This is a genomic window from Enterobacter oligotrophicus, assembly GCF_009176645.1.
Lineage (GTDB): Bacteria > Pseudomonadota > Gammaproteobacteria > Enterobacterales > Enterobacteriaceae > Enterobacter > Enterobacter oligotrophicus.
The window spans coordinates 1,828,323-1,884,340 of the sequence record NZ_AP019007.1; the positions used below are offsets into that span (position 1 = coordinate 1,828,323).

The 56,018-nt window shown below is 54.4% G+C and carries 59 protein-coding genes and 1 other RNA gene (1 of these 60 only partly in view); 34 read left to right on the forward strand and 26 right to left on the reverse strand.

All coding sequences use genetic code 11. From position 1 onward, the window contains the following. From EoCCA6_RS08740 to EoCCA6_RS08790, 11 genes are all read left to right on the forward strand, one after another. Positions 1-252: the 3' portion of an MFS transporter gene (locus tag EoCCA6_RS08740; RefSeq protein ID WP_152082348.1), read on the forward strand. 1,047 nt of this gene lie to the left of the window's left edge; the window shows 252 of its 1,299 coding nt (coding positions 1,048-1,299); the start codon falls outside the window, past its left edge; the stop codon is at positions 250-252. A gap of 196 nt (positions 253-448) precedes the next feature. Continuing rightward, positions 449-1,225, forward strand: a complete 777-nt coding sequence (exuR, locus tag EoCCA6_RS08745) for a transcriptional regulator ExuR (protein WP_152082349.1) — start codon at positions 449-451, stop codon at positions 1,223-1,225. A gap of 344 nt (positions 1,226-1,569) precedes the next feature. Then, positions 1,570-2,232, forward strand: a complete 663-nt coding sequence (gene yqjA / locus EoCCA6_RS08750; protein ID WP_152082350.1) for a DedA family general envelope maintenance protein YqjA — start codon at positions 1,570-1,572, stop codon at positions 2,230-2,232. 2 nt (positions 2,233-2,234) lie between these two features. Then, positions 2,235-2,618, forward strand: a complete 384-nt coding sequence (mzrA, locus tag EoCCA6_RS08755) for an EnvZ/OmpR regulon moderator MzrA (RefSeq protein ID WP_152082351.1) — start codon at positions 2,235-2,237, stop codon at positions 2,616-2,618. A gap of 142 nt (positions 2,619-2,760) precedes the next feature. Next, positions 2,761-3,129: a DUF1090 domain-containing protein gene (locus tag EoCCA6_RS08760; RefSeq protein WP_152082352.1), complete on the forward strand. Its 369-nt coding sequence runs from the start codon at positions 2,761-2,763 to the stop codon at positions 3,127-3,129. Positions 3,130-3,158: 29 nt separating this feature from the next. Beyond that, complete coding sequence (locus EoCCA6_RS08765; protein ID WP_008503141.1) at positions 3,159-3,464, forward strand: ElaB/YgaM/YqjD family protein; 306 nt, start codon at positions 3,159-3,161, stop codon at positions 3,462-3,464. A 2-nt stretch (positions 3,465-3,466) separates the two neighbouring features. After that, complete coding sequence (locus EoCCA6_RS08770) at positions 3,467-3,865, forward strand: phage holin family protein (RefSeq protein WP_152082353.1); 399 nt, start codon at positions 3,467-3,469, stop codon at positions 3,863-3,865. Continuing rightward, entirely contained in the window at positions 3,862-4,158 is a 297-nt protein-coding gene (locus EoCCA6_RS08775) for a YqjK-like family protein (RefSeq protein ID WP_152082354.1), read from the forward strand. Before EoCCA6_RS08770 ends, EoCCA6_RS08775 begins: the two co-directional genes overlap by 4 nt. Before the next feature lie 279 nt (positions 4,159-4,437). Next, positions 4,438-4,830 (forward strand): DoxX family protein, encoded by a 393-nt coding sequence (locus EoCCA6_RS08780; RefSeq protein WP_152082355.1) that lies wholly within the window; start codon positions 4,438-4,440, stop codon positions 4,828-4,830. Between the two features lie 73 nt (positions 4,831-4,903). After that, positions 4,904-5,890 carry a glutathione S-transferase family protein gene (locus EoCCA6_RS08785; protein ID WP_152082356.1) on the forward strand — a complete coding sequence of 329 codons (987 nt, stop codon included), beginning with the start codon at positions 4,904-4,906 and terminating at the stop codon, positions 5,888-5,890. A gap of 106 nt (positions 5,891-5,996) precedes the next feature. After that, positions 5,997-6,362, forward strand: a complete 366-nt coding sequence (locus EoCCA6_RS08790; protein WP_152082357.1) for a DUF805 domain-containing protein — start codon at positions 5,997-5,999, stop codon at positions 6,360-6,362. 39 nt (positions 6,363-6,401) lie between these two features. Here the strand turns inward: EoCCA6_RS08790 and yhaJ are convergent, their stop codons facing one another. Next, on the reverse strand, positions 6,402-7,304 hold the full coding sequence (gene yhaJ, locus EoCCA6_RS08795; RefSeq protein WP_152082358.1) for a DNA-binding transcriptional regulator YhaJ: 903 nt from the start codon (positions 7,302-7,304) through the stop codon (positions 6,402-6,404). A gap of 104 nt (positions 7,305-7,408) precedes the next feature. Between yhaJ and EoCCA6_RS08800 the strand changes: the two genes are divergently transcribed. After that, a complete protein-coding gene (locus tag EoCCA6_RS08800) occupies positions 7,409-8,110 on the forward strand; it encodes a pirin family protein (RefSeq protein WP_152082359.1) in 702 nt (233 codons plus the stop codon). Positions 8,111-8,160: 50 nt separating this feature from the next. On the opposite strand, the gene EoCCA6_RS08805 is transcribed toward EoCCA6_RS08800, so the two are convergent. The 12 genes from EoCCA6_RS08805 to EoCCA6_RS08860 all read right to left on the reverse strand — a co-directional run bounded on the left by EoCCA6_RS08805 (position 8,161) and on the right by EoCCA6_RS08860 (position 23,335). Continuing rightward, positions 8,161-9,465, reverse strand: a complete 1,305-nt coding sequence (locus EoCCA6_RS08805) for an L-cysteine desulfidase family protein (RefSeq protein WP_152082360.1) — start codon at positions 9,463-9,465, stop codon at positions 8,161-8,163. Positions 9,466-9,485: 20 nt separating this feature from the next. Beyond that, positions 9,486-10,817: an SLC5/6 family protein gene (locus tag EoCCA6_RS08810; protein ID WP_152082361.1), complete on the reverse strand. Its 1,332-nt coding sequence runs from the start codon at positions 10,815-10,817 to the stop codon at positions 9,486-9,488. Positions 10,818-11,094: 277 nt separating this feature from the next. Beyond that, positions 11,095-13,389, reverse strand: a complete 2,295-nt coding sequence (pflB, locus tag EoCCA6_RS08815; RefSeq protein WP_152082362.1) for a formate C-acetyltransferase — start codon at positions 13,387-13,389, stop codon at positions 11,095-11,097. A 15-nt stretch (positions 13,390-13,404) separates the two neighbouring features. Further along, positions 13,405-14,613, reverse strand: a complete 1,209-nt coding sequence (gene tdcD, locus EoCCA6_RS08820; RefSeq protein WP_152082363.1) for a propionate kinase — start codon at positions 14,611-14,613, stop codon at positions 13,405-13,407. 29 nt (positions 14,614-14,642) lie between these two features. Further along, on the reverse strand, positions 14,643-15,974 hold the full coding sequence (gene tdcC / locus EoCCA6_RS08825; RefSeq protein ID WP_152082364.1) for a threonine/serine transporter TdcC: 1,332 nt from the start codon (positions 15,972-15,974) through the stop codon (positions 14,643-14,645). Positions 15,975-15,985: 11 nt separating this feature from the next. Then, positions 15,986-16,975, reverse strand: coding sequence for a bifunctional threonine ammonia-lyase/L-serine ammonia-lyase TdcB (gene tdcB / locus EoCCA6_RS08830; protein ID WP_152082365.1), 990 nt, complete (start codon positions 16,973-16,975; stop codon positions 15,986-15,988). Between the two features lie 112 nt (positions 16,976-17,087). Next, complete coding sequence (tdcA, locus tag EoCCA6_RS08835) at positions 17,088-18,008, reverse strand: transcriptional regulator TdcA (RefSeq protein ID WP_152082366.1); 921 nt, start codon at positions 18,006-18,008, stop codon at positions 17,088-17,090. Positions 18,009-18,672: 664 nt separating this feature from the next. Beyond that, positions 18,673-19,049, reverse strand: an RNA gene (gene rnpB, locus EoCCA6_RS08840) — RNase P RNA component class A. A 32-nt stretch (positions 19,050-19,081) separates the two neighbouring features. Continuing rightward, complete coding sequence (gene garK, locus EoCCA6_RS08845; protein ID WP_152082367.1) at positions 19,082-20,227, reverse strand: glycerate 2-kinase; 1,146 nt, start codon at positions 20,225-20,227, stop codon at positions 19,082-19,084. Between the two features lie 76 nt (positions 20,228-20,303). Further along, a complete protein-coding gene (gene garR / locus EoCCA6_RS08850; RefSeq protein ID WP_152082368.1) occupies positions 20,304-21,194 on the reverse strand; it encodes a 2-hydroxy-3-oxopropionate reductase in 891 nt (296 codons plus the stop codon). 20 nt (positions 21,195-21,214) lie between these two features. Then, positions 21,215-21,985: a 2-dehydro-3-deoxyglucarate aldolase gene (garL, locus tag EoCCA6_RS08855; protein WP_152082369.1), complete on the reverse strand. Its 771-nt coding sequence runs from the start codon at positions 21,983-21,985 to the stop codon at positions 21,215-21,217. Between the two features lie 15 nt (positions 21,986-22,000). Next, a complete protein-coding gene (locus EoCCA6_RS08860; RefSeq protein WP_152082370.1) occupies positions 22,001-23,335 on the reverse strand; it encodes an MFS transporter in 1,335 nt (444 codons plus the stop codon). Positions 23,336-23,747: 412 nt separating this feature from the next. Here EoCCA6_RS08860 and garD point away from each other — a divergent pair, with 412 nt between their 5' ends. Further along, the gene (gene garD / locus EoCCA6_RS08865; RefSeq protein WP_152082371.1) at positions 23,748-25,319 is read left to right on the forward strand and encodes a galactarate dehydratase; all 1,572 of its coding nucleotides are present in this window, start codon (positions 23,748-23,750) and stop codon (positions 25,317-25,319) included. Between the two features lie 57 nt (positions 25,320-25,376). Here the strand turns inward: garD and EoCCA6_RS08870 are convergent, their stop codons facing one another. Continuing rightward, positions 25,377-26,180, reverse strand: a complete 804-nt coding sequence (locus tag EoCCA6_RS08870) for a DeoR family transcriptional regulator (RefSeq protein WP_152082372.1) — start codon at positions 26,178-26,180, stop codon at positions 25,377-25,379. Positions 26,181-26,419: 239 nt separating this feature from the next. Between EoCCA6_RS08870 and kbaZ the strand changes: the two genes are divergently transcribed. The 12 genes from kbaZ (at position 26,420) to EoCCA6_RS08930 (ending at position 36,603) form a co-directional block, all read left to right on the forward strand. After that, positions 26,420-27,727 carry a tagatose-bisphosphate aldolase subunit KbaZ gene (kbaZ, locus tag EoCCA6_RS08875; RefSeq protein ID WP_152082373.1) on the forward strand — a complete coding sequence of 436 codons (1,308 nt, stop codon included), beginning with the start codon at positions 26,420-26,422 and terminating at the stop codon, positions 27,725-27,727. A gap of 19 nt (positions 27,728-27,746) precedes the next feature. Continuing rightward, positions 27,747-28,220, forward strand: coding sequence for a PTS N-acetylgalactosamine transporter subunit IIB (gene agaV / locus EoCCA6_RS08880; RefSeq protein WP_152082374.1), 474 nt, complete (start codon positions 27,747-27,749; stop codon positions 28,218-28,220). A 10-nt stretch (positions 28,221-28,230) separates the two neighbouring features. Continuing rightward, on the forward strand, positions 28,231-29,010 hold the full coding sequence (gene agaW, locus EoCCA6_RS08885) for a PTS N-acetylgalactosamine transporter subunit IIC (protein ID WP_152082375.1): 780 nt from the start codon (positions 28,231-28,233) through the stop codon (positions 29,008-29,010). Then, the gene (gene agaE / locus EoCCA6_RS08890; protein ID WP_152082376.1) at positions 29,000-29,878 is read left to right on the forward strand and encodes a PTS N-acetylgalactosamine transporter subunit IID; all 879 of its coding nucleotides are present in this window, start codon (positions 29,000-29,002) and stop codon (positions 29,876-29,878) included. Before agaW ends, agaE begins: the two co-directional genes overlap by 11 nt. Positions 29,879-29,894: 16 nt before the next feature. Continuing rightward, positions 29,895-30,329, forward strand: a complete 435-nt coding sequence (agaF, locus tag EoCCA6_RS08895) for a PTS galactosamine/N-acetylgalactosamine transporter subunit IIA (RefSeq protein WP_152082377.1) — start codon at positions 29,895-29,897, stop codon at positions 30,327-30,329. Continuing rightward, on the forward strand, positions 30,326-31,459 hold the full coding sequence (gene nagA, locus EoCCA6_RS08900) for an N-acetylglucosamine-6-phosphate deacetylase (protein WP_152082378.1): 1,134 nt from the start codon (positions 30,326-30,328) through the stop codon (positions 31,457-31,459). Before agaF ends, nagA begins: the two co-directional genes overlap by 4 nt. Before the next feature lie 246 nt (positions 31,460-31,705). Continuing rightward, complete coding sequence (locus tag EoCCA6_RS08905) at positions 31,706-32,854, forward strand: SIS domain-containing protein (RefSeq protein WP_152082379.1); 1,149 nt, start codon at positions 31,706-31,708, stop codon at positions 32,852-32,854. Between the two features lie 12 nt (positions 32,855-32,866). Next, on the forward strand, positions 32,867-33,742 hold the full coding sequence (kbaY, locus tag EoCCA6_RS08910; RefSeq protein WP_152082380.1) for a tagatose-bisphosphate aldolase subunit KbaY: 876 nt from the start codon (positions 32,867-32,869) through the stop codon (positions 33,740-33,742). A gap of 37 nt (positions 33,743-33,779) precedes the next feature. Next, the gene (agaB, locus tag EoCCA6_RS08915; RefSeq protein ID WP_152082381.1) at positions 33,780-34,256 is read left to right on the forward strand and encodes a PTS galactosamine transporter subunit IIB; all 477 of its coding nucleotides are present in this window, start codon (positions 33,780-33,782) and stop codon (positions 34,254-34,256) included. Between the two features lie 51 nt (positions 34,257-34,307). After that, a complete protein-coding gene (gene agaC / locus EoCCA6_RS08920; protein ID WP_152082382.1) occupies positions 34,308-35,111 on the forward strand; it encodes a PTS galactosamine transporter subunit IIC in 804 nt (267 codons plus the stop codon). Then, positions 35,101-35,892 carry a PTS galactosamine transporter subunit IID gene (gene agaD / locus EoCCA6_RS08925; protein WP_152082383.1) on the forward strand — a complete coding sequence of 264 codons (792 nt, stop codon included), beginning with the start codon at positions 35,101-35,103 and terminating at the stop codon, positions 35,890-35,892. The genes agaC and agaD overlap by 11 nt, the downstream gene beginning before the upstream one ends. Before the next feature lie 6 nt (positions 35,893-35,898). Continuing rightward, a complete protein-coding gene (locus tag EoCCA6_RS08930; protein WP_152084425.1) occupies positions 35,899-36,603 on the forward strand; it encodes a galactosamine-6-phosphate isomerase in 705 nt (234 codons plus the stop codon). Between the two features lie 112 nt (positions 36,604-36,715). Here the strand turns inward: EoCCA6_RS08930 and rsmI are convergent, their stop codons facing one another. Continuing rightward, positions 36,716-37,579 carry a 16S rRNA (cytidine(1402)-2'-O)-methyltransferase gene (rsmI, locus tag EoCCA6_RS08935; RefSeq protein ID WP_152082384.1) on the reverse strand — a complete coding sequence of 288 codons (864 nt, stop codon included), beginning with the start codon at positions 37,577-37,579 and terminating at the stop codon, positions 36,716-36,718. A gap of 60 nt (positions 37,580-37,639) precedes the next feature. Between rsmI and EoCCA6_RS08940 the strand changes: the two genes are divergently transcribed. From EoCCA6_RS08940 to dolP, 4 genes are read left to right on the forward strand one after another with little or no spacing between them, the layout of a single operon-like run. Beyond that, positions 37,640-39,760 (forward strand): penicillin-binding protein activator, encoded by a 2,121-nt coding sequence (locus EoCCA6_RS08940; RefSeq protein WP_152082385.1) that lies wholly within the window; start codon positions 37,640-37,642, stop codon positions 39,758-39,760. Then, positions 39,718-40,113, forward strand: a complete 396-nt coding sequence (locus EoCCA6_RS08945) for a YraN family protein (protein ID WP_152082386.1) — start codon at positions 39,718-39,720, stop codon at positions 40,111-40,113. The genes EoCCA6_RS08940 and EoCCA6_RS08945 overlap by 43 nt, the downstream gene beginning before the upstream one ends. A gap of 21 nt (positions 40,114-40,134) precedes the next feature. Further along, positions 40,135-40,725, forward strand: coding sequence for a DnaA initiator-associating protein DiaA (diaA, locus tag EoCCA6_RS08950; protein ID WP_045331019.1), 591 nt, complete (start codon positions 40,135-40,137; stop codon positions 40,723-40,725). Positions 40,726-40,734: 9 nt separating this feature from the next. Further along, complete coding sequence (gene dolP / locus EoCCA6_RS08955; protein ID WP_152082387.1) at positions 40,735-41,310, forward strand: division/outer membrane stress-associated lipid-binding lipoprotein; 576 nt, start codon at positions 40,735-40,737, stop codon at positions 41,308-41,310. A 50-nt stretch (positions 41,311-41,360) separates the two neighbouring features. Here the strand turns inward: dolP and EoCCA6_RS08960 are convergent, their stop codons facing one another. Then, positions 41,361-42,398 (reverse strand): permease, encoded by a 1,038-nt coding sequence (locus EoCCA6_RS08960; RefSeq protein WP_152082388.1) that lies wholly within the window; start codon positions 42,396-42,398, stop codon positions 41,361-41,363. 40 nt (positions 42,399-42,438) lie between these two features. Further along, a complete protein-coding gene (locus EoCCA6_RS08965) occupies positions 42,439-43,083 on the reverse strand; it encodes an NAD(P)H-binding protein (RefSeq protein WP_152082389.1) in 645 nt (214 codons plus the stop codon). 127 nt (positions 43,084-43,210) lie between these two features. Between EoCCA6_RS08965 and EoCCA6_RS08970 the strand changes: the two genes are divergently transcribed. After that, positions 43,211-43,729, forward strand: a complete 519-nt coding sequence (locus tag EoCCA6_RS08970) for a type 1 glutamine amidotransferase domain-containing protein (protein WP_152082390.1) — start codon at positions 43,211-43,213, stop codon at positions 43,727-43,729. On the opposite strand, the gene EoCCA6_RS08975 is transcribed toward EoCCA6_RS08970, so the two are convergent. Then, positions 43,709-44,143, reverse strand: a complete 435-nt coding sequence (locus EoCCA6_RS08975) for a YhbP family protein (protein ID WP_152082391.1) — start codon at positions 44,141-44,143, stop codon at positions 43,709-43,711. The genes EoCCA6_RS08970 and EoCCA6_RS08975 overlap by 21 nt on opposite strands. A gap of 55 nt (positions 44,144-44,198) precedes the next feature. Between EoCCA6_RS08975 and EoCCA6_RS08980 the strand changes: the two genes are divergently transcribed. Continuing rightward, the gene (locus tag EoCCA6_RS08980; protein ID WP_152082392.1) at positions 44,199-44,486 is read left to right on the forward strand and encodes a GIY-YIG nuclease family protein; all 288 of its coding nucleotides are present in this window, start codon (positions 44,199-44,201) and stop codon (positions 44,484-44,486) included. Here EoCCA6_RS08980 and EoCCA6_RS08985 read toward each other — a convergent pair. Together EoCCA6_RS08985 and ubiT are read right to left on the reverse strand one after the other, a co-directional pair. Next, entirely contained in the window at positions 44,473-44,976 is a 504-nt protein-coding gene (locus EoCCA6_RS08985) for a GNAT family N-acetyltransferase (RefSeq protein WP_152082393.1), read from the reverse strand. The two genes, EoCCA6_RS08980 and EoCCA6_RS08985, sit on opposite strands and share 14 nt — an antisense overlap. Continuing rightward, a complete protein-coding gene (gene ubiT / locus EoCCA6_RS08990; protein ID WP_152082394.1) occupies positions 44,970-45,494 on the reverse strand; it encodes a ubiquinone anaerobic biosynthesis accessory factor UbiT in 525 nt (174 codons plus the stop codon). The genes EoCCA6_RS08985 and ubiT overlap by 7 nt, the downstream gene beginning before the upstream one ends. Positions 45,495-45,714: 220 nt before the next feature. Between ubiT and ubiU the strand changes: the two genes are divergently transcribed. From ubiU to EoCCA6_RS09005, 3 genes are all read left to right on the forward strand, one after another. Continuing rightward, the gene (gene ubiU, locus EoCCA6_RS08995; protein WP_152082395.1) at positions 45,715-46,710 is read left to right on the forward strand and encodes a ubiquinone anaerobic biosynthesis protein UbiU; all 996 of its coding nucleotides are present in this window, start codon (positions 45,715-45,717) and stop codon (positions 46,708-46,710) included. A 7-nt stretch (positions 46,711-46,717) separates the two neighbouring features. After that, positions 46,718-47,596 carry a U32 family peptidase gene (locus EoCCA6_RS09000; protein ID WP_152082396.1) on the forward strand — a complete coding sequence of 293 codons (879 nt, stop codon included), beginning with the start codon at positions 46,718-46,720 and terminating at the stop codon, positions 47,594-47,596. 79 nt (positions 47,597-47,675) lie between these two features. Next, a complete protein-coding gene (locus EoCCA6_RS09005; protein WP_152082397.1) occupies positions 47,676-48,683 on the forward strand; it encodes a luciferase-like monooxygenase in 1,008 nt (335 codons plus the stop codon). A gap of 88 nt (positions 48,684-48,771) precedes the next feature. Here EoCCA6_RS09005 and mtr read toward each other — a convergent pair whose 3' ends face one another. From mtr to rpsO, 6 genes are all read right to left on the reverse strand, one after another. After that, positions 48,772-50,016, reverse strand: coding sequence for a tryptophan permease (mtr, locus tag EoCCA6_RS09010; RefSeq protein WP_152082398.1), 1,245 nt, complete (start codon positions 50,014-50,016; stop codon positions 48,772-48,774). A 141-nt stretch (positions 50,017-50,157) separates the two neighbouring features. After that, positions 50,158-52,053, reverse strand: a complete 1,896-nt coding sequence (locus tag EoCCA6_RS09015; protein ID WP_152082399.1) for a DEAD/DEAH family ATP-dependent RNA helicase — start codon at positions 52,051-52,053, stop codon at positions 50,158-50,160. Further along, entirely contained in the window at positions 52,046-52,126 is an 81-nt protein-coding gene (gene yrbN / locus EoCCA6_RS09020; RefSeq protein ID WP_097397692.1) for a protein YrbN, read from the reverse strand. Before yrbN ends, EoCCA6_RS09015 begins: the two co-directional genes overlap by 8 nt. A 107-nt stretch (positions 52,127-52,233) precedes the next feature. Next, a complete protein-coding gene (gene nlpI, locus EoCCA6_RS09025) occupies positions 52,234-53,118 on the reverse strand; it encodes a lipoprotein NlpI (protein WP_152082400.1) in 885 nt (294 codons plus the stop codon). 110 nt (positions 53,119-53,228) lie between these two features. Further along, positions 53,229-55,367, reverse strand: a complete 2,139-nt coding sequence (pnp, locus tag EoCCA6_RS09030; protein ID WP_152082401.1) for a polyribonucleotide nucleotidyltransferase — start codon at positions 55,365-55,367, stop codon at positions 53,229-53,231. Between the two features lie 242 nt (positions 55,368-55,609). Further along, complete coding sequence (rpsO, locus tag EoCCA6_RS09035; RefSeq protein WP_003861789.1) at positions 55,610-55,879, reverse strand: 30S ribosomal protein S15; 270 nt, start codon at positions 55,877-55,879, stop codon at positions 55,610-55,612. Positions 55,880-56,018 lie beyond the last annotated feature (139 nt).

A 56,018-nucleotide genomic window follows, 5' to 3' on the forward strand; every position in this document is an offset into this window, starting at 1 on the left:
TCTTCTGACGTCTTCGGACGTAACGAAGTGGCAACCGCAAATGGTCTGACTGGTATGGCAGCCTGGACCGCGAGCACCCTGTTTGCGCTGGTCGTCGGTGCGCTGGCGGACACCATTGGCTTTAGCCCGCTGTTCGCGGTACTGGCCATCTTCGACCTGATGGGGGCGGTGGTGATCTGGACGGTGCTGAAGAGTAAATCGGCAGATGAACTGGCGAAAGAGTCCCTCGGCGGACCGGCAACGCAGAGTTAGCATCGCTGTGCCGGGTGGCGGCTTCGCCTGACCCGGCCTACAAAACCCAATAAAATCCAGGCCGGGTAAGCGTAGCGCCACCCGGCAAAATCTGCACAAAAGCCGCCGCCGGGCGGCTTTTTTCATGGCAAAATCTGGAGACTGGCGCACAAAAGTGGTATAACAAATAATCCGCCGTACCCTGCCTGGAGCGCATATGGAAATCACCGAATCACGTCGTTTATATCAACAACTTGCTGCCGAACTGAAAGATCGCATCGAGCAAGGGGTCTATCTTGTCGGTGACAAACTCCCCGCTGAACGCTTTATTGCTGATGAAAAGAGTGTAAGCCGCACCGTGGTGCGCGAAGCGATCATCATGCTGGAAGTGGAAGGCTATGTTGAGGTGCGTAAGGGTTCTGGTATACACGTGATATCCAGTCAGGCAAAACACTCCCCGGCACCGGATGAAAGCCTGGAGTTCGCCAGCTACGGTCCGTTTGAGCTGCTCCAGGCTCGTCAGTTGATCGAAAGCAACATTGCGGAGTTCGCGGCAACGCAGGTGACCAAACAGGACATCATGAAACTGATGGAGATCCAGGAGAAAGCGCGTAAGGAAAAATGTTTCCGCGATTCAGAGTGGGATCTGCAGTTTCACGTTCAGGTGGCTCTGGCAACCCAAAATACAGCACTGGCGGCAATTGTTGAAAAAATGTGGACTCAGCGCGTTCACAACCCGTACTGGAAGAAACTGCATGACCATATCGATTCACGCACCGTCGATAACTGGTGCGACGACCATGATCAGATCCTTAAGGCACTGATTCGTAAAGATCCGCATGCAGCAAAACTGGCGATGTGGCAGCACCTTGAGAACACCAAGCAGATGCTGTTTAACGAAACCAGTGACGACTTCGAATTCAATGCTGACCGTTATCTTTTTGCCGACAATCCTGTCGTTCATCTTGATACCGCGTCCAGTCTCGCAAAATAGCGTTCCTTTTCTCTGGCAGGCGCTTCGTTGCGCCTTCTGCCAGTAATGGGTAAGCAAAACATATATAGTGTCAGCCTTTGTAAATCCCCTCGCTCCCTTCCAGGGCTTACGCCAAAATCATCTCTCCCCTGCAAATTCTGTGACGCAGAACGTTGGGCTTTGTTACAATTGGATTCACTTCGCTATTTTGTAAGTTAGTGCTTGCTAACCAGCCAATTAACAGGGAACAGTGTTGGCCACATCTCAATGTGTCCGCGAGCGATCATAATGAAATCATAACAATGTCGCCGTGCTGTTTTTCCCGGATAACAGGCGTGACGTTAACCGATTTCCAGGAACACTGAATGGAACTTTTGACCCAACTACTGAATGCCTTATGGGCTCAGGACTTTGAAACGCTGGCCAACCCGTCCATGATTGGCATGCTCTATTTCGTCTTGTTTATGATCCTGTTTCTTGAGAATGGATTGCTTCCTGCCGCCTTTTTACCGGGCGACAGCCTGCTGGTGCTGGTCGGCGTTTTGTGTGCCAAAGGGGCGATGGCATTTCCGCAAACCATTTTGCTGTTAACCATTGCCGCCAGTCTCGGCTGCTGGGTGAGCTATATCCAGGGACGATGGCTTGGCAACACGCGGATTGTGCAAAACTGGCTTTCCCACCTGCCAGCGCATTATCACCAGCGCGCGCACCATCTTTTCCATAAGCACGGTTTGTCAGCGCTGCTGATTGGCCGCTTTATCGCTTTTGTGCGCACCCTGCTGCCGACCATCGCGGGCTTGTCCGGGCTGAGCAGCACACGCTTTCAGTTTTTCAACTGGATGAGCGGCCTGCTGTGGGTGCTGATCCTCACCACCCTGGGCTACGCGCTCGGCAAAACGCCTGTGTTTATGAAATATGAAGACCAGTTAATGTCCTGCCTGATGCTGCTGCCGGTCGTGCTGCTGGTGTTTGGCCTGATCGGTTCGCTGGTTGTGCTGTGGAAAAAGAAATACGGAGCCAGGGGCTAACGATGGCAATGACCCCGCTCTCTCTGCGCCGCTTCTCATACGCCATGATCGCGCTGATGATGTTCAGCGTCATGCTCCTGGCGTGGGCCGCGTTGCAGCGTCAGGAATCTACGCTGGCGATTCGTTCGGTGAACCAGGGTGCCAGTGTGCCGGACGGTTTTTCTGTCTGGCATCACCTGGATGCCAACGGAATTCGTTTCAAGAGCATAACTCCGCAGGATGATGTGCTACTGATTAAATTTGACTCCAGTGCACAAAGCGCAGCGGCAAAAGCCGTTCTCGACAGAACGCTGCCCCAGGGTTATATCATTGCTCAACAGGATGACGATAGCCACACGGCGTCCTGGTTATCACTGCTACGCGACACGTCGCATCGCTTCGGATAACTTCCAGGATTCCGAATCTTTTCACTTACTTTGGTGAATATCCCGTTTACTTACTATGCTTAAGTACGCGGAGCACCCCTCAATGTTCTCCGCATGTTTCTGGATAGCGGTGTACGCCGCAACACAATGGAAGGTTTCTATAATGAAATACCGCATCACTCTGGCTCTGGCCCTTTTTTCTTTAAGCACAGCTTCCTTCGCCAATTCTCTCTGTCAGGAGAAAGAACAGGAAATTCAACGCGAGATCAGTTTTGCCGAAAAGCACAACAATCAGAACCGGATCGACGGTCTGAAAAAAGCGTTGAGCGAAGTGAAAGCCAATTGCACGGACAGCAAGTTGCGTGCCGATCACCAGAAAAAAATCGCTGAACAAAAGGACGAGATAGCTGAGCGCCGTCAAGACCTGCAGGAAGCGAAAGAGAAAGGGGATGCGGATAAAATTGCCAAGCGCGAGAGAAAGCTGAAAGAAGCGCAGGACGACCTGAAAGCGCTGGAAGCTCGCGATTATTGAGTTAACGGAAATCTCAACAGGAGAGAATCATGTCAAAAGATACGACGTCTGAACATCTGCGCGCTGAACTGAAATCCCTGGCCGATACCCTGGAAGAGGTGCTGAACTCCTCTGCCGACAAGTCAAAAGAAGAAGTCAGCAAGCTGCGCAGTAAAGCGGAGCAGGCGCTGAAAGAGAGCCGCTACCGCCTGGGTGAAACCGGCGATGCGCTGGCGAAACAGACTCGCGAAGCGGCGGCGCGCGCTGACGAATATGTCCGTGATAACCCATGGACGGGCGTTGGTATCGGTGCCGCCGTAGGTGTGGTACTGGGTGTTCTGCTGACGCGTCGTTAATTATGGAAGATCCTCGTCACGCACAAGGGCCTGCTAAAAACGTCCTCGGCATCGGCCAGCGTATATTAACCACGCTGGTCGGGATTGCCGAAACGCGCGTCCGGCTGGCAGTGGTTGAACTGGAAGAGGAGAAAGCCAATCTCTTCCAGATGCTACTGATGCTTGGGCTTACCATGCTCTTCGCCGCATTTGGTCTGATGAGCCTGATGGTATTAATCATCTGGGCTATCGACCCGCAGTATCGGCTTAATGCGATGATTGCCACTACCGTTGTTCTGCTTGTTGCAGCATTGATTGGCGGTATCTGGACACTGCGTAAAGCGCGAAAATCCACCTTCCTGCGCCATACGCGCCAGGAGCTGGCTAACGACCGCGCTCTGCTGGAGGATGACAAGCCGTGAGCGACAAAGCCGAACGTCAGAAGCGAAAAGCGTACCTGCTAAGCCAGATCCAGCAGCAGCGGCTGGATCTTTCTGCCAGCCGTCGCGACTGGATCGAGGCGACGCATCGGTTCGATCGTGGCTGGAATACCTTCCTGAGCCTGCGTTCGTGGGCGCTGGTTGGCAGCAGCGTGATGGCAATCTGGACAGTCCGCCATCCTAATATGCTGATCCGCTGGGCTCGCCGTGGCTTTGGTGCCTGGAGCGCCTGGCGTCTGGTGAAAGCGACGTTGCGGCAGCAGCAGCTGAGGTAGCCTTCTCGCCGGGTGGCGGCTTCGAGGTAAAAGCAAAACGGTAACCCTGGTTACCGTTTTTTGTTTTTGCGCCCTCTCCCTGTGGAAGAGGGATGAGGTGAGGGCACCAGCCCGCACGCCCCTTGCTCAATATCTTTGAAAAAGATTGACAGTTTTCCTTGCTAACAATTGCCATCCGTCACGTTTACACTCCTCTCCATCGATAGCAAAGCCGCGGTATCTACCCGAATTTGCACATATTTAAAGTTCAGCCGCTGTTGTGGTTTCCTGGAGAGAGAAATGAAAAAATTAGAAGATGTTGGTGTACTGGTCGCGCGCATTCTGATGCCGATTCTGTTTATTACCGCAGGCTGGGGCAAAATCACCGGTTATGCGGGAACTCAGCAATATATGGAAGCGATGGGCGTACCGGGCTTCCTGCTGCCACTGACCATTCTGCTGGAGTTCGGCGGCGGCCTGGCGGTACTGTTCGGCTTCCTGACCCGCACCACAGCACTGTTTACCGCAGGCTTCACCCTGCTGACGGCGTTTATCTTCCACAGTAACTTTGCGGAAGATGTGAACTCCCTGATGTTCATGAAAAACCTGACCATCGCAGGCGGCTTCCTGCTGCTGGCTATCACCGGGCCAGGTGCCTACAGCATTGACCGCCTTCTGAATAAGAAGTGGTAAGCAGGCTATAATTAATGAACACAAAGCGAGGAGATCTCTCCTCGCTTTTGCTTATCTGACGGAGGAGAACAAAATGGGACAACTCGTAGATGGTGTCTGGCAGGATGTCTGGTATGACACCAAATCCACCGGCGGACGCTTCAAGCGCTCAGCGTCGGCCTTCCGTAACTGGCTGACCGCCGACGGTACGCCCGGCCCGAGTGGCGAAGGTGGCTTTGCGGCGGAGAAAGACCGTTATCACCTTTATGTTTCCCTCGCCTGTCCGTGGGCACACCGCACGCTGATTGTACGTAAACTTAAAGGACTGGAATCGTTCATTCCGGTCTCGGTGGTAAACCCGTTGATGCTGGAAAACGGCTGGACGTTTAACAGTGACTTCCCTGCTGCGACCGGCGATGACCTTTACCACCACGACTTCCTCTACCAGCTTTATCTGCGTGCCGATCCGCACTACACCGGACGCGTTACCGTACCCGTGCTGTGGGACAAGAAAAACCAGACCATCGTCAGTAATGAATCCGCCGAAATCATTCGCATGTTTAACACGGCGTTTGATGCCCACGGTGCCCGCGCCGGGGATTATTATCCGGTTGAATTGCGTGAGAAAATCGACGAGCTGAACAGCTGGATTTACGACAACGTAAACAACGGTGTCTACAAAGCCGGTTTTGCCACCAGCCAGGAAGCCTATGACGAAGCAGTCGGGAAAGTATTTGAATCCCTGGAGCGTCTGGAGCAGATCCTCGGTCAGCACCGCTATCTGACGGGCGACCGCCTGACCGAAGCTGACATCCGCCTGTGGACGACGCTGGTACGTTTTGATCCGGTCTATGTCACCCACTTTAAGTGCGATAAACATCGCATCAGCGACTACCTCAACCTGTATGGTTTTCTGCGTGACATCTACCAGATGCCGGGCATTGCTGAAACGGTCAATTTTGACCACATTCGCACCCACTATTTCCGCAGCCATAAAACCATCAACCCGACGGGCATTATCTCCATTGGCCCGTGGCAGGATCTGGATGAACCACACGGTCGCGACGTCCGTTTTGGATAAATATTAAGGGCATCAATAGATGCCCTTTTTTAATTCACAATCTCCATCTATCCTTACCTCGATCGCTTAAAAAACAAGTGATTGACTGATTAATGAGGCAAGGAAAATGGACTGGTATTTAAACGTACTGCGCAACTACATTGGATTTGGTGGCCGCGCCCGCCGCAAAGAGTACTGGATGTTCGCTCTGGTGAACTTCATTCTTCTCGTGGTGCTGGGCATCGTTGATAAAATTCTCGGCTGGCAGCAGGCCGGCGGGGAAGGCATTCTCACATCAATTTATGGCATATTTATTCTGCTGCCGTCCTGGGCAGTACAGTTCAGACGCCTGCACGACACCGATCGTTCAGCATGGTGGTTACTGTTGCTGTTGATTCCGGTGGTAGGTTGGATCGTGATTTTGATCTTCAACTGCCAGAATGGCACGCCGGGTGAAAACCGCTTCGGTCCAGACCCGAAAGCCAGCGCATAAAAAAAGCCCGGTGGCGCAAAGCGCTCCGGGCCTGCACATTTATTTATTGTGGTGGGCAAAGAGCTTTGGTATTTCGCGCAAACACCACGACTTGGCTTCCCCCATACTGTCGCGCCGCCACGCCATAATGATATCCACTTCACTGGTGTATTCCGGGCTGACAACGCGCAGCCGCCCTTCGGCAATGTCTTTTTCAACAAACGGATACGGCATCGTCGCCACGCCCAGACCGGCCAGCAACGCCTGACGTTTATCTTCAAGAGACGTGACGGTCAGACGCGGCTGTTTATCCAGCAACTGCACCGTTAACACCGGACGCTCGCGCGCGGTGTCGGCCACTGCCACGCCACGATACTTCACGCGCGTCACTTCTGAGAGCGGCTCTGGCTCCTGGTGGATCGGATGATCCGGGGCAGCCACGTAAACGTTCATCACGCTGTAGAGCTTGCGGGAGTTGATTTCAGATGAGGATCGGAAGTGCATGTCCGGGGCAATCACGATATCCGCCCTGCCCGTCTCCAGACGCTCCCACGCGCCTGCCAGCACCTCGGTAATGATCGACAACTGGGTGTTAGCTTTATCCGCCAGTCTGTCCACCAGCGGGAACAGCGCCTCGGTAGGTACCAGCGCTTCGGTAACCAGCGTCAGATGGGTTTCCCAGCCGCGCGCCAGTGCTTCGGCGTCTGTCGTCAGCTTATCCGCTGCTTCCAGCAGCACACGACCGCGCTCCAGCAGCATTCGGCCAACGTTAGTGAATTTTGTTCGATGACCGGAGCGGTCAAAGAGCACCACGTCCAGCTCCTCTTCCAGCTTCTGCATGGTGTAGCTCAGCGCAGACGGAACGCGCCCCAGTTCATCTGCCGCTGCGGCAAAGCTGCCGCGCCGGTCAATCGCGTCCATAACGCGCAGCGCCTCAAGCGTCAATGCTCTCTCTTTAGCCATCTCGTTCTCATTCAGGAAATTTGAACATACCGGGCAGAATATCTGGCTAACAATGCAGCGTCCATACCTTTACCATTGTTTTAGTGTAAAGAGAGGTCAAGTTTATGATTACGACAAGAACAGCTAAACAGTGCGGACAAGCCGATTTCGGTTGGCTGCAGGCCCGCTACACCTTTTCCTTTGGACACTACTTTGACCCGAAACTCCTCGGTTATGCTTCACTGCGTGTATTAAATCAGGAAGTGCTCGCCCCAGGCAGCGCCTTCCAGCCGCGTACATACCCGAAAGTCGATATCCTGAACCTGATCCTGGAAGGCGAGGCAGAATACCGCGATAGCGAGGGCAATCATGTCCAGGCAAAGGCTGGCGAAGCGTTGTTAATTTCCACGCAGCCCGGTATGAGCTACAGCGAGCATAACCTTAGCAAAGACAAAACGCTGACCCGCATGCAGCTATGGCTGGATGCCTGCCCGGAGCGGGAAAATCCGCTGCTGCAGAAACTGGATTTGAACGGTGAAAAACAACAGTTAATTGCTTCGCCGGACGGCAGCAACGGTAGCCTGCAACTGCGCCAGCAGGTATGGCTGCACCATATTGAGCTAAAAAAAGGCGAGCAGGCGAGCTTCCAGCTTCACGGGCCACGCGCCTATTTGCAGTCGATCCACGGCACGGTGCATGCAGTGACGCACACGGAAGAGAAAGAAGCGCTCACCTGCGGTGACGGGGCGTTTATTCGTGATGAAGCGAATATCACCCTGGTGGCGGATACACCGCTGCGCGCGCTGTTGATTGATTTGCCGGTGTAGCCCCCTCACCCTCGCCCCTCTCCCCTTTGGGGAGAGGGGCGAGGAACGACTCACGACACCTTATTTGCCATAATCTCAATAATCTGCCGGTCCGTTTCCTGCATCGAGCGGCACGCCAGTGCGCACAGGTTCGAAATAGATTGCTCCACATCGTGCGCAACAATCCCTTCGTTGCCCGTGACGGCGGAATCATCCAGCGCCATCATCACCGCTTTCCAGGCACTCCCGACGCTGGTCGAAACCTTCATTGCGCAGCTATTAGAAGCGCCGTCGCAGATCATCCCGCTGACATCACCGATCATGCTGCTGATAGCCATCGCGATCGTCTGGTAACTTCCGCCCATCAGCCACGCCATCCCTGCCGCGGCCCCCATTCCAGCAGTTGTCGCTGCACATAACGCCGACAAACGCGGAAGCTGGTGATGGATGTAGATCGCTGACAGATGCGAGAGCATCAGCGCCCGCGCCCGTTTTTCATCATCAGCCTGAATATGTTCGGCAACGACAACCACCGGCATAGTGGCGGTGATCCCCTGATTCCCGGAACCTGAGTTGCTCATCGCCGGAAGCGTCGCGCCGCCCATACGTGCGTCTGAAGCCGCGCTGGTGCGGATCACAATGTCGGAGCCGACATCCTGCGCCATCCATCCGCGCGAGCGCTGTTTATGCAGCGTCGCACCAATGTGCAGCCCCCACTTCCCGCTTAACCCTTCGCGGGAGAGCGCATCGTTGAGCCGCCCGGCATCCAGGATAAAGCGGATCGCCTCGAACGGCACCTGCTCCACAAACTCAAGGATCTGCGACAGCGTGGTGTTTGAGAGCACCGCCAGCGGATCGTCGGTGACCTGACGCTGTTGAGAGTCCAGCGTAAAGCGCGTTTCGCCCTGACAAACCACCTCCACGACGCGCGTATGCCCACCGGCAATGGTCACCATTGCCGAGGTGTCGCCAGCGTAAACACAGGCGCGCGAATAGAGGATTTCATCGCACGGTTCCTGCAACTTCACCTGCACTTTTCCGGCATTCAGCATCGCTTTTGCGCGGGCCAGCGCATCGGGTGTTGCGTCTTTTAACACCTCCAGCCCGGCGTGCGCATTACCGCCAATGGCCCCCAGTGCCGCCGCAATCGGTAGCCCGACCATTCCGGTGCCAGGCACTGTCACACCAAGACCGTTTTTCATCAGGTTCGGTGACACCCACGCCTCAATCTGCGTGACCTCACCGCTCAGTTGCTCAGCCGCAATCGCACACGCCAGCGCCAGTGAGACGGGTTCCGTACATCCCAGTGCAGGTTTAACTTCTTCCTGCACCGCGCGAATAAAATGGTTCCATAAAGGATTAGTTTGCTCAGACATCGTTACGACCTTATTTGCCCTCAGGAGAACGCGAGGAAAGGAGAAACACAAAGCAGCAGCCCGGTGATGACAATAATCACTAGCGACACGCCTTTATATTTGTGCAGCGCAGGGACTTTGTAGACCAGCCACGCCGGAATTAAGCAGCCGACCATGCCGAATATCGGGCTGCAAATAGAGGTAAAGCTCAGCACCGGTGCGTTTAAAACAATGGCGCTCCAGGCCAGCAGAATGGCGAAAAACATGATGCCGCGCTGCACCGTGTTTTCATTGATCTTCTCCGCTGGCATTTTGCGGCGCAGGATGTTCATCACAATGCCCTGAGTCGCCTCGCGGAAACCAAGATAGACGCCAAAGAACGCAGTCATAACCGCGAAAATATTGAGGATCACGCTGACGATTTTGACCCAGCCTGCGCCGTCGCCGCTGATAAACTGCGCCGCGATGGCCAGGGCAGAGATATTCTGCTCGTAGGCTTTAACCGCCTCATCGTGCCCCATCGCCAGGGTGAAAGAGACGGCGTAGAAAAAGACCGTCACAAACAGAATGCCAAAGGCAATATTCATTGCCCGCAGCGCTTTATGACGCGCCACCTCAACGGACTTTTCCCGTGAGCGATAGGAAATCACCATCGGACTTAGCGTCTGAATAAAGAGGATCGAGGTTAAGGTAAACGGCAGCGTAATAATGGCGTTTTTAATCAGCAGCCCCATCGGTGGCAGCATGCCCACGTTGGCTAAATGCCAGAGGCCAATCATCGACAATCCCAATGCTGCGACCACAAATAACTTAGTGAGCACCATCAGGCTGGAGACTTTAAACAGCAGCTTTTCGCCGCGTGAAGAGATCGCCACCAGAATGCAGATGAGGAATAAACCGTAGAACGGATTTTCCGAGAGTAACCCGTCAGTCACGCCAAACGTGTGTAAATAAGAGGCGCTATCGTTAGTGATGGCCGTGGAATACACAAACATCCAGATGACCAGCATCACGAAATAGAGTGCGCCTAATAAAATGCCCCAGTTTTTACCTAAATAACCGCTTATCACGCTCGGGTAGTCTTTGCATTCCGGCGATTCCGCCAGCGTATTAATAAACAACCGCTGGAAGAGGTACATGGCCGGGTAACCAATAATCGACGAAAGTAAAAAGACCCACAGACCCATTAATCCCACCTGCACCGGGAGAAAAACAATCCCCGCGCCGATAGCCATCCCGATACTCATAATCACCCAGCCCGTATCGGTACTGTCGAATTTAATCGCCTCTCGCCATTCGCTTTCACTCATTCCCGCCCGCCTTGCCGCAGGGGAATCATTCACAATCACACTGCTGTTTGTTGCCGTATCCATAAAAAGGCACTCGCTTAGTTTGTAGGGTAAACAGTTATTTTTATGAGGTTCTGACCACCAGCGATAATGAGCCAGAGCGTTGCAGGTGTTTGTTATTGGTGTGGAAAGATCATATCCGGAGAGTGAGAGAAAAAAGTCACAATGTTTATAAGGATTTTCTGTTTCAGGAGGAAAATTTACTTCTTTACCGGAGAATATTGCGGAGTTTTTCTAAAAGTGATGGTGATCAAGAAATGAAAATCCCCCTCATGGCGAGGGGGATTTTAATCGTACTGATTTACATCGCCTGCGTAAACGTCCTTGAAATCACGTCCTGCTGCTGCTCACGCGTCAGGGCGTTAAACCGCACCGCATACCCTGAAACGCGGATCGTCAGGTTCGGATAATTCTCCGGATGCTCAATCGCATCCAGCAGCATTTCCCGGTTCATGACGTTGACGTTCAGGTGCTGCCCGCCTTCGATAGCCGCTTCGTGGTGGAAGTAACCGTCCAGCAGCCCCACGAGGTTAGTTTTACGCACCCCCTCATCTTTCCCCAGCGCCTGCGGCACGATGGAGAAGGTATAAGAGATACCGTCTTTCGCGTAGGTGAACGGCAGCTTGGCGACCGAGGTTAACGAGGCCACTGCCCCTTTTCTGTCGCGCCCGTGCATCGGGTTCGCGCCTGGGGCAAACGGCGTGCCGCCGCGGCGTCCATCCGGCGTGTTCCCGGTCTTCTGGCCGTACACCACGTTTGAGGTGATGGTCAGGATCGACTGGGTCGGCACCGCGTTGCGGTAGGTTGGCAGCGCCTGAATTTTCTTCATAAAGCGCTCGACCAGGTCGCAGGCGATGCTGTCCACGCGATCGTCGTTGTTGCCGTACTGCGGGTAGTCCCCTTCGATGACAAAATCGACCGCCAGACCGGTATGGTCGCGCACCGGTTTTACCGTCGCATATTTAATCGCTGACAGGGAATCCGCCGCCACCGACAGTCCGGCGATGCCGCAGGCCATCGTGCGGTAAACGTCGCGGTCATGCAGCGCCATCAGCGAGGCTTCGTAGCTGTACTTATCATGCATGTAGTGAATGAGATTCAGCGCGCTGATGTACTGCACCGCCAGCCAGTCCATAAAGTGATCGAGGCTCGCCATCACGGTGTCGTAGTCCAGCACGTCATCCAGCAGCGGCTCGGTTTTCGGGCCGACCTGGATCTTCAGCTTCTCATCCACCCCGCCATTGATTGCATAGAGCAGCGTTTTCGCGAGGTTGGCGCGCGCGCCAAAGAACTGCATCTGCTTGCCGATCACCATCGGGCTGACGCAGCAGGCAATGGCATAATCATCGCTGTTGAAATCCGCACGCATCAGATCGTCGTTCTCATACTGCAGCGACGAGGTAACGATCGACACCTGCGCGGCGTATTTCTTGAACGCAATCGGCAGTTGTTCGGACCAGAGGATCGTCAGGTTTGGCTCCGGCGCGGGTCCCATGGTGTGGAGCGTATGCAGGTAGCGGAAGCTGTTCTTCGTCACTAGCGTGCGGCCATCCAGCCCCATCCCGCCGATCACTTCGGTCGCCCAGATCGGATCGCCGGAGAAGAGCGTGTCGAACTCCGGGGTACGCAGGAAGCGCACCATGCGGATCTTCATAATGAAGTGGTCGATCAGCTCCTGTGCCTGAACCTCATCCAGCCGCCCGGCCTGCATATCGCGTTCAATGTAGATATCAAGGAACGATGCCGTGCGCCCCAGCGACATCGCCCCGCCGTTCTGGGATTTCACCGCCGCCAGATAAGCAAAGTACACCCACTGCACCGCTTCCTGGGCCGTTATCGCCGGACGTGAGATATCAAAGCCATAGTTCGCCGCCATCTGCTGGATCTGCAGCAGCGCGCGCTTATGTTCCGCCAGCTCTTCACGCAGGCGGATCGTGGCCTCCAGATCTTCACCACGCTCCAGTTTTCCCTGAAGATCGGCGAACTGCAGCTCACGTTCACGCACCAGATAGCTGATGCCATACAGCGCCACGCGGCGGTAGTCACCAATGATACGCCCTCGCCCGTAGCCGTCCGGCAGGCCCGTCAACACGCCCGATTTACGGCAGCGCATCATCTCCGGGGAGTAGACGTCAAACACGCCCTGGTTGTGGGTTTTTCGCAGCTCGGTAAACAGGTATTCAAACTGCGGCTCCATTTCGCGGCCATACGCCTCGAATGAACTGCGGATCATGTTGATCCCACCATACGGATGCAGGGCACGCTTGAGCGGTTTATCCGTTTGCAGGCCGACGATGGTTTCCAGATCTTCGTCAATATAGCCCGGACCGTGGGCGGTGATGGTGGTGGCAATGTTGGTGTCAAAATCCACTGGCGCGTGGGTAGCATTCTCCTGACGAATGCCGACCATCACCTTTTGCCACAGCGCCGTCGTTGCAGGCGTCGCCTGCGCGAGGAAAGCCTCATCGCCTTCATAAGGGGTGTAGTTATGCTGAATAAAATCGCGCACGTTAACGGCGTCTTTCCATTCTTCACCGCGAAACCCGGCCCATGCGTCGCTGTAGGGCGCGACGCCTGTATCGATTGTTACTTTCATTTGATTCTCGCTTTATCAGGCGTAAGCCGCTGCCGGAATGACCTTTCCAAGACGGAGGGCATCCAGCGCGATCATTTTTTCTTCGTTGGTAGGGACAACCGCGCAGGCCACGCGGGACGACTCGGTGGAGATCACGCGCTCGCCCGCACTACCCGGCAGGGCGTTTTTGGCGTCGTCGAGGCTGATACCAAAGACCTTGAGGCGCTCAGCCACCAGTGCGCGGATCAGTTTTGAGTTTTCGCCGATACCACCGGTAAATACCACACCATCCAGGTGGTGCAGCGATGCGGCGTGACCGGCGATATGCCGCGCGATACGGTGTACAAACGTGTTAATCGCCAGTTGCGCACGCTGATTACCCTCGTGCCAGGCTTTTTCCAGAGAGCGGAGATCGGATGAAATTCCGGAAAGGCCAAGCAGGCCGGACTCTTTATTGACCACGCGCTCCAGATCCTCGAACGACTGGCCGGTCTGCTGGGCAATCCACGCCATCGCGCCAAAATCGACATCGCCACAGCGCGTGCCCATCACCAGCCCTTCCAGTGGCGTCATTCCCATAGAGGTATCAACGCTTTCACCGTTACGTACCGCACAGATGGATGCGCCGTTGCCAAGATGGGCGATGACCAGCCCGCTATCATCGGGGGACAGCCCGAGAAGCGTATGCGCCTGACCAGCCACGTAGCGGTGAGAGGTGCCGTGGAAGCCGTAGCGACGCACGCCCAGCTCTTCGAAATAGCGGTATGGTAAGCCGTAAAGATACGCCTGCGGCGGCAGCGTCTGGTGGAAGCTGGTGTCGAACACTGCCACCTGCTGTACGCCGGGGAATAAATGCGCTGCCGCTTCCACGCCATTCAGATTGGCGTAGTTATGCAGCGGGGCCAGAGGGGAAACCTGGCGGATCTGTTCAATAACCTCTTCAGTGATCAGGGTCGACTCGCTGAAAAGCTCGCCGCCGTGAGCAATACGATGGCCAATTAAGGCCACGCTGCTCATCAGGTCGCGCTTTTCCAGCTCCAGGGCGATGGCAGCCAGCGCCCCTTCGTAGTCCTGGTGAGCCAGTCTGACCGGCTCACCCCCGTTCACGGAAATAAAGGCGTTTTCAGTATTAATGCCGTCTGCAATGCCCGTCATCAGGGCATCGCAATTTGATGCATCCAGAACCGAAAACTTAACAGAGGACGATCCACAGTTAATAACCAATACAACCGGAAACTCAATCATGGTATGACTCCGCTCTTCCTGAGCTTTGATCAGAACAATTTGTAAACGATATTCAGAATGGTCAGCAGCCCGACCGTGGTCACGAAGATGTTCTCCGCTCTGCCTTTGAATTTCGCCAGTGCAGGTGCTTTACGGATGGCGTACATCGGCAACAGACACAGCAGAGAGGCGATGATTGGCGCGCCCATGGCTTCGATAAGGTCGAGAATGTTCGGGTTGGCGTACGCAACAACCCAGGTGGAACCCATAATGAAGACCATACTGATCGTGTTCAGTTTGCCCACAGAGACTTTTGTCTTATCGCCCTTGTAACCAAACTTCAGAATCAGGCCGTTCAGCCCCTCCAGCGTGCCCAGGTAGTGGCCGAAGAAGGATTTGAAGATAGCGACCAGCGCGATGATGGACGCGCCATATTCCAGCACGGTGGCGAAAGTGGATTTGCTCCCTGACATCGATGCGAAGTGGTTCGCCAGATAAGAGAGCACCGGAATATTCTGCGCTTTGGCGTCCGCCATGTTCTGCGGAGAGAGCGTGAACAGGCAGCTAAAGGCGAAGAACATCACCACGGCGACCATCAGCATGCTCGCGCGGCCGATGATTTTGGAACATTTCTGCTCGGTGAATTCTTTACCAAACTCTGGCTCGTACTCTTCGCGCTTGGAGACCACGAATGAAGAAACGATCGGTGAGAAGTTAAAGGAGAAGACCATGATGGAGATCCCCAGCCACACCGTAACCAGAATACCATCATGGCCGGTAAAGGCGATATCGCTCAGGTTGACCTGGTCGATCACCGCAGAGTTCCAGTACGGGATCAGCGACAGGGAAATCAGCACCAGACTGGCGATAAACGGGAACACCAGGAAGCTCATCACCTTCACCATCAGGTCTTTACCAAACCAGATAACAAAGGCCATCAGCAGCAACAGGAACAGCGCCACAAAGCCGCGGTTCAGCGCGGGCATCTGGAGCTGGTTTTCCCAGAAGGTCATAAAAGTGTTAGTAATGGTGACGCCGTAAATCCACAGCAGCGGGCAAATCGCAAAGAAGTAGAGGAAGGTGATCACCACCCCGCCGGTCTTACCGAAATGCTCCTCCACCGTTTCGGTGATGTTCCCGGAGACGTTGCTGCCGGACAAACACAGACGCGCCAGCGCGCGGTGGCAGTAAAAGGCGATCGGGAAGGCGAGAAGCAGCATCAGCAGGATGGGGATCAAGCCGCCAAAGCCTGCGCGGATCGGGAAGAACAGCACGCCTGCGCCAATGGCGGTACCAAACAGGCCCAGCGTCCAGGTGGTATCAGACTTACGCCAGGTGGACGTTTTTGTCTGGCCAACGATAATGCTTTCAGTGTTGCTCATAGGTCATCCTTTTATGCGTCAACAAAGCCAGTAATTTGGGAAACACGGGAGAGATCGATATTGCCCCCGGAAATAATGCAGACGGTTTTACGCCCCTGAATATAGTGATCGAGCTTACCGCTTAATAACGCGGCACACGCCAGCGCTCCGGCACCTTCTGTCACCACTTTATTTCGTTGAATGAGCGCAATCATGCTGTTGCGAATGTCATCTTCGCTGACCAGCACGATGTCATCGACTAATTCACGAACAATTTCGAAGGTTAAATTACCCGGACGAGAAACATCACAACCGTCTGCTAATGTGCCGGTGACACGATGGCTCATTATTTCTCCGGCATGGTATGACGCCGCCATACCGTGAACATTTTCGGACTGCACGCCGATAATATTAATGGTTGGGTTGATGGATTTAATCGCCGTGGCAATACCGGCAATTAATCCGCCGCCGCCGATGGGCACAATCACATTATCCACATCATATAAATCTTCGAGAATTTCGAGGCCGATGGTCCCTTGCCCGGCAATCACTTTTGCGTCGTCGTATGGCGGGATAAAAATACGCCCTTCCATCTCCACGATTTCGCTCACTTTGGCGATGGTGTCGTTGAAGTTTTCGCCGTGCAGCACCACTTCAGCCGAGTAGTCGCGGGTCGCAGCAACTTTGGATTTCGGCGCGCCCATCGGCATCACCACTTTACCGTCGATACCGAGCATGGCACAGGAGAGCGACACGCCCTGTGCGTGGTTCCCCGCCGAGCAGGCGACAACGCCTTTGCGTTTTTCAGCATCGGTCAGCGAGCTTAATTTATTAAACGCACCGCGAATTTTAAACGAGCCAGTACGCTGCATATTTTCAAATTTAAGGAATATCTCACCCTTACAGCGTTCGCTGAGGTAATTTGAACGCGGCATACCGGTTTTATATATTTTTCCTGCCAGCCGTTTTCTGGCATCCTGAATATCTTCAATGGTCACCGGGAGATCGTAGGTAATGTGCATAATATCCTCGTTATAATAATTCATTGTTTTCAGGCAAAGTCAGGGTATCAGAGCGTAAATAATGCTCTGGGTGTTTTTAAAAAAGAATCATACTGAACCGGGTATTAACGCTTCATCGTCGTCGTTCGCTATTCTGTGAGGAATATTGTTTCGCCAGCTCAACTAATACTGACGCCGATTTTTTTATACTGTAATTTTTTGACCATACGGCGGCGTAACGCGCCACGGGTAATTCATCTTCAACCGGCAACACAACAAACTGGTCGGAACCGAATGGCGCAATCATGTCGCGGGGAATAACCGTGAGATAATCGGCATTCAGGACAAGGTTATAAATGGTGACGACGGAATCGGTCTGGACGATGTTTTCAATACTGATGTGGTTGTTTTGCAGGGTGTTCAGGAGTTCTTTGTAGTAGCCCATATCGGTTTGCGGCATCACCCACTGCTCGTGCGTGAGCGATGCCAGTGTCGTCGAGCCGGTGCACGTTCGTGATTTACTGGCAACCAGCACAAACTCCGATTCAAACAGCGGCTCGACGTGGAGATCCTGCAGCAGCATCTCGTCGCTCAGCGTACCAATGGCGAAATCCAGTCGGCCATCGCGAATCGCAGGCAGGAAGGAGGAGAGCTGCGCTTCATACATGGAGACGCGCGCTTTCGGGAACACTTCCTTGAACTTTTTGATCATCTCCGACAGGAAGGTGAAGCCAATCAGCGAGGGATAACCAAAGGAGACATCCATGACGGTACTAAAACTGAGGCTGTTAATCTCGCTCACCATGTTTTTCATTTCGCGGGTGATCGACTCAGAGTACGACAGCAGCACCTGGCCTGCAGCAGTGAGTTTCACGCCGGTGTTTTTGCGGATCATCACTTCCACGCCGAAGTAGGATTCGATATCGCTGATGATTTTGCTGACGGCGGGTTGCGTCAGACCCAGTTGTCTTGCAGCAGAACCTATGGAGCCACTTTTAATGACTTCCTGAAATACAACAAGGTGCTGTGTTTTCGGTAGAATAATAGTGTTCATAATATTCTGCGCTTATTTCCCTATGACGGGGTGAATTCTACTCAATATTGTTTCAGAGGGTATGTGCTGTTACTCACAATTTATCTTTTCACAGGATTTTACGACCCGCCACAAAGCCTTTAAAACACTTTAAAATCAATAAATTACACGGTTAAAAATACGCTATCTTGATGATATTGATCAACAAAATATGCGGTAATAAATTTATTTTATGGCGATAACTATGGTGAATTTTTCACACATGAAAATATCAATTAAGTCTATCTTTCAGGCAATTAAAGATTAATAAATAGGCATTATTCGTTTAAAACATTTTTGTAATTTATCAAATATGATAATAATCCTTTTTCCGATCAGGCAGAAAGAGTGGAATACATCACACATTCACAGGGTAAATGTTTTTGAATTCAATATATGCTTATCAAATAAGAAAACATTCAGAACCATTAAGGCAACAACCATAACAAATCAACAACACTGGAAAATCACGATTTTTTAGCGCGAAATTTTGTGATTACGATCATCTGCGGAGGATGAGGAAAACCATTAATCTATAAACAGTGAAATGTGCTTAGTGTCGCAAATTTGAGAATTAGTATCGTTTGGATGATTTGACACACAGGGACGAAAAGCAAAAACCCCACCGAAGCGGGGTTTTTTAAGAAGTTGAAGCTGACCGATAAGCCGGGTTCTGTCGTGGACAGTCATTCATCTAGGCCAGCAATCGCTCACTGGCTCAAGCAGCCTACCCGGGTTCAGTACGGGCCGTACCATGTGAACCCCTATTTGGCCTTGCTCCGGGTGGAGTTTACCGTGCCACGGACTGTTACCAGCCGCGCGGTGCGCTCTTACCGCACCCTTTCACCCTTACCTGATCCCGCTTGCGCGGGCCATCGGCGGTTTGCTCTCTGTTGCACTGGTCGTGGGTTTCCCCCCCAGGCGTTACCTGGCACCCTGCCCTGTGGAGCCCGGACTTTCCTCCCCTCCGCCCGTCTCCCCCGAAAGGGACGACGACGAAGCGGCGACTGTCTGGTCAGCTTCGGCGCGCAGTATAGTGGGTTTGCGCGCCGCTGTCACCCTTGGGTATGCATCCCCACCAGCAAAGTGGCGGCGATATTGCGTGAAGCGCGGTAAATGTTGTCATACGCACCGCGGAACGCCTCCTCCAGGGAGCCAATACTGGTCAGCACGCTGAACACCGCATCGATGCCGTACTGGTGCACCACGCCTACGTCCGGGGTAAGGCTACCGGCAATACCAATTACCGGCTTATGGTATTTTTTGGCAACATCCGCGACGCCGACAGGTACTTTGCCATGAATGCTCTGGCTGTCGATGCGCCCTTCTCCCGTCACCACCCAGGTACAGTCGTGGATATGTTCTTCGAGGTTAAGCGCCTGGGTGACAATCTCAATGCCGCTCCTAAGCTCCGCACCGAGAAACGCCATCAGCGCCGCGCCCATTCCGCCAGCCGCCCCCGCGCCAGGAACATGCTTTACGTCAATGCGCAGGGATTTTTTAATCACATCCGCGTAGTGGCTGAGGTTGGCATCAAGTTCAAGGATCATCCCCTCGGTCGCCCCTTTTTGTGGACCAAAGATGCGCGACGCCCCTTTCTCCCCCACCAGCGGGTTGGTGACGTCGCAGGCGACGCGAATTTTGCAGCCCTTCAGCCTGCCATCAAGCCCCGAAATATCAATGCTGTTAAGGGCCATCAGGCTACCGCCGCCGTAACCAATCTCCGTCCCGTTGGCGTCGGTGAGTTTTGCCCCGAGCGCCTGTATCATCCCCGCGCCGCCGTCGTTGGTTGCGCTGCCGCCGATGCCGATAATGATATTACGCGCGCCTTTATCGAGTGCGCGGAGGATAAGCTCCCCGGTGCCGCGTGAGGTTGTAACAAGTGGATTACGCTGTGCCGGAGGGACAAGCGCCAGACCGCTGGCAGCCGCCATCTCAATAAAGGCCGTGCTACCGTCACCGGACATTCCCCAGCAGGCATTCACCTTTTCACCCAACGGGCCCGTGACCACGGCATGCTGTTCTGTACCCTGGGTAGCGGCGATCATCGCTTCAACGGTACCTTCCCCGCCGTCGGCTACAGGAACAGAAACATAAAGTGCATCGGGGAAAATCTCCCGAAATCCTTTTTCTATCGCCTGAGCTACCTCGGTGGCAGAAAGGCTTTCTTTATAAGAGTCTGGCGCGATTACGATTTTCATAGTTGTAGCCTGTTACAGCGCAGATCCGGCCTGGACCGTAGGCCCGGTAAGCGTAGCGCCACCGGGCAGGACGTCATTAGCGAGCAACTTCCACCTTCGCCAGTTTTTCGTAGTAGCACGCAAGCGCGCTGTGGTCGGCGGTGCCCAGTCCATCTGCACGCAGCGCCTGCATCATCTCCATGACGGCGGCAGTCAGTGGCAGTTGTGCCCCTACGCCGTGAGAGGTATCCAGCGCGTTCGCCAGATCTTTAATGTGCAGGTCAATTCGGAAACCGGGCTTGAAGTTACGATCCATCACCATCGGCGCTTTGGCATCCAGCACGGTGCTGCCCGCCAGGCCGCCGCGGATAGCCTGATATACCAGATCCGGATTTACGCCCGCTTTGGTTGCCAGCGTCAGCGCCTCTGACATCGCAGCAATGTTCAGCGCCACGATCACCTGGTTTGCCAGCTTGGTGACGTTGCCCGCACCGATTTCACCGGTATGCACCACAGAGCCCGCCATCGCTTTCATCAGGTCGTAGTATTTGTCGAAAATCGCCTTATCGCCGCCCACCATCACTGACAGCGTGCCGTCGATAGCTTTTGGCTCGCCGCCGCTGACCGGTGCATCCAGCATGTCTACGCCTTTCACCTTCAGCGCCTCGCTGATTTCACGGCTTGCCAGTGGTGCGATAGAACTCATATCAATCACCACCAGGCCCGGTTTTGCACCGTCGATGATGCCGTTTTCACCCAGCGCCACCTCCTTCACGTGCGGGGAGTTGGGCAGCATGGTGATGATCACGTCGCACTGTTCGGCAACCGCTTTGGCAGTGGTGGCTGTTTCTGCACCTGCTGCGATCACCTCTGCCACGGCGTCTGAATTGCGGTCTAACACCACCAGTGAGTAACCCGCTTTGATGAGGTTCTTACTCATTGGTTTACCCATGATACCTAAGCCAATAAAGCCCACTTTCAGCGTCATAATCTTGTCCTCAATGATGGTTATTTTTTAAAAGCATCTGCTAATTTCTGCGTGGCGGAGCGGAATACGCCGAGGTCACTGCCAACGGCAACAAACGTCGCGCCCCACTCCAGATAGCGGCGGGCATCGGCTTCAACAGGAGCCAGAATGCCGCACGGTTTACCGTGCGCTTTGGCGCGGGTGAAGATGTGCTGAATGGCGCGCTGCACGTCCGGATGACCCGCATTGCCCAGGTGTCCTAACGCAGCGGCCAGATCGCTTGGTCCCACGAAGATGCCGTCTACACCGTCGGTTGCGGCAATGGCATCGACGTTATCAACGCCCTGCTGACTCTCAATCTGTACCAGGATGGTGATGTTCTTGTTGGACTGCGCAAAGTAGTCCGGCACGGTGCCAAACATGTTGGCGCGGTGTGAAACGGACACGCCGCGAATGCCTTCCGGCGGATAGCGGGTAGAGGCTACGGCCAGCACCGCTTCTTCTTCCGTTTCTACGAACGGGATCAGGAAGTTGTAGAAACCGATATCCAGCAGACGCTTGATGATCACCGGCTCATTAGTAGGAACACGCACCACCGGCGCGCTCGGGCTGCCTTTTAACGCCATCAGCTGTGGAATAAAAGTGCTGATATCGTTCGGCGCATGTTCGCCGTCCAGCACCAGCCAGTCGAACCCGGCCAGACCCAGCACTTCGGTGCTGATTGGGTTTGCCAGCGCAGACCAGCAGCCAATCTGGATCTGGTGCGCCGCGAGGGCCGCTTTAAACTTGTTCGGGAAGATATCGTTACTCATCGCTTATACCTTTGCTTATTTCTGCAATTCCATACGTTTGATGTCGCCTACCACGAACAGGTAGCAGACCATCGCCATCAACGCTGAACAGCCAACGAATACCAGTGCCGCGTTGAACGAATGCAGTTCACTGACCAGATAACCAATGACCAGTGGAGTCGCAATCGACGCCACGTTGCCAAAGACGTTAAACACCCCGCCGCACAGGCCGACAATCTCTTTTGGTGCCGTGTCGGAAATCACCGGCCAGCCCAGCGCACCAAAGCCTTTGCCGAAGAACGCCAGCGCCATCAGGGCCACCACCAGCGTGGTGTTATTGGTGTAGTTACACAGAATGATGGACGACGCCAGCAGCATACCGAGCACAATTGGCAGCTTACGCGCCAGGGTGATCGACTTGCCCTGCTTAATCAGATAATCCGAGAACACCCCGCCCAGCACGCCACCGGCAAAACCGCACAGCGCCGGAATCGAGGCCACCAGGCCCACTTTCAGAATCGACATTCCCTTTTCCTGCACCAGATAAATCGGGAACCAGGTGAGGAAGAACCAGGTGATGGTGTTGATAAAGTATTGACCAAAAAAGACGCCCAGCATCATGCGGTTGGTCAATAACTGTTTGATGTAATGGAGCTTAGGACCGCTCGCAACCTGCGCACCCGGCTTTTTGTGGTCCATATCCACCACCGCGCCGCCTTCGGAGATGAACTTCAGCTCCTGCTCAGACATGCGCGGATGGTCGGTCGGGTTATGGATAAACTTCACCCAGATGCCGGTCAGCACAAAACCAATCACGCCCATCACGGTGAAGACATGTTCCCAGCCCCAGGCAAAGGTTAACCAGCCCAGCAGCGGAGAGAAGATTGCCAGTGAGAAATATTGCGCCGCATTAAAGAGAGCCGATGCCGTACCACGCTCTTTGGTCGGGAACCAGGCCGCCACGATACGGGCATTCGCCGGGAATGACGGCGCTTCCGAGAAGCCGAGCATAAAGCGCATGATAAACATCGACACGCCCGCCCAGGCCAGCGGGAAGACGTCCACAAAGCCCTGCAGGAATGTGAACAGCGACCAGAAGAACAGGCTATATGTGTAAACCTTTTTGGAGCCGAACTTATCGAGCAGCCAGCCGCCGGGGATCTGCATCAGCAGGTAGGCCCAGCCAAACGCGGAAAAGATGTAACCCATTGAGACGGCGCTCAGTTGCAGTTCTTTCGCGACTTCCGTACCGGCAATGGAGAGCGTCGCACGGTCAGCATAGTTAATGGCCGTGACGATAAAAATAATGAGCAGAATTAAATATCGGGTGGGCACACCCTTTTTTGATTCTACAGTGGTATCCAGTATCATGTTTATTTCCTCGGGCATATCGATATTTTATATTTATAATTTTAAAAAGAGTATTTCCTGATTATTTATCGATAGCAGGTAATATCAGGTAATTAACCAGACGCAATGAAATCGTCATTCAGTATAATCATCGACCCGTGGCTTAACACTGGATTAACGCTCAATAATTGACGCTGTTTTTAATAATATTTTGAGCATATGCACAAAGCACTGGGCGCTAATGCACAGAATCACGGATTAGCACCCAGGTAGCGCCACTTCTCGCCTCAGCGAGTGATCTGGATCACATTCTTATATCTGAAGTCCTGACATTCTTTATTTAAGAAAGCAGCATCTTTATTTCGATAATAAGAAAATAGATACCGATCTGCCTGCATTTATTATCAGACATTTTGCTGGAGAATACTGAACAATGGCCGACATTGAAATTCGACAAGCATCGCCGACGGCGTTTTATATAAAAGTACACGATACCGATAACGTGGCGATTATTGTTAACGACAACGGCTTAAAAGCGGGAACCCGTTTCCCGGATGGGCTGGAACTGATTGAGCATATACCACAAGGACATAAAGTTGCGCTGGTGGATATCCCCGCGCACGGTGAAATCGTGCGTTACGGGGAAGTCATTGGCTATGCGGTGCGCGCCATCCCGCAGGGAAGCTGGATTGAGGAGTCGCTGGTTGAGCTGCCTAAAGCGCCGCCGCTGAACACCCTGCCACTGGCGACCCGCGTACCTGAACCACTGCCACCGCTGGAAGGGTATACCTTTGAAGGCTACCGCAACGCGGACGGCAGCGTCGGCACCAAAAACCTGCTCGGCATTACCACCAGCGTGCACTGCGTGGCGGGCGTGGTCGATTACGTGGTGAAAATCATCGAACGCGATCTGCTGCCGAAATACCCGAACGTGGACGGCGTGGTGGGTCTTAACCACCTTTACGGCTGCGGCGTGGCGATCAACGCGCCCGCAGCGGTCGTGCCTATTCGTACCATTCACAATATCGCGCTGAACCCGAACTTTGGCGGCGAGGTCATGGTGATTGGCCTCGGCTGTGAAAAACTACAGCCAGAACGTCTGCTGCAGGGCACCGAGGATGTGAAAGCGATTCCGGCAGACGATGCCAGCATCGTGCGTCTGCAGGACGAACACCACGTCGGTTTTCGTTCGATGGTCGACGATATTCTTCAGGTGGCGGAACGTCATCTGGACAAACTCAACACGCGCCAGCGCGAAACCTGCCCGGCTTCTGACCTGGTGGTGGGTACCCAGTGCGGCGGCAGCGATGCGTTTTCCGGCGTCACCGCTAACCCGGCGGTGGGGTATGCGTCCGACCTTTTCGTCCGCTGCGGTGCCACGGTGATGTTCTCCGAAGTCACCGAAGTGCGTGATGCCATCCATCTTCTTACGCCGCGCGCTGTCAACGAAGAGGTTGGCAAGCGCCTGCTGGAAGAGATGGCCTGGTACGATAACTATCTCGACATGGGTAAAACCGACCGCAGCGCCAACCCGTCTCCGGGAAATAAAAAAGGCGGCCTGGCAAACGTGGTGGAAAAAGCCCTCGGTTCGATTGCCAAATCCGGGCAGAGCGCCATTGTGGAAGTGCTCTCTCCCGGCCAGCGCCCAACCAAACGCGGCCTGATTTATGCGGCAACGCCAGCCAGTGATTTTGTTTGCGGCACACAGCAGGTGGCATCCGGCATTACGGTGCAGGTCTTCACCACCGGACGCGGCACGCCGTATGGCCTGATGGCAGTGCCGGTCATCAAGATGGCGACGCGTACCGAACTGGCAAACCGCTGGTATGACTTAATGGATATCAACGCGGGCACCATCGCCACCGGGGAAGAGAGCATTGAGGAGGTAGGCTGGAAGTTGTTCCACTTCATTCTGGATGTGGCGAGCGGCAGGAAGAAAACCTTCTCCGACCAATGGGGATTACATAATCAGCTGGCGGTGTTTAACCCGGCACCGGTGACGTGATGTCCTCTCACCCTGCCCTCTCCCCACAGGGGAGAGGGTAAAAACTGCACCGAGCCTTTAAACCAGCACCACATCAATCCCGCTTTTGCGTAATCCTTCCAGACTTTCTGCCGGAATGCCTTCATCGACAATAATCATATCAATCCGTTGCGTATCAATGATTTTATGCAGGCTTGAGCGGTTAAACTTGCTGGAGTCTGTGACCACAATAATGCGCTCTGCCACCTCGCACATTTTGCGATTCAGACGGGCTTCGTCTTCGTTATGCGTGCTTACACCGCGATCGAGATCGATGGCGTCGACGCCCAGGAACAGCAGGTCAAAATGGTAATTCTGTAATGATTGCTCCGCCTGGTCGCCGTAGAAAGATTGCGACTGACGGCGTAAATGCCCGCCGGTCATCAGCAATTCCACCCCTTCCGCTTCCAGCAACGCGTTTGCGACATTCATGCCGTTGGTCATCGCAATCACATCCGTATGCTGGCGCAGCATACGGGCGATTTCAAACGTCGTGGTGCCGGAGTCCAGAATGATACGGTGTCCTGGCTTTACCAACGCGGCAGCGGCCTGGGCGATGCTGCGTTTGACCGCCGTATTAAGCGAGCTTTTATCCTCAACGGAAGGCTCAACGCCAGGCGCATTCCCTTCGCAAATCAGCGCTCCACCGTAAGCGCGAACGGCAATCCCCTGCTTTTCCAGGAAGGCCAGATCGTTACGGATCGTCACCGTCGACACACCGTATAAATGAGAAAGATCGTTAACCTGCACGCTTCCCTGCGCCCGCAACCGCTGAATAATCTGCTCTCGCCTTTCACTGGTGCCGGTGATGCGTTTTTCTGCGGATGAATCGGTGCTGCTCATGCGAGCTCCTTAGTAAATAAACTTTCGTTTCATTTCGTTTTGCCTATTAAGGCCTTTCTTTTACGGGAATGCAAGTCCTGTCTGGCCATCAGACACAAGCATACCAGCGGCTGAAACCTTTCATTATGTTTCTTTTGTGAAACAGATCGGAAAACTATTATCTTTCGTTTTATTTTTATACCACCATGATGCAGGATTAAATGAAACAAAACGAAAGATGAATACCATCACCATCCGAAATGGAGAGGAAAGTGAAACATCTGACAGAAATGGTGGAACAACATAAACGGGGGAATGCAAACGGGATTTATGCCGTCTGTTCCGCACATCCATTGGTACTTGAAGCTGCGATTCGTTACGCGCATTCGCATCAGACGCCGTTATTAATTGAAGCCACCTCCAACCAGGTGGATCAGTTTGGCGGCTATACCGGTATGACGCCCGCTGATTTTCACGGGTTTGTCTGGCAGTTGGCCGCGTCACTCGGTTTGCCGACATCACAGCTGATCCTCGGGGGCGATCATTTAGGGCCTAACCGGTGGCAAAATTTGCCTGCGCATCAGGCGATGGCAAATGCCGACGATCTGATCAAAAGCTATGTTGCTGCCGGATTCAAAAAGATCCATCTCGACTGCAGCATGTCCTGTGAAGACGATCCGGTACCGTTAACCGATGCAATCGTCGCGCAACGTGCAGCTCGTCTGGCGAAAATCGCCGAAAAGACTTGCCGCGAACAGTTTGGTACATCGGATCTGGTTTACGTTATCGGTACAGAGGTCCCCGTTCCCGGCGGCGCACACGAGACGCTGACCGAACTCGACGTCACCACGCCAGACGCGGCCCGCGCCACGCTTGAAGCGCACCGCCACGCATTCGAAAAAGAGGGCTTGAGCGACATCTGGCCGCGCATTATTGGTCTGGTGGTTCAGCCCGGCGTCGAATTTGACCACGCGCACGTCTGCGATTATCAGCCACACAAAGCCGTCGCGCTGAGCAAAATGGTGGAAGCGTACGACACGCTGGTGTTTGAAGCGCACTCCACCGATTACCAGACACCACAGGCGCTTCGTCAACTGGTGAAAGATCACTTTGCCATCCTGAAAGTTGGCCCTGCCCTGACCTTCGCCCTGCGCGAAGCGCTGTTCTCACTGGCCGCCATTGAAGAAGAATTGCTGCCTGCAAAAGCCAGCTCTGGCCTGCGCCATGTGCTGGAAAACGTGATGCTTGACCGGCCGGAATACTGGCAAAGCCATTACCACGGTGACGGTAATGCCCGACGCCTGGCGCGCGGCTACAGCTACTCCGACCGCGTGCGCTATTACTGGCCCGACAGCCAGATTGACGACGCCTTTGAACGACTGGTACGCAACCTGGTGGATGAACCGATCCCGCTGCCGCTAATTAGCCAGTACCTGCCGTTGCAGTACAGCAAAGTTCGCGAGGGTGCTCTCAAGTCAACACCACGGGAACTCATCATCGACCACATTCAGGACATACTTCAGCAGTACCATGCCGCCTGCGAAGGCGTAACGACTCAAAACACATAATTAAAAAGAGGAAAACGCTATGCCAAACATTGTCTTATGCCGCATTGATGAACGTCTGATTCACGGTCAGGTGGGCGTGCAGTGGGTCGGGTTTGCGGGGGCAAACCTGGTGCTGGTGGCAAATGATAAGGTTGCAGACGATCCGGTTCAGCAAAACCTGATGGAAATGGTGCTTGCGGAAGGGATTGCCGTTCGCTTCTGGTCGCTGCAAAAAGTGATCGACAACATTCACCGCGCCGCCGACCGTCAGAAAATCCTGCTGGTCTGCAAATCACCCGCCGATTTTTTAACGCTGGTTGAGGGTGGCGTGCCCATTACCCGTATCAACGTAGGAAACATGCACTACGCCAATGGCAAACAACAAATTGCCAAAACGGTATCTGTCGACGCGAACGATATCGCCGCGTTCAACGGCCTGAAAACTGCCGGAGTGGAATGCTTCGTTCAGGGCGTTCCAACAGAAACTGCTTTGGATCTCTTTAAACTGCTTTGAGGGATTCACAATGGAAATCAGTCTGTTGCAGGCATTCGCACTGGGCCTTCTCGCCTTTATCGCGGGCCTGGATATGTTTAACGGGTTAACACACATGCACCGCCCGGTTGTGCTAGGGCCATTGGTCGGCTTGATTCTGGGCGATCTGCATACCGGTATTTTAACCGGCGGTACGTTAGAGCTGGTCTGGATGGGGCTGGCTCCGCTGGCAGGCGCACAGCCGCCAAACGTGATTATCGGCACCATTGTGGGTACGACATTCGCAATTACTACGGGCGTAAAACCGGATGTCGCCGTTGGCGTCGCCGTCCCGTTTGCCGTCGCGGTGCAGATGGGGATTACTTTCCTGTTCTCGGTGATGTCCGGCGTCATGTCCCGCTGCGATCGCATGGCCGCCAATGCCGATACCCACGGTATTGAGCGGGTCAACTATCTGGCGCTGCTGGCACTCGGTATTTTCTATTTTTTGTGCGCGTTCCTGCCAATTTACTTCGGTGCGGAACATGCGAAAACCGCCATTGATGTCCTGCCGGAGCGTCTGATTGACGGCCTCGGTGTCGCGGGCGGCATCATGCCAGCCATCGGCTTCGCCGTATTGCTGAAGATCATGATGAAAAACGTCTACATCCCTTACTTCATTATCGGTTTTGTTGCCGCCGCCTGGCTCAAGTTGCCTGTACTGGCGATTGCAGCCGCCGCGCTGGCAATGGCGCTAATCGACCTGCTGCGTAAATCGCCTGAACCGACGGCCCCTGCAGCCCAGAAAGAGGAATTCGAAGATGGCATCTAATCACACAACGTTGCCGGGCGTGTCCGAAAGCGAAGAGACTTTGCTCACCGGCGTAAATGAAAACGTCTATGAAGACCAAAACATCGGTGCCGAGTTGACGAAAAAGGATATTAACCGCGTAGCCTGGCGTTCCATGCTTTTGCAGGCCTCGTTTAACTACGAACGTATGCAGGCCTCCGGCTGGCTGTATGGGTTACTGCCCGCGCTGAAAAAAATCCACACCAACAAGCGGGATCTGGCGCGCGCCATGAAGGGCCATATGGGCTTCTTCAACACTCACCCATTCCTGGTGACCTTCGTTATCGGCATTATTCTGGCGATGGAACGCTCCAAGCAGGATGTAAACAGCATTCAGAGCACCAAAATTGCCGTGGGTGCGCCGCTCGGCGGTATCGGTGACGCTATGTTCTGGCTGACGCTACTGCCCATCTGCGGCGGTATTGGTGCCAGCCTGGCGCTTCAAGGCTCCATTCTTGGTGCCGTAGTTTTCATCGTGCTGTTTAACGTGGTGCATCTCGGCCTGCGTTTTGGTCTGGCGCACTACGCTTATCGTATGGGCGTTGCGGCAATCCCACTGATTAAAGCCAACACCAGGAAGGTCGGGCACGCGGCCTCCATCGTCGGGATGACGGTGATCGGCGCACTGGTCGCAACCTATGTCCGCCTTAATACGACGCTCGAAATCAAAGCGGGTGATGCGGTTGTCAAACTACAAACCGACGTGATCGACAAGCTGATGCCTGCCTTCCTGCCACTGGTCTACACCCTGGCCATGTTCTGGCTGGTACGCCGTGGCTGGAGCCCGCTGCGCCTGATTGGTATCACCGTGGTGCTGGGCGTTGTCGGTAAATTCTGTCACTTCCTGTAAAAGCAAAGAGGTTCCGATGTTAGGCATTATTTTGACGGGTCACGGTGGTTTTGCCAGCGGGCTTGAGCAAGCGATGAAGCAGATCCTCGGCGAACAGCCGCAGTTTATCGCCATAGATTTTCCTGAAACGTCAACGACCGCGCTGCTAACCGCTCAGCTTGAGCAGGCGGTGAGCGACCTGGACGGACAACACGATATCGTGTTTCTCACCGATCTGCTGGGCGGGACGCCGTTTCGTGTTGCTTCTACGCTCGCCATGCAAAGACCGGGTTGCGAAGTCATTACCGGCACTAATCTTCAGCTTTTGCTTGAGATGGTGCTGGAGCGCGACGGGTTAAGCAGCGAAGCGTTTCGCCTGCAGGCGCTGGAGTGTGGCCATCGCGGCCTGACCAGCCTGGTGGATGAACTGGGACGCTGCCGTGAGGAAACGCCCGCTGAGGAAGGGATATGAGCCAACGGCTTCGTGCGCGTCGTCTGCTTACCGAACAGGGCTGGCTTGAAGACCACCAGCTCCGTATTGAAGATGGGGTCATCACGGCGATTGAACCCATCCCTGCGGGCGTGACCACCCGCGATGCTGAACTGCTTTGCCCGGCCTATATCGATACCCATGATCACGGCGGTGCGGGCGTGGATGTCATGGATGATGCACCCGATGTACTGGACACTCTGGCTATGCATAAGGCGCGTGAAGGTGCAGGCGCATTTTTACCGACCACCGTCACTGCGCCGCTGGAAACCATTCACGCGGCGCTAACGCGAATTGCCCGACGCTGTCAGTCCGGTGGCCCTGGCGCACAGGTTCTGGGCAGTTATCTGGAAGGCCCGTACTTTACCCCGCAGAACAAAGGGGCACATCCGCCAGGGCTGTTCCGGGAGCTGGAGATCCCCGAGCTGGATGCGCTGATTGCAGTCTCGCAAAATACGTTACGCGTGGTGGCGCTGGCACCGGAAAAACCCGGCGCTTTGCGGGCAATTCGCCATCTTAAACAGCGAGGCATACGGGTCATGCTCGGACACAGCGCCGCCACGTATGCTCAAACCCGTGCTGCTTTTGACGCAGGCGCTGACGGGCTGGTGCACTGCTATAACGGCATGACGGGGCTGCACCACAGGGAACCTGGCATGGTGGGCGCAGGGCTTACGGATAAACGCGCATGGCTGGAATTGATCGCTGATGGGCATCACGTCCACCCTGGTGCGATGCAGTTGTGCTGCTGTTGTGCGAAAGAACGGGTAGTACTGATCACCGATGCCATGCAGGCTGCAGGTATGCCCGACGGACAGTATTCGCTGTGCGGCGAAGAGGTCATGATGCAAAACGGCGTGGTCCGTACCGCTTCCGGTGGGCTGGCGGGCAGCACATTGTCGCTGGATGCCGCGGTGCGAAATATGGTGGAACACGCGGGGATAACAGCCGAAGACGCTATCCATATGGCCTCACTACATCCTGCCCGCCTTTTGGGTATTGATAGACATCTCGGATCGTTAGTGCCGGGCAAACGCGCAAATATCATCGCGCTGGGCGGAGATTTACTCCTCCAGCAGATCTGGATTCAGGGCCAGGCTCTCCCCCTTTAGCCCTTTCATTGTGTGCCCCATTGGCCTTACGACATAAGATCGTAAGGCCTTTCTTTTCCTTTCCTTAATTCTTCGCTTTCCTTTTACGATCACACTTTTCGTTTTATTTCTTTTCTTTTGTTGAACTTTCGATTTCTTTTCTATAGATTTTATTTAACTGATTAAGTGAACAAGTGAAACGAAACGAAAGACATCGGCACGTTTACCAGCGTCTGATGTGGAATTCACAAGACTAAGGACTGAGTTATGCCAGAAATCAAAACCGCCACGACCACCGGCACCTGGACCGAAGAAGAGATACTGCAGCAGCCCGCCTGTTGGGTCCGCTCGCTCAATAATATTGATAACCTGCGTTCGTCGATCGACAGTTTCCTGACGCCATTGCTGCGCAAGGACGATCTGCAGATTGTGCTGACGGGCGCTGGCACCTCCGCATTTATCGGCGACATTATTGCGCCATGGCTCGCCAGCCACACCGGTAAAAACATCACCGCCGTACCGACGACCGATCTGGTCACGAACCCGATGGATTACTTCAGCCCCGCACACCCACTGCTGCTGGTCTCTTTTGCCCGTTCCGGCAATAGCCCTGAAAGCGTAGCCGCCGTTAAGCTGGCGGACCAGTTTGTGCCGGAGTGCTATCACCTGTCGATTACCTGCAATGAGGCGGGAAGCCTGTACCAGAATGCCGTCGACAGTGATAACGCTTATGCACTGCTGATGCCAGCTGAAACGCACGATCGCGGGTTCGCGATGACCAGCAGCATTACCACCATGATGGCAAGCTGCCTGGCCGTATTTGCACCGGAGCGGATCAACAGCACAACGTTCCGGGACGTGGCCGATCGCTGTCAGGCGATCCTCACCTCACTCGGGGATTTCAGCCACGGCGTCTTCGGCAACGATCCGTGGAAAAGGATCGTCTATCTGGGAAGCGGTGGACTACAGGGCGCGGCGCGTGAATCGGCGCTGAAAGTGCTGGAGCTGACCGCAGGCAAACTGGCGGCATTCTATGATTCCCCCACCGGTTTCCGCCACGGGCCGAAGTCACTGATAGATAACAAAACGCTGGTCGTCGTGTTTGTCTCCAGCCATCCGTATACCCGTCAATACGATCTGGATCTGCTGGCAGAGCTGCGCCGCGATCGTCAGGCCATGCACGTGGTCGCCATTGCCGCCGAAACCGATCCGGTCATCGAAGCGGGCCCGCATATTCTGCTGCCGCCTTCACGCATGTTTATCGATGTGGAGCAGGCGTTCTGCTTCCTGATGTACGCCCAGGTTTTTGCCCTGACCCAGTCCCTGAATGTAGGCAACACCCCGGATTCGCCATCAGCCAGCGGCACAGTCAACCGTGTGGTGCAGGGCGTGATTATTCATCCGTGGCAGGCTTAAGAGGATCGCATCATGAGTATTATCTCAACTAAATATCTTCTGCAGGATGCACAGGCAAAAGGTTACGCCGTTCCTGCATTTAACATCCATAATGCCGAAACGATCCAGGCGATCCTCGAAGTGTGTAGCGAAATGCGTTCGCCAGTGATCCTCGCCGGCACGCCGGGCACTTTTAAACATATTGCGCTCGAAGAGATCTACGCCCTGTGCAGTGCGTACTCTATCACCTACGACATGCCGCTGGCGCTGCATCTCGATCACCACGAATCACTGGACGATATTCGTCGCAAGGTCCACGCTGGCGTGCGAAGTGCGATGATCGACGGCAGTCATTATCCGTTTGAGCAAAACGTGAAGCTGGTGAAATCCGTGGTTGATTTTTGCCACCTCAACGACTGCAGCGTCGAGGCCGAACTGGGCCGTCTGGGCGGTGTAGAAGATGACATGAGCGTCGACGCCGAAAGCGCGTTTCTGACCGACCCACAGGAAGCAAAACGCTTTATTGAGTTGACCGGCGTCGACAGCCTTGCCGTCGCCATCGGAACCGCGCATGGCCTGTATACCAAACGCCCTAAAATCGACTTCCAGCGACTGGCCGAGATCCGTGATGTAGTGACGGTTCCACTGGTGCTGCACGGCGCAAGTGATGTGCCGGATGATGATGTTCGCCGCACCATCGAGCTGGGCGTTTGCAAAGTTAACGTGGCAACCGAGCTGAAAATCGCCTTCTCTGACGCGGTCAAAGCCTGGTTTGCCGAAAATCCACAGGGTAACGATCCACGTTTCTACATGCGCGTTGGCATGGACGCGATGAAAGAAGTGGTCAGAAGCAAAATTATCGTTTGCGGTTCGGCGGATAAATTAACGTTGAACCCTGTGACGGTGTAAATGTGTAAACACCAGAAAATGTTTAGGAGCAGAGGATATGAGTACACCGAATATTTTATTGACTCGCATCGACAATCGCCTGGTACATGGACAGGTAGGTGTGACCTGGACATCCACAATTGGCGCGAACTTGTTGATAGTCGTTGATGATGAAGTGGCAAAAGACGAAATCCAGCAAAAGCTAATGGGAATAACAGCAGAAACCTATGGTTTTGGTATCCGGTTTTTCTCTGTTGAAAAAACCACGGCCATTATCGCTAAGGCCGCCCCACATCAAAAAATTTTCCTGATCTGTCGAACGCCTGAAACAGTGAAAAAATTGATTGAAGGTGGCGTATCGCTGAAAGATGTCAACGTGGGGAATATGCATTTTTCTGAAGGTAAGAGACAAATCAGCAGCAAAGTTTATGTCGACGATAACGATCTGAACGATCTTCGTTTTATTAAACGAAGTGGCGTAAACATCTTTATTCAGGATGTGCCTGGTGATGCGAAAGAAGGCATTCCTGACTAATTGTGCTGTCTCGACATTCTAAAAAACGGGTCACGATTACGAGGCAATAAAATGCATGAAATAACATTAGTTCAGGGTCTATCTCTGGCAGCATTAGTCTTCATTTTGGGAATCGATTTTTGGCTGGAAGCTCTTTTTCTATTTCGCCCTATCATCGTTTGTACACTTACAGGCGCGATTCTGGGCGATATCCATATTGGCTTGATCACCGGCGGCCTGACTGAACTGGCTTTTGCCGGGCTAACCCCGGCCGGAGGCGTGCAGCCGCCCAATCCCATCATGGCTGGGGTAATGACCACAGTTATCGCCTGGTCAACGGGGGTTGACGCTAAAACAGCCATCGGACTTGGTCTGCCATTTAGCCTGCTGATGCAGTACGTCATCCTGTTCTTTTACTCGGCATTTTCACTGTTTATGTCCAGGGCGGATAAATGTGCGAAGGAGGCTAATACTGCGGCATTTGCTCGTCTCAACTGGACGACAACGCTCATTGTCGCTTGCACTTACGCCATTATCGCTTTTCTTTGTACCTACCTTGCACAGGGCGCAATGCAGGCTCTGGTAAAAGCCATGCCCGGCTGGCTTACACATGGCTTTGAAGTCGCAGGCGGTATCCTGCCTGCGGTGGGCTTTGGTTTGCTGCTTCGCGTGATGTTTAAAGCACAGTATATCCCTTATCTGATCGCCGGGTTTTTGTTCGTCTGTTATATCCAGGTCAGTAATTTGCTGCCTGTCGCCGTACTGGGTGCCGGGTTCGCGGTGTATGAGTTCTTTAACGCTAAATCCAGAAATGCCGCCCAGCCTCCAGCTGCGAGCGTAAAAAACGATGAAGAGGACTACAGCAATGGGATCTGAAATCAGTAAAAAAGATATTACTCGCCTGGGATTCCGCTCTTCTTTGCTTCAGGCAAGTTTTAACTACGAACGTATGCAGGCTGGTGGGTTTACCTGGGCTATGCTGCCCATTCTCAAAAAGATCTACAAAGACGATAAAGATGGTCTGAGCGCCGCAATGAAAGATCATCTGGAATTTATTAATACCCATCCAAATCTGGTGGGTTTCCTGATGGGCTTGCTGATCTCAATGGAAGAGAAAGGTGAAAACCGCAGCACGATAAAAGGGTTGAAAGTGGCTCTCTTCGGGCCAATTGCCGGGATTGGTGACGCAATTTTTTGGTTTACATTGCTGCCGATTATGGCCGGGATTTGCTCATCATTTGCCAGCCAGGGAAATTTATTGGGACCCATCCTTTTCTTCGCCGTCTATCTCGCGATTTTCTTCCTGCGTGTCGGCTGGACGCATGTTGGATACACCGTCGGAATCAAGGCGATTGATAAGGTGCGGGAAAATTCGCAGATGATTGCCCGTTCGGCAACCATACTGGGTATTACGGTTATTGGCGGACTGATCGCCTCGTACGTCCATATCAATGTAGTGACTACGTTTGCCATCGACAGCACCCATAATGTTGCACTCCAGCAGGATTTCTTCGACAAGGTATTCCCCAATATTTTACCGATGGGATATACCTTGCTGATGTATTACCTGCTGCGTGTGAAGAAAGCGCATCCTGTCCTGCTGATTGCCATTACGTTTGTGCTGGCCATTGCCGGCTCGGCATTCGGAGTTCTTTAAATGAACATGATCTCTTTTCAGGAATATCCTGATTATGAAAGCGTTAGCGAAGCCGCCAGCGAGCAATTACTGGCACTGGTTCAGCGTAAGCCCGATGCGGTGATTTGCGTGGCTACGGGGGCAACCCCATTACTGACCTATCAACGTTTCGTTGACAAAGTAAAATCAGAAAAGGCAGATGTCAGTCGAGTGACCTTTGTAAAGCTGGATGAATGGGTAGGTTTAGCACCTGATAACCCTGCGACTTGCGAGGCTTTCCTGCAACTGCATCTTCTTAAGCCACTCGGCATTGAGCCTGAGCGTTATATAGCGTTTACACCCGACAAAGCGGATCACGAAGAGTCGGCCCGCGTTGTCAGGGAAATTGCGGAGTGTGGTGGTTTAGATCTTTGTGTGTTAGGCATTGGCAAAAACGGGCATCTGGGTCTAAACGAACCGGATGAATGGCTGGAGCCTGCTTGTCATATTACTTCTCTTGATGAGCGTACTCGCTTGCACGATATGCTTAAACAGGCCGACAGACCTGTCGAGCAAGGCATTACACTAGGCTTGAAAGATATACTGGCGGCAAAAGAAGTATTGTTGCTGGTTGCAGGTGAAGGCAAGCAACAAGCGTTTTCGGCATTGAGAGAAAGAAAAGTTTCAACGAAAGTGCCGGCGTCCTTCCTTTGGTTACATCCAAAAACGTCTTGTCTTTATTGCTCAATGTAGAAAAATGCCGGACAGATATGCTTATTTGTCTTTTCCGGGATTGATGCTGATAGTTTCAAGTTTATAAGCCGGGCAAGCGCAGCTCTGCCCGGCAAAACAAACGAGTAAAAATTTACTCCCCCTGCTGCTCCAGCGCATACTTATACAGCGCATTTTTCTTCACGCCATGGATCTCAGCCGCCAGCGCAGCCGCTTTCTTAAGAGGCAATTCTGCCTGCAGAAGCGCCAGCGTGCGCAGCGCATCGGCTGGCAGGGCATCCTCTTCCGCTTTATGCCCTTCAACAATCAGCACCATTTCGCCTTTGCGACGGTTTTCGTCTTCCTTCACCCACGCCAGCAGTTCACCCACTGGCGCACCGTAGATGGTTTCCCAGGTTTTGGTCAGCTCGCGCGCCAGCACCACGTAGCGGCCTTCGCCCCAGACGGTGACCATGTCTTCCAGGCTTTCCAGCAGACGATGGGTGGATTCGTAGAAAATCAGCGTGCGCGGTTCGGCTTCCAGGTCTTTTAACACATCGCGACGGCCTTTGGATTTAGCTGGCAGGAAACCTTCATAGCAGAAACGATCGGACGGCAGACCCGCAGCGCTTAGCGCCGCAATGGCAGCACACGGCCCCGGCAACGGCACCACGCGGATGCCCGCTTCACGGCAGGTACGCACCAGATGGTAGCCAGGATCGTTAATCAGCGGCGTCCCCGCGTCGGAGACCAGCGCAATGTTCTGCCCCTCTTTCAGCTTCGCGACCAGCGTGTCGGCTTTTTGTTGCTCATTGTGATCGTGCAGGGCAAACAAACGGGCGTTAATTGCGAAGTGTTGCAGCAGTAGCCCCGTATGACGGGTATCTTCAGCGGCAATTAAATCAACAGCTTGCAATACGGTCAGCGCACGTTGGGTAATATCAGACAAATTCCCGATAGGAGTAGGTACAATATAAAGCTGGCCTTGAGAATTATCTGCCGTTTCGTGTTGTTTCATTGTTTAGTCCGTATTGCCGATTTAATATTGAGCATTGCGTAAAAAATCACTGGATACAGTATGGTACCGTTAACGTTTCTTCGAACAAAAGCCGCGCGCAGCGTGCCGCTTCTGCTGGCAGCCCTGATCTTTGCAGGCTGTGGCACCCAGGCACCCGACCAGAGCACTGCCCATATGCAGGGTTCCGCTCAGGCTGATTCTGGCTTTTATCTGCAACAAATGTCGCAGAGCTCAAATGATACCAGGATCAACTGGCAATTACTCGCCATTCGTGCACTGCTGAAAGAAGGCAAAACGCAGCAGGCCGCCGAACTGTTCAACCAGTTGCCGCAGGATCTTAACGACACACAGCGTCGTGAGCAGAGCTTACTGTCTGCCGAGCTGAAAGTGGCGCAGAAAGATTACGCGGCGGCGAAAAAGACCCTCGGCAGCATTGACCTGAGCGCGCTGGATAAAAACCAGCAGGCCCGCTTCTGGCAGGCGGGCATCACGGCGGAGCAGGGCCGTCCTTCGCTGCAACTTCTTCGCGCGTTGATCGCGCAAGAGCCATTGCTTAGCGGTGCGGATAAGCAAAAAAATATCGATGCCACCTGGCAGGCGCTGGCCTCCATGACCCAGGAACAAGCCCAGACTCTGGTCATTAACGCGGATGAGAACGTGCTGCAGGGCTGGCTGGATCTACAGCAAATGTGGTTCAACAACCGCAGCGATCCCAACATGCTGAAAGCCGGTATCACCGACTGGCAGACCCGCTATCCGCAAAATCCTGGTGCCAAAATGCTGCCAACGCAGCTGGTGAATGTGCAGAACTTTAAACCCGCGTCCACCAGCAAAATCGCCCTGCTACTGCCATTGAACGGCCAGGCAGCGGTGTTTGGTCGTACCATTCAGCAGGGTTTTGAAGCCGCGAAAAACGGTACGACTGCGGTGACCGGCAGTGCGGTTCCAATGCAGGCGGCGCAGGCAGCGAATGTGAACGATGTTGTCAGCCCTTCTGCGGCAGAGACCAGCGATTTGACCACTGCACAAACGCCTGCGCAGGGCACAATACAGAACCCGGTCACGGCACCGACCACGCCTCCGGCTGCGGCACCTGCACCTGCCGTTCAGGCTCCGGTCGATGCGGAACAGACGCCACCGCAGACAACTCAGCCAGAACAGCAACCGGCAGCACAGCCACAGGCTGTTGCAACCACCAGCGCTAACCCTGGTGCTGAGCTGAAAATTTACGACACCAGCGCACAGCCGCTTGACCAGGTTCTGGCGCAGGTTCAGCAGGACGGGGCCAGTATCGTTGTTGGCCCGCTGCTGAAAAATAACGTCGAAGCGCTGATGAAAAGCAATACCACGCTGAACGTGCTGGCGCTCAACCAGCCTGAGCAGGTGCAGAATCGCGCTAACATCTGCTATTTCGCGCTTTCTCCTGAAGACGAAGCCCGCGATGCAGCACGTCACATTCACGAGCAGGGGAAACAGGCCCCCTTACTGCTGATCCCACGCAGTGCACTGGGTGACCGCGTGGCAACTGCGTTTGCCGAAGAGTGGCAGAAGATCGGCGGCGGCGTAGTGCTGCAGCAGAAATTTGGCTCTGCTTCTGAACTGAGAGCAGGCGTAAACGGCGGCGCGGGTATTGCGCTCAACGGTAGTCCGGTCACCGCAAGCCTGCCGCAGCAGCAGAGCGTGACCATCGGTGGCCTGACTATCCCTGCCCCGCCAACCGATGCGCAGATCAGCGGTGGCGGCAAAGTGGATGCGGCTTATATCGTTGCCACACCGGAAGAGATCGCCTTTATCAAGCCAATGATCGCGATGCGTAATGGCAGCCAGAGCGGTGCAACGCTCTATGCCAGCTCGCGCAGCGCGCAAGGCACGGCAGGCCCGGATTTCCGTCTGGAAATGGAAGGCTTGCAGTACAGCGAGATCCCCATGCTGGCGGGCAGCAACCCGGCGCTGATGCAGCAGGCGCTGAGCGCAGTGCGTAACGACTACTCTCTGGCGCGTCTGTACGCCATGGGCGTGGATGCATGGGCGCTGGCAAACCACTTTACCCAGATGCGTCAGGTGCCGGGCTTTGAGCTTAACGGCAACACCGGCGATCTGACCGCCACTCAGGATTGTGTGATTAACAGGAAGTTATCATGGCTCAAATACCAGCAGGGGCAGATCGTCCCGGCCAGTTAAGCCGCAAACAGACCGGCGATGCGTGGGAGTTAAAAGCGCGTCGCTGGCTTGAAGGCAAAGGACTGCGCTTTATCGCCGCGAACGTGCGTGGACGTGGCGGCGAAATCGACCTGATTATGAAAGATGGTCAGGTCACCGTGTTTGTAGAAGTGCGTTTCCGACAGTCGTCCCGTTTTGGCGGTGCTGCCGCCAGCGTGACGCTCGCCAAACAACATAAATTATTACAGACTGCCCACTTGTGGCTTGCCCGCCATAATGGGAGTTTTGATACTGTGGATTGCCGGTTCGATGTGGTAGCCTTCACCGGAAACGAGATCGACTGGCTGAAAAACGCTTTTGGCGAAGACGCATAATTAAGATTTAAAAGGGATAACGTGCTCGAAAGAATTAAAGTGTGCTTCACGGAAAGCATTCAAACGCAGATTGCCGCGGCAGAAGCCCTGCCGGATGCGATCTCCCGCGCAGCGATGACGCTGGTCCAGTCTCTGCTCAACGGCAACAAAATCCTCTGTTGTGGCAATGGCACCTCCGCCGCCAACGCACAGCATTTTGCTGCCAGCATGATCAATCGTTTTGAAACAGAACGCCCAAGTTTGCCTGCTATTGCACTAAATACCGATAATGTGGTCTTAACTGCGATTGCAAACGATCGTCTGCATGACGAGATTTACGCAAAGCAGGTGCGCGCCTTAGGCCATACCGGAGACGTGCTGCTGGCAATCTCCACGCGCGGCAACAGCCGGGATATCGTCAAAGCCGTTGAAGCTGCGGTGACCCGCGATATGACCATCGTTGCGTTAACCGGCTATGACGGCGGTGAGCTGGCCGGTCTGCTGGGGCCGCAGGATGTGGAGATCCGCATTCCTTCACACCGTAGCGCTCGCATCCAGGAGATGCATATGCTCACGGTGAACTGTTTATGCGATTTGATCGATAACACGCTTTTCCCTCACCAGGATGATTAAGGAGTTCTAATGAAGGCTTTATCGACCCTCGCAGTCGTGATGTCTGCACTGCTACTTCAGGGATGTATCGCGGCTGCCGTTGTGGGTACGGCAGCTGTCGGTACCAAAGCGGCGACCGATCCGCGCTCTGTCGGCACGCAGGTTGATGACGGTACGCTGGAGCTGCGCGTTAACAGTGCGCTGTCGAAAGACGAACAGATCAAGAAAGAAGCGCGCATCAACGTGACGGCATACCAGGGCAAAGTGCTGCTGGCAGGCCAGGCACCGAATATGGATCTCGCCAACCGCGCCAAACAGATTGCAATGGGTGTCGAAGGGACGTCAGAGGTATTTAACGAAGTGCGTCAGGGCCAGCCGATTGGTCTGGGCACGGCGTCGTCCGATACCTGGATCACCACCAAAGTACGTTCCCAGTTGTTGGGTACAGACCAGGTGAAATCCTCAAACGTGAAAGTCACCACCGAGAACGGCGAAGTGTTCCTGCTGGGCCTGGTGACTGAACGTGAAGGCAAAGCGGCAGCGGATATCGCCAGCCGGGTGAGCGGCGTGAAGCACGTCACCACCGCGTTTACCTACATTAAGTAATCCACACCTGACTGCAGGCCCGGTAAGCGCTAGCGCCACCGGGCTTTTTTTTAAACCAACGCAATACTTCCCACAATCACCCCACTTAACACCACCAGCCCCGCCGTTAACCACAGCGCTTTCGCCGGGAAAGACTTACGCAACATGATAAGCGACGGCAGGCTTACCGCCGGTAGCGTGATTAACAGCGCCAGCGCCGGCGCGGTGCCCATACCGGCCAGCATCATGGTCTGGACAATTGGAATTTCCGCCGCCGTTGGGATCACAAACAGGCACCCTGCCACCGCCATCGCAATCACCCACAGCAGAGAATTATCAATAGCGCCATCCGCATGCGGGAACAGCCAGACGCGCGCCGCTCCCAGCACCAGTACCGCCAGGATATAAACCGGGATGGTGCTCCAGAAAAGCTGCCACAGCGCTTTGCCCCAGCGGGCGAAGAAACCGCCCTGCGGCTCGCTGACGTCAAGCTCAACAGACGCAGGCTCCACCGTTTTGTCTTTCACCAGATATTGCACCAGCGTCGCCACCACCAGTACCGTCAGTAGCCCTGCAACCAGGCGGATAAACGCGAAATACCAGCCGAGAACAAAACCCATAAACACCAGCGTTGCCGGATTGAGCAGCGGGTTACCCATCCAGAATGCCAGCGCACCGCCCATCGACACGCGCTGACGGCGCATGCCTGCCGCAACTGGCGCAGCGCAGCAGGAGCACATCATGCCCGGCAGAGAGAAAATCGTCCCCAGTAGCGTGCCCTGAAAGCGTGGCTGGCCTAACGTTTTCACCAGCCAGTGGCGCGGGATCAACACCTGTATCAGTGAACCCAGCAGCACGCCTAACACAGCGGCTTTCCAGACGGCAAGGAAGTAGACCATCGCATAATCCCACGCCGCCTGAAGCGGGCTGGAATCCGCCTGGGCGAGAATGGATTTACCGATGCTGTGCGTGTCGGCGGCGGTGAAGGCTTTACCGTAATACGGCTGCCATTTCACGTACCAGAGGCCAATGATGACCACGAGAAAGAAGAGTGCGGGCTTCCACCACTGAACAGGTGTTGCCGCCTGAGATGAAGACTGACCAGTCATAGCATTCCCCGGAGAGTATTATTTAATAAGCTCGGGGAGTTTACGCCTCGCCCTGCGCGATTTCACGCAGTTTTGCCGAAGGAATAATGTTCACGCCCTCTTTCGAGGGAGCTAACGCCTCTTTCAGCATCGCGCGCGCCACATCCCGTGCTTCGATGGATTTCCAGTTACCGGGAAGGATGCGGAACAGAGGGGCGAAAAACGACTCGTTAAAACGGCGTTCGTCGCGGTGCCCAAGCAGCATAGAGGGGCGCACGATCGTCAATTGTTCCCAGTTTTGCGCAATCAGCGCATCTTCCATCTTGCCCTTCACCTTGTTGTAGAAGAAGGGCGAGCTTGCGTTCGCGCCATGCGCGCTAACCACCAGGAAATGTTTCGCACCCAGCTTTTTCGCCGTCAGGGCGGTATCCACCACCAGCGTGTAGTCGGCATGGACAAACGCTTCTTTACTGCCCGCCTCGCGACGCGTCGTACCGAGGCAGCAAAAAGCAATATCAATCGGGTCCTGCACCTGCGCCAGCGCATCAGTCAGTTGGGGATCACAGGGATTAAAGACGCCGGATATGTCAGCAAGCGGGCGACGCGTCGGCGCAGCGATGTAATTCACCTTGCGCTCCTGGAGCAGCAACCGCAGCAGGTGTCCACCCACCAGCCCTGTTGCACCTGTAATCAGTACCTGGCTCATCTCTCCCCCTTTACAGAATTGTCCGTTTGCGATTTCAACCAGCTCTACCACACTTAAAAGTCTGTTCAGGTAAGTATTTACCACAAACGGGAAATAAACAGTCTGAAGCGAAAACAACGGAGGAACCATGGGTAAAAAAATCGCAGTCCTGATTACCGACGAGTTTGAAGATTCAGAGTTCACCTCTCCTGCAGAGGCATTCCGCAAGGCGGGACATGAGGTCATCACCATTGAGAAAGAGGCGGGTAAAACCGTGAAAGGCCACAAAGGCGAAGCCAGCGTGACGATTGACGAATCTATTGATAACGTCAGTCCGTCTGATTTCGATGCCCTGCTGTTACCCGGCGGCCATTCACCGGATTCCCTGCGCGGAGACGAACGCTTCGTGACCTTCACCCGCGACTTCGTTAACACTGGCAAGCCGGTCTTTGCCATTTGCCACGGCCCGCAACTGCTGATCAGCGCCGACGTGGTACGCGGGCGTAAGCTCACCGCCGTGAAACCGATCGTTATCGATCTGAAAAATGCGGGCGCGGAGTTTTACGATCAGGAGGTGGTCAACGATAAAGATCAGTTGATCACCAGCCGAACCCCGGACGATCTGCCCGCCTTTAACCGTGAAGCGCTACGCCTGCTCGGTGCGTAACCAGTGCAGCTTTTTGCCAAAGCCCAGCGTGTTGTCGGTAAATTTCAGCTCATCGAGGCGGATTTCCCACACCGGTGCGTTTAAGGCAGCGGCAACCGGGAAGCGGCGCGTATAGCGTTTACGTTGCGCGTCGCTCTCTTCTCCGTCGAGGCGACGGATCTCCCCTTTAAACTGCAGGCCGCGGATCAGCGCGACCGTTTTCGGCTGGCCGTTAACCGTACCTGCAACCTTTGCCTGCTGGCCCGTCATTTGCGCGTGACGCGTTTTGTCTTCACTCATGACATAGAAAGCTACGCGCTCAGGATCGTAGAAGTAGAACGCGTTCGCACACCACATCTCCCCTTCGCTATACACGCACCAGGTAACAACATGCTGCTTCGCCAGCCAGCGGTTGATGGCGACCAGTGTTTCCATTTTCGTTCTCTCTCGTGCTATGGTGCGTTCACCTTAACATACTGAACTTTATACCGTGTGCTGGTTTCTCTATCTTGTCCGAACGGCTGATAACGCACTCTACACCGGGATCACCACCGATGTGGCGCGGCGTTTCCTGCAACATCAAACGGGAAAAGGGGCAAAAGCGCTGCGGGGGAAAGGGGAATTAGAGTTGGCCTTTTCTGCCGCCGTGGGCGACAGATCGCTGGCGCTCAGGCTGGAATACCGCATTAAGCAGCTCACAAAGCGCCAGAAAGAGCGCCTCGTCACCGGAGATGGCTCCTTTGAGGCGCTACGCGAAAGCCTGATTAAAAGCGATTGAAATGGTCGTGGTATTCCACCAGACCATTAACCCCGTTCAGCGCGTCATCCGCCAGACGATGCACCTGGAACGCGGATTCAGTGCCCGGCCAGCGACAGCGCAGATCGTAATGCGCCGCCTGCTCGAAGCCCAGGCGACCATAAAACGCCGGATCACCCAGCGCAACAACCGCCGCGTAGCCAAACTCGTTCAGTGAATCCAGCCCTTCGTAAACCAGCTGGCGCGCAAGCCCCTGCCCACGGTAGTGTTCATCAACCGCCAGCGGTGCCATTCCTACCCACTGTAGCTCTTCGCCCTGAACGGTAACCGGGCTGAAAGCAACATAGCCAACCACCTGACCTTCGTCATCGGTGGCAACCAGCCCCAGTGTAATCAGGCCGTCTTCGCGGAGATCGTGAACCAGTTGAGCTTCCGCATCGCTCGCAAAAGCGCGGCGTAACAGCGCATCAATACCTGGTGCATCAATCCCAATTTCGACTCGAATCAGCATGGCTCACCTACTGAAGTGTGTTTACTTTCCGGCGGGGTTTTCAACCCGGCCTCAACGAAATCTGCCATTTGCATCAACATGATACGCAGTGCTTTTGGCATCTGATCCAGCTCAATAGCATCCATCAAATTTTTAACGTACAGGCCGAGTTCCGTGTCACCTTCAATGACCAGACGGCGCTGGAAAAAGAGTGTATCCGGATCTTGCTTACGTGCCGCGATCATCAGCAGATCGCTGGCATTGGCGCTAAAGCTCACGTCCGCCTCAGCGGACTCCTGCACAATTAACTGGTCGTTCTCGACCGAGGTAAACCAGCGCAGCCCAATATCACGGACATTAATACTCAGCCAGCGGCCTTCCAGAAACTCCAGCTCGCCGTCCTGCAGCGCCTGGCGGAATTGCCAGCTCAGCACCTGCTCCAGCACCTGGCGTTTTAGCGCAAACGGTGCCAGTTTTACCGGTACGCTCAGCATTGATGGGCCAAATTGTACGAGACGTGAACGCAGTTTATCCAGCACGAGCTTTACTCCCTGATATCTATAGTCCTGTTATTTTGCCATATCCCTGCGAGAACATAGCGGCGTAAATCAACAAACCGTCGTCCGGTGTACCTCATTATTGGTGTCATCAATACGCCATTAGCTGCCTTAAATCAAAAATTGTCGCGTATGGGTTAATTAAAATCCCAGTTCGTTAACAATTTTGCGATCGCTGCGATCGACAACATCAGGATAAATTATGGAGCTGCTCTGCCCTGCCGGAAACCTTCCGGCGCTTAAGGCGGCCATCGAAAATGGGGCCGATGCGGTCTATATCGGGCTGAAAGATGATACTAACGCCCGCCATTTTGCTGGTCTTAACTTTACGGAAAAAAAGCTCCAGGAAGCCGTTAACTTCGTTCATCAGCATCGCCGTAAGCTGCATATTGCCATCAATACCTTTGCCCATCCTGATGGCTACGCCCGCTGGCAGCGCGCGGTGGATATGGCGGCACAACTGGGTGCCGACGCGTTAATCCTGGCCGACCTCGCCATGCTTGAGTATGCGGCAGAACGTTATCCGCATATTGAGCGCCACGTCTCTGTTCAGGCATCCGCCACCAACGAAGAAGCGGTGCGTTTTTATCATCAACACTTTGACGTCGCCCGCGTGGTGCTGCCGCGTGTGCTCTCTATTCATCAGGTTAAGCAACTCGCGCGCGTCACGCCAGTGCCGCTGGAAGTTTTTGCCTTTGGTAGCCTGTGCATTATGGCCGAAGGGCGGTGTTATCTTTCCTCCTATTTAACCGGTGAATCACCGAACACCGTAGGTGCCTGCTCGCCTGCCCGCTTTGTTCGCTGGCAGCAAACCCCGCAGGGGCTGGAGTCTCGCCTGAACGACGTGCTGATCGACCGCTACCAGGACGGTGAAAACGCAGGTTACCCGACGCTGTGTAAAGGCCGTTACCTGGTCGACGGCGAGCGTTACCACGCGCTGGAAGAACCAACCAGCCTCAACACGCTGGAGCTGCTGCCGGAACTGCTGGCGGCGAATATTGCCTCGGTGAAAATTGAAGGACGCCAGCGCAGCCCGGCCTACGTGAGCCAGGTGGCGAAAGTGTGGCGTCAGGCCATTGACCGCTGCATGGCCGACCCGCAGAACTATGCTCCGCAACCGGCCTGGATGGAGACGCTTGGCGCGATGTCCGAAGGCACACAAACCACGCTTGGTGCGTACCACCGTAAATGGCAGTGAGATAACCATGAAATATTCATTAGGGCCGGTGCTTTACTACTGGCCAAAAGAGACGCTGGAAGACTTTTACCTGCAGGCGGCAACCAGCAGTGCCGATGTGATTTATCTCGGTGAAGCCGTCTGCAGCAAGCGCCGCGCCACCAAAGTGGGCGACTGGCTGGATATGGCGAAAAGCCTCGCCAGAAGCGGCAAACAGGTAGTCCTCTCCACGCTCGCGCTGGTGCAGGCCTCGTCCGAACTGGGCGAACTGAAACGCTACGTCGAGAACGGTGAGTTCCTGCTGGAAGCAAGCGACCTGGGCGTGGTGAACATGTGCGCCGAACGCAAGCTGCCGTTTGTCGCCGGACATGCGCTGAACTGTTATAACGCGGTGACCCTGCGCCTGCTGCTCAAACAGGGAATGACGCGCTGGTGCATGCCGGTGGAGCTTTCTCGCGACTGGCTGGTGAATCTGCTGGACCAGTGCGATGAGTTAGGCATTCGCAACCAGTTTGAAGTGGAAGTGCTGAGCTACGGTCATCTGCCGCTGGCCTACTCTGCCCGCTGCTTTACCGCACGCTCGGAAGACCGTCCGAAAGACGAGTGTGAAACCTGCTGCATTAAGTACCCGAACGGTCGCAGTATGCTTTCTCAGGAGAATCAGCAGGTATTTGTCCTGAACGGCATTCAGACCATGAGCGGCTACGTGTATAACCTTGGCAACGAGCTGGCGTCGATGAAAGGTCTGGTGGATATGGTGCGTCTGTCGCCGCTGGATACCAGCGTATTTGCGATGCTGGATGCCTTCCGCGCCAATGAACACGGCGCATCACCGCTGCCGCTGACGGCGAACAGCGATTGCAATGGTTACTGGAAACGACTGGCAGGGCTGGAGTTACAGGTTTAAAAAAAGCTCGCTTTGTTAACAACGTGTATTCATTTTTAATGCACTATTAAAAGATACGCTGTCGACAAAGTGAGCTGTTATGACTGATAAAACCATTCCGTTCTCGGTGCTGGATTTGGCACCGATCCCACAGGGCTCCTCAGCGCGAGAGGCCTTTTCACACTCTCTCGATCTTGCTCAACTGGCTGAAAAGCGCGGCTATCACCGCTACTGGCTGGCGGAGCACCACAACATGGTGGGCATCGCCAGCGCCGCCACCTCGGTACTGATTGGTTATCTGGCAGCAAACACCACGACCCTGCACCTGGGCTCCGGCGGCGTGATGCTGCCCAACCACGCCCCGCTGGTTATCGCCGAGCAGTTCGGTACGCTCAATACCCTCTATCCGGGCCGTATTGATTTAGGGCTTGGCCGTGCTCCAGGCAGTGACCAGCCGACCATGCGTGCCCTGCGCCGCCATATGAGCGGTGATATCGATAACTTCCCGCGCGACGTGGCGGAGCTGGTGGACTGGTTCGACGCGCGTGACCCTAACCCGCACGTGCGGCCGGTGCCGGGTTATGGCGAGAAGATCCCGGTGTGGCTGTTAGGCTCAAGTCTGTACAGCGCGCAGCTTGCCGCGCAACTGGGGCTGCCGTTTGCGTTTGCCTCGCACTTCGCGCCGGATATGCTGCACCAGGCACTGCATCTTTATCGCACGAACTTCAAACCGTCCGGGCGTCTGGAGAAGCCATACGCAATGGTGTGCATCAACATCATTGCCGCCGACAGCAATCGCGACGCGGAATTCCTGTTTACCTCCATGCAGCAGGCCTTTGTGAAGCTGCGTCGCGGCGAAACCGGACAGCTTCCACCGCCGGTAGAAAATATGCATCAGCTGTGGTCTGCGTCAGAGCAGTATGGCGTGCAGCAGGCGCTGAGCATGTCGCTGGTAGGTGATAAGGCGAAAGTGCGTCACGGGCTGGAAGCGGTGCTGCGAGAGACGCAGGCGGACGAGATTATGGTTAACGGCCAGATTTTCGATCACCAGGCACGTTTGCATTCGTTTGATTTAGCGATGCAGGTGAAAGAGGAGCTGGTGGGGTAGCCATTGTTTTGCCCGGTGGCGCTTCGCTTACCGGGCCTACAGGAACCCGTAGGCCGGATAAGGCGTAGCCGCCATCCGGCACAAAGACTTACTGATACACTGGCAACAGATTAAAGCTCGACAGCACATGTACCAGCGCGTTGCCGATACCGAACACCAGAATCAGGGCAATCATCGGCTTGCCGCCCCAGACGCGGAATTTCGGGCTACCGAAGCGTTTACGTGATTTACGCGCCAGCAACGCCGGCACAATCGCCGCCCAGATGGTTGCCGCCAGTCCGGCATAGCCGATGGCGTACAGGAAGCCGTTCGGCCACAGCAGACCGCCCACAATCGGCGGCAGGAAGGTCAACAGTGCGGTTTTGAAGCGTCCCATCGCAGAATCATCAAAACCAAACAGATCCGCCAGATAGTCAAACAGGCCCAGCGTCACGCCGAGGAAAGAGCTTGCTACTGCAAAGTTAGAGAAGACCACCAGCAGCAGATCCAGGCTGCGGCTGTTCAGCACGCCACTCAGCGCCTGCACCAGCACATCGATGTTTCCGCCCTTCTGCGCAATGCCGATAAATTCCGGACGTGGGATGTTGCCCATCGTTCCCAGCAGCCAAATCACATACAGCCCCAGCGCCAGCAGCGTGCCGTAAACCAGACACTTCACAATCGTGCGCGGATCTTTGCCGTAGTATTTCATCAGGCTTGGCACATTACCGTGATAGCCAAACGACGCCAGACAGAACGGCAGGGTCATCAGCAGGTACGGTGTGTAAGAGGTGTTCACTTCCGCCACGTTAAACAGCGTCGCGGGTGTCACATGCCCAAGCAGGCTGCCAAACGTCAGGAAGAAGGTGATGACCTTTGCACCCAGCACGATCGCCGTCATGCGACTCACGGCTTTGGTACTCATCCAGACAATAAACGCCACGCCCAGCGCGAAGCATAGCCCGGCCAGACGCGCCGGCACGTTCAGCGACATCTCCGAGAAGGTATGATGCAGAATCGAGCCGCTCGCGGAGATGTACGCGTAGGTCAGGATATAGAGCACAAACGCGATAGAAAGCCCGTTCACCAGGTTCCAGCCTTTCCCCAGCAGGTCTTTGGTGATGGTGTCGAAGCTGGAGCCAATGCGGTAGTTCAGGTTGGCTTCAAGGATCATCAACCCGGAATGGAGCATACAGAACCAGGTAAACACCAGCGCCGCCAGCGACCAGAAGAACCACGCACCGGACATGACCACAGGCAGGGAGAACATCCCCGCACCAATGATGGTTCCGCCGATGATCACCACGCCGCCAAGCAGCGAAGGTGATGTTTGGGTGGTGGTTAGTGTCGCCATACAGCCATTACTCCAGTCAAAAATGTGGTTTGAATTTTAATGCGCAGCACTGTACCAGTACAAGAGTACAAAAGGAATAAAAAAAGCCCCGATAGCATGTATCGGGGCTGTATATTTCACTTTACGTCAGAAACGCAGGGTTTACGCGTCACCAAAACGACGACGGCTCGCACCTTCTTCACGACGTGGGCCACGGTTTTCACGGCGTTCACCGGAGAAACGACGACCTTCACCACCACGACCTTCGCTACGACCGCCTTCACGACGCTCGCCACCGAAACCGCGACCACCGCCACGACGTTCGCCACCACGGTCAGGGCGTGGCTGCGCATCGCCCAGCAGCTGCATGTTCATCGGCTTGTTCAGGATGCGGGTACGCGTAAAGTGCTGCAGAACTTCACCCGGCATGCCTTTTGGCAGTTCGATGGTAGAGTGAGTACCGAACAGCTTGATGTTACCGATGTAACGGCTGCTGATATCGCCTTCGTTAGCAATCGCGCCAACGATGTGACGAACTTCAACACCATCATCACGGCCCACTTCAATGCGGTACAGTTCCATATCGCCCGCGTCACGACGCTCACGACGTGGACGGTCTTCACCACCACGCTCTGGACGATCACCACGTGGACCACGATCGTTGCGGTCACCACGACGTTCGAAACGATCGTCACGGTCACGGAACTCACGCTTAGGACGCATCGGCGCATCTGGTGGAACGATGAGCGTACGTTCGCCCTGTGCCATTTTCAGCAGTGCTGCAGCCAGAGTTTCGATATCCAGCTCTTCGCCTTCAGCGGTCGGCTGAATCTGAGACAGCAGTGCACGGTACTGATCCAGATCGCTGCTTTCCAGCTGCTGCTGTACTTTCGCGGCGAATTTTTCCAGACGGCGTTTGCCCAGCAGTTCTGCGTTTGGCAGTTCAGCTTCTGGAATGGTCAGCTTCATGGTGCGTTCGATGTTACGCAGCAGACGACGCTCGCGGTTTTCAACAAACAGCAGCGCACGGCCAGCACGACCCGCACGACCGGTACGGCCGATACGGTGAACGTAAGACTCGGAATCCATCGGGATGTCGTAGTTCACAACCAGGCTGATACGCTCAACGTCCAGACCACGTGCTGCCACGTCGGTTGCAATCAGGATATCCAGACGACCGTCTTTCAGACGCTCCAGCGTCTGCTCACGCAGAGCCTGGTTCATGTCGCCGTTCAGCGCTGCGCTGTTGTAGCCGCTACGCTCCAGTGCTTCAGCCACTTCCAGGGTCGCGTTTTTGGTACGAACGAAGATAATCGCCGCATCAAAATCTTCCGCTTCCAGGAAACGAACCAGCGCTTCGTTTTTACGCATGCCGTACACAGACCAGTAGCTCTGGCTGATGTCCGGGCGAGTGGTAACGCTGGACTGAATGCGCACTTCCTGCGGCTCTTTCATGAAGCGGCGGGTAATGCGACGGATCGCTTCTGGCATAGTTGCAGAGAACAGAGCGGTCTGATGACCTTCCGGGATCTGCGCCATGATGGTTTCTACGTCTTCGATGAAGCCCATACGCAGCATTTCATCTGCTTCATCCAGTACCAGACCGCTCAGTTTAGAGAGATCAAGCGTACCGCGCTTCAGGTGATCCAGCAGACGGCCCGGCGTACCGACAACAATCTGTGGACCCTGACGCAGGGCGCGTAACTGCACGTCATAACGCTGGCCACCGTACAGGGCGACCACGTTTACACCGCGCATATGTTTAGAGAATTCCGTCATGGCTTCAGCAACCTGAACAGCCAGTTCACGGGTTGGAGCCAGAACGAGGATCTGCGGTGCACGCAGGTCCGGATCGATGTTATTCAGCAGCGGCAGCGAGAACGCTGCAGTTTTACCGCTACCAGTCTGGGCCATGCCCAGCACGTCACGACCAGAAAGCAGGTGTGGGATACACTCAGCCTGGATCGGAGATGGTTTTTCGTAACCCAGATCGTTAAGGGCTTCAAGGATAGGAGCCTTCAGGCCCAGATCTGCAAAAGTGGTTTCGAATTCAGCCATGTAGTACAAGTGCCTCGATATTAATGGCGGCCAGTCTACTTAGCTCATCGTGAAAATGATTAGCAATTTTCATTGAAAAGTGTGAACCGGCTCAAAGTAGGTGTATTGACGAACAACAACGCCCTCACCAGTCAAGGTGATGGCAATCAAAAGATTACGGGCTGATGTTTATGTCGTCAGCTATTGCTGGTCCGATTCTGCCAGGTCATCTTGCTCCTGGCCCAAGAGCGATAATTCCAACAATGCATAACGGTGCTCAACGAAGTTGTGTACGTTGTTAGCAACCGCTAATTTGAACAGTGCCGTAGCGCTGTCCATATCCCCCAGACTTAGGTAATACTTACCTAAATAGAAGTTGGTTTCACTGAGATGCTCAGCGAGCGAGGTGTTATCCGTTGCGTCCGCCTTGAGGCGTTCCATCAGCGTTGATTCGCTAATGTTGCCCAGGTAGAACTCGACAATGTTCCATCCCCACTGTTCCTTGTCCGATTTCTCGAAGCGCTGTTTCAGTGCTTCTTTTGCCTGCTTCTCATCGAGCTTCTGCTCAACGATGTAAAGCCACAGGCTGCGGAAAGGATCATTAGGATCGTCTTGATAAAACGCCAGCAGATCATCTTGCGCTAACTTATCACGACCGCCGTAATACAATGCGATACCGCGATTCAAGTGCGCGTAGTTGTAAGTTGGATCAAGCTCAAGTACAGAATCAAACGCTTCATAGGCAGCATCAAAATTGCCTGCCTGCGTTAAATAAATGCCTAAGTAATTGAATACTTCAGGCATATCAGGTCGGATTGCCAGCGCTTGTGAAAAATCATTCCGCGCTAATGCCCTCAGACCGAGACTATCATACAACACTCCGCGCTCATATAAAAGCTGTGCGCGTTCGTCATCGGTTAAAGCCCGACTGGCAAGAATTTGTTCCATGCGTGCCAGAATCACTTCCTGCTGCAAAGTCGGTTGCAATGGCACTGCGAGGACTTCGCTCTTACGCCAGGCAGAGTTGCTGCATCCTGCCAGCGTTAAAGCTGTCGCAACGAAACACCAGCGCAAAAAAGGCTTCATTTCCCACTCCCGAAGACAACTATTGGATGAACGTCCTGTCCCCCGGCGGCTTAACAAGGCGTCCTGCCTGATAATAAGCCCTCCGCCGGAGCGGAGGGCAAATGGCAACCTTACTCGCCTTGCTGTTCTGCGGCCGGAGCTTCCGGCGCGGCAGCGGGCTGAGACTGCTCGGTCGCTTCTTTAATGCTCAGACGGATACGGCCCTGGCGATCAACTTCCAGAACTTTAACCGGCACTTCCTGACCCATCTGCAGGTAATCGGTCACTTTCTCAACGCGCTTGTCAGCGATCTGAGAGATGTGAACCAGACCTTCTTTACCGCCACCGATGGCAACGAATGCGCCAAAGTCAACGATACGGGTCACTTTACCATTGTAGATACGGCCCACTTCGATTTCTGCAGTGATTTCTTCGATGCGACGAATAGCGAATTTCGCTTTCTCGCCGTCGGTTGCTGCGATCTTCACAGTACCGTCATCTTCGATTTCAATGGTGGTGCCGGTTTCTTCGGTCAGCGCACGGATAACAGAACCGCCTTTACCGATGACATCTTTGATCTTGTCTGGATTGATCTTGATGGTGTGGATACGTGGTGCGAATTCAGAGATATCGCCACGCGGCGCGTTGATCGCCTGTTCCATCACGCCCAGGATGTGCAGACGCGCACCTTTAGCCTGGTTCAGCGCAACCTGCATGATCTCTTTGGTGATGCCTTCAATTTTGATATCCATCTGCAGCGCAGAGATACCGTCGCGGGAACCCGCGACTTTGAAGTCCATATCGCCCAGGTGATCTTCGTCGCCCAGGATATCAGACAGAACAACAAAGTTGTCGCCTTCTTTCACCAGACCCATTGCGATACCCGCAACAGCGGCTTTGATTGGCACGCCTGCATCCATCAGCGCCAGAGAGGCACCACACACGGAAGCCATAGATGAAGAACCGTTGGATTCGGTGATTTCAGAAACCACACGAACGGTGTACGGGAATTTGTCTGCTTCTGGCATCACTGCCAGCACGCCGCGCTTCGCCAGACGACCGTGACCAATTTCACGACGCTTCGGCGAACCAACCATACCGGTTTCACCTACGGAGTACGGAGGGAAGTTGTAGTGGAACAGGAAGCTGTCAGTGCGCTCGCCCATCAGTTCGTCGATGATCTGTGCGTCACGTGCCGTACCCAGGGTCGCGGTAACCAGCGCCTGCGTTTCACCACGGGTGAACAGCGCAGAACCGTGAGTACGTGGCAGTACGCCAGTACGCACATCCAGACCACGGATCATGTCTTTTTCGCGACCATCGATACGCGGCTCGCCTGCCAGTACGCGGCTACGAACAACGTTTTTCTCGATAGCGTGCAGGATTTCGCCAATTTCGTTAGCATCCAGCGTTTCGTCTTCGGCAACCAGGGTCGCGGTCACTTCAGATTTGATCACATCAACCTGAGCATAACGCTCCTGTTTGTCAGTGATACGGTACGCATCGCTCAGGCGAGATTCGGCCAGTGCAGCAACGCGGGCGTTCAGCGCGTCGTTTGCCGCTTCTGGCTGCCAGTCCCAACGTGGTTTACCGGCTTCTTTGACCAGGTCGTTGATGTTCTGGATAACAATCTGCTGCTGGTCGTGGCCAAATACCACAGCGCCCAGCATCTGGTCTTCGCTCAGCAGTTCCGCTTCGGATTCAACCATCAGCACTGCCGCTTCAGTACCGGCAACCACCAGGTCCAGCTTACTTTCTTTCAGCTCTTCCTGAGTCGGGTTCAGCACGTACTGGTCGTTGATGTAACCGACGCGCGCAGCACCGATTGGGCCGTTGAACGGGATACCAGACAGAGACAGGGCTGCGGATGCACCGATCATTGCAACGATGTCCGGGTTAACCTGAGGGTTAACGGAAACAACGGTCGCGATAACCTGTACTTCGTTCACGAAGCCTTCCGGGAACAGCGGACGAACCGGGCGGTCAATCAGACGCGCGATCAGGGTTTCGCCTTCGCTTGGACGGCCTTCGCGACGGAAGAAGCCACCAGGGATTTTACCGGCAGCGTAAGTACGCTCCTGGTAGTTAACGGTCAGCGGGAAGAAGTCCTGACCTGGTTTTGCTTTTTTCTGGCCAACAACGGTCACGAAAACCGCAGTGTCATCCATGCTTACCATAACAGCAGCAGTAGCCTGACGTGCCATCATGCCGGTTTCCAGCGTGACGGTATGCTGACCATACTGGAATTTACGAACGATCGGATTCAGCAAAATTCTGTCCTTTCTTAAATGTTTGACAGCACACCACCGGTGTGCTGACGATTTAACCCGACCTTCTTCGCATCCTCGCGACTAATGACAACCGACACCCCCATGGGTGAAGCCTCTCATTAGCCGCGCGAACCTCTGCAATGAAGATCATTTATAGCAACAATACAATAGTTTCCAGTGAATTGCTGCCGTCTGGTTGAAAAAAGGGGCCATCAGGCCCCCTTTTCTGAAACTCGCAAGACTTAGCGACGCAGACCCAGACGCTCGATCAGCGCGGTGTAACGTGCAACATCTTTACGTTTCAGGTAGTCGAGCAGTTTACGACGCTGAGAAACCATACGCAGCAGACCACGACGGCTGTGGTGATCTTTTTTGTGCTCTGCAAAGTGACCCTGCAGGTGGTTAATCTGTGCAGTCAGCAGTGCAACCTGAACTTCGGTAGAACCGCTGTCGTTAGTACCACGACCAAACTCAGAAACGATTTTAGCTTTAGCTTCAACGCTTAGAGACATTTTAAAACTCCAAAGTATAAAGAATGTAAGGATGCCGATCTCTAATTCAGCAATCCCAGTGTACGCCCTGCAAAATGTTAAACAATTTACCAGGCGTTAAGCGGCGATATTCTACTCGTCTCCCCTGCTTATCGCAAGG

Excerpts from the sequence above, each read along its gene's own strand:
- exuR (WP_152082349.1), top strand. The coding sequence starts at position 449 with ATGGAAATCACCGAATCACGTCGTTTATATCAACAACTTGCTGCCGAA.
- yqjA (WP_152082350.1), top strand. The coding sequence starts at position 1,570 with ATGGAACTTTTGACCCAACTACTGAATGCCTTATGGGCTCAGGACTTT.
- mzrA (WP_152082351.1), top strand. The coding sequence starts at position 2,235 with ATGGCAATGACCCCGCTCTCTCTGCGCCGCTTCTCATACGCCATGATC.
- EoCCA6_RS08760 (WP_152082352.1), top strand. The coding sequence starts at position 2,761 with ATGAAATACCGCATCACTCTGGCTCTGGCCCTTTTTTCTTTAAGCACA.
- EoCCA6_RS08765 (WP_008503141.1), top strand. The coding sequence starts at position 3,159 with ATGTCAAAAGATACGACGTCTGAACATCTGCGCGCTGAACTGAAATCC.
- EoCCA6_RS08770 (WP_152082353.1), top strand. The coding sequence starts at position 3,467 with ATGGAAGATCCTCGTCACGCACAAGGGCCTGCTAAAAACGTCCTCGGC.
- EoCCA6_RS08780 (WP_152082355.1), top strand. The coding sequence starts at position 4,438 with ATGAAAAAATTAGAAGATGTTGGTGTACTGGTCGCGCGCATTCTGATG.
- EoCCA6_RS08785 (WP_152082356.1), top strand. The coding sequence starts at position 4,904 with ATGGGACAACTCGTAGATGGTGTCTGGCAGGATGTCTGGTATGACACC.
- EoCCA6_RS08790 (WP_152082357.1), top strand. The coding sequence starts at position 5,997 with ATGGACTGGTATTTAAACGTACTGCGCAACTACATTGGATTTGGTGGC.
- yhaJ (WP_152082358.1), bottom strand. The coding sequence starts at position 7,304 with ATGGCTAAAGAGAGAGCATTGACGCTTGAGGCGCTGCGCGTTATGGAC.
- EoCCA6_RS08800 (WP_152082359.1), top strand. The coding sequence starts at position 7,409 with ATGATTACGACAAGAACAGCTAAACAGTGCGGACAAGCCGATTTCGGT.
- EoCCA6_RS08805 (WP_152082360.1), bottom strand. The coding sequence starts at position 9,465 with ATGTCTGAGCAAACTAATCCTTTATGGAACCATTTTATTCGCGCGGTG.
- EoCCA6_RS08810 (WP_152082361.1), bottom strand. The coding sequence starts at position 10,817 with ATGGATACGGCAACAAACAGCAGTGTGATTGTGAATGATTCCCCTGCG.
- pflB (WP_152082362.1), bottom strand. The coding sequence starts at position 13,389 with ATGAAAGTAACAATCGATACAGGCGTCGCGCCCTACAGCGACGCATGG.
- tdcD (WP_152082363.1), bottom strand. The coding sequence starts at position 14,613 with ATGATTGAGTTTCCGGTTGTATTGGTTATTAACTGTGGATCGTCCTCT.
- tdcC (WP_152082364.1), bottom strand. The coding sequence starts at position 15,974 with ATGAGCAACACTGAAAGCATTATCGTTGGCCAGACAAAAACGTCCACC.
- tdcB (WP_152082365.1), bottom strand. The coding sequence starts at position 16,975 with ATGCACATTACCTACGATCTCCCGGTGACCATTGAAGATATTCAGGAT.
- tdcA (WP_152082366.1), bottom strand. The coding sequence starts at position 18,008 with ATGAACACTATTATTCTACCGAAAACACAGCACCTTGTTGTATTTCAG.
- garK (WP_152082367.1), bottom strand. The coding sequence starts at position 20,227 with ATGAAAATCGTAATCGCGCCAGACTCTTATAAAGAAAGCCTTTCTGCC.
- garR (WP_152082368.1), bottom strand. The coding sequence starts at position 21,194 with ATGACGCTGAAAGTGGGCTTTATTGGCTTAGGTATCATGGGTAAACCA.
- garL (WP_152082369.1), bottom strand. The coding sequence starts at position 21,985 with ATGAGTAACGATATCTTCCCGAACAAGTTTAAAGCGGCCCTCGCGGCG.
- EoCCA6_RS08860 (WP_152082370.1), bottom strand. The coding sequence starts at position 23,335 with ATGATACTGGATACCACTGTAGAATCAAAAAAGGGTGTGCCCACCCGA.
- garD (WP_152082371.1), top strand. The coding sequence starts at position 23,748 with ATGGCCGACATTGAAATTCGACAAGCATCGCCGACGGCGTTTTATATA.
- EoCCA6_RS08870 (WP_152082372.1), bottom strand. The coding sequence starts at position 26,180 with ATGAGCAGCACCGATTCATCCGCAGAAAAACGCATCACCGGCACCAGT.
- kbaZ (WP_152082373.1), top strand. The coding sequence starts at position 26,420 with ATGGAGAGGAAAGTGAAACATCTGACAGAAATGGTGGAACAACATAAA.
- agaV (WP_152082374.1), top strand. The coding sequence starts at position 27,747 with ATGCCAAACATTGTCTTATGCCGCATTGATGAACGTCTGATTCACGGT.
- agaW (WP_152082375.1), top strand. The coding sequence starts at position 28,231 with ATGGAAATCAGTCTGTTGCAGGCATTCGCACTGGGCCTTCTCGCCTTT.
- agaE (WP_152082376.1), top strand. The coding sequence starts at position 29,000 with ATGGCATCTAATCACACAACGTTGCCGGGCGTGTCCGAAAGCGAAGAG.
- agaF (WP_152082377.1), top strand. The coding sequence starts at position 29,895 with ATGTTAGGCATTATTTTGACGGGTCACGGTGGTTTTGCCAGCGGGCTT.
- nagA (WP_152082378.1), top strand. The coding sequence starts at position 30,326 with ATGAGCCAACGGCTTCGTGCGCGTCGTCTGCTTACCGAACAGGGCTGG.
- EoCCA6_RS08905 (WP_152082379.1), top strand. The coding sequence starts at position 31,706 with ATGCCAGAAATCAAAACCGCCACGACCACCGGCACCTGGACCGAAGAA.
- kbaY (WP_152082380.1), top strand. The coding sequence starts at position 32,867 with ATGAGTATTATCTCAACTAAATATCTTCTGCAGGATGCACAGGCAAAA.
- agaB (WP_152082381.1), top strand. The coding sequence starts at position 33,780 with ATGAGTACACCGAATATTTTATTGACTCGCATCGACAATCGCCTGGTA.
- agaC (WP_152082382.1), top strand. The coding sequence starts at position 34,308 with ATGCATGAAATAACATTAGTTCAGGGTCTATCTCTGGCAGCATTAGTC.
- agaD (WP_152082383.1), top strand. The coding sequence starts at position 35,101 with ATGGGATCTGAAATCAGTAAAAAAGATATTACTCGCCTGGGATTCCGC.
- EoCCA6_RS08930 (WP_152084425.1), top strand. The coding sequence starts at position 35,899 with ATGATCTCTTTTCAGGAATATCCTGATTATGAAAGCGTTAGCGAAGCC.
- rsmI (WP_152082384.1), bottom strand. The coding sequence starts at position 37,579 with ATGAAACAACACGAAACGGCAGATAATTCTCAAGGCCAGCTTTATATT.
- EoCCA6_RS08940 (WP_152082385.1), top strand. The coding sequence starts at position 37,640 with ATGGTACCGTTAACGTTTCTTCGAACAAAAGCCGCGCGCAGCGTGCCG.
- EoCCA6_RS08945 (WP_152082386.1), top strand. The coding sequence starts at position 39,718 with ATGGCTCAAATACCAGCAGGGGCAGATCGTCCCGGCCAGTTAAGCCGC.
- dolP (WP_152082387.1), top strand. The coding sequence starts at position 40,735 with ATGAAGGCTTTATCGACCCTCGCAGTCGTGATGTCTGCACTGCTACTT.
- EoCCA6_RS08960 (WP_152082388.1), bottom strand. The coding sequence starts at position 42,398 with ATGACTGGTCAGTCTTCATCTCAGGCGGCAACACCTGTTCAGTGGTGG.
- EoCCA6_RS08965 (WP_152082389.1), bottom strand. The coding sequence starts at position 43,083 with ATGAGCCAGGTACTGATTACAGGTGCAACAGGGCTGGTGGGTGGACAC.
- EoCCA6_RS08970 (WP_152082390.1), top strand. The coding sequence starts at position 43,211 with ATGGGTAAAAAAATCGCAGTCCTGATTACCGACGAGTTTGAAGATTCA.
- EoCCA6_RS08975 (WP_152082391.1), bottom strand. The coding sequence starts at position 44,143 with ATGGAAACACTGGTCGCCATCAACCGCTGGCTGGCGAAGCAGCATGTT.
- EoCCA6_RS08985 (WP_152082393.1), bottom strand. The coding sequence starts at position 44,976 with ATGCTGATTCGAGTCGAAATTGGGATTGATGCACCAGGTATTGATGCG.
- ubiU (WP_152082395.1), top strand. The coding sequence starts at position 45,715 with ATGGAGCTGCTCTGCCCTGCCGGAAACCTTCCGGCGCTTAAGGCGGCC.
- EoCCA6_RS09000 (WP_152082396.1), top strand. The coding sequence starts at position 46,718 with ATGAAATATTCATTAGGGCCGGTGCTTTACTACTGGCCAAAAGAGACG.
- EoCCA6_RS09005 (WP_152082397.1), top strand. The coding sequence starts at position 47,676 with ATGACTGATAAAACCATTCCGTTCTCGGTGCTGGATTTGGCACCGATC.
- mtr (WP_152082398.1), bottom strand. The coding sequence starts at position 50,016 with ATGGCGACACTAACCACCACCCAAACATCACCTTCGCTGCTTGGCGGC.
- EoCCA6_RS09015 (WP_152082399.1), bottom strand. The coding sequence starts at position 52,053 with ATGGCTGAATTCGAAACCACTTTTGCAGATCTGGGCCTGAAGGCTCCT.
- yrbN (WP_097397692.1), bottom strand. The coding sequence starts at position 52,126 with ATGAAAATTGCTAATCATTTTCACGATGAGCTAAGTAGACTGGCCGCC.
- nlpI (WP_152082400.1), bottom strand. The coding sequence starts at position 53,118 with ATGAAGCCTTTTTTGCGCTGGTGTTTCGTTGCGACAGCTTTAACGCTG.
- rpsO (WP_003861789.1), bottom strand. The coding sequence starts at position 55,879 with ATGTCTCTAAGCGTTGAAGCTAAAGCTAAAATCGTTTCTGAGTTTGGT.